General features: G+C 58.4%; 51 protein-coding genes, 1 tRNA gene, 1 pseudogene and 1 riboswitch (2 of these 54 only partly in view). Of the genes and pseudogenes, 19 read left to right on the top strand and 34 right to left on the bottom strand.

Annotation, left to right across the window (positions count from 1 at the left end):
- The 3 genes in view from flgA to CLV89_RS04975 are tightly spaced (at most 36 nt apart) and all read left to right on the top strand, a layout consistent with a single transcriptional unit that may run on beyond the window.
- Window positions 1-408: the 3' portion of a flagellar basal body P-ring formation chaperone FlgA gene (gene flgA / locus CLV89_RS04985; RefSeq protein ID WP_106162536.1), read on the top strand. The gene continues 9 nt to the left of window position 1, outside the view; 408 of the gene's 417 nt are visible here — the last part of the coding sequence; its start codon lies beyond the left edge, outside the window; the stop codon is at window positions 406-408.
- Window positions 408-1145 carry a flagellar basal body L-ring protein FlgH gene (flgH, locus tag CLV89_RS04980; RefSeq protein WP_106162535.1) on the top strand — a complete coding sequence of 246 codons (738 nt, stop codon included), beginning with the start codon at window positions 408-410 and terminating at the stop codon, window positions 1143-1145. The genes flgA and flgH overlap by 1 nt, the downstream gene beginning before the upstream one ends.
- A 36-nt stretch (window positions 1146-1181) precedes the next feature.
- A complete protein-coding gene (locus CLV89_RS04975) occupies window positions 1182-1676 on the top strand; it encodes a flagellar basal body-associated protein FliL (RefSeq protein ID WP_411052696.1) in 495 nt (164 codons plus the stop codon).
- Window positions 1677-1777: 101 nt separating this feature from the next.
- Here the strand turns inward: CLV89_RS04975 and CLV89_RS04970 are convergent, their stop codons facing one another.
- From CLV89_RS04970 to CLV89_RS04930, 9 genes are all read right to left on the bottom strand, one after another.
- Window positions 1778-2182, bottom strand: a complete 405-nt coding sequence (locus CLV89_RS04970; protein WP_106162533.1) for a hypothetical protein — start codon at window positions 2180-2182, stop codon at window positions 1778-1780.
- The gene (gene flhB / locus CLV89_RS04965; RefSeq protein WP_106162532.1) at window positions 2179-3270 is read right to left on the bottom strand and encodes a flagellar type III secretion system protein FlhB; all 1092 of its coding nucleotides are present in this window, start codon (window positions 3268-3270) and stop codon (window positions 2179-2181) included. Before flhB ends, CLV89_RS04970 begins: the two co-directional genes overlap by 4 nt.
- Window positions 3267-4046, bottom strand: a complete 780-nt coding sequence (locus CLV89_RS04960) for a flagellar biosynthetic protein FliR (protein ID WP_106162531.1) — start codon at window positions 4044-4046, stop codon at window positions 3267-3269. Before CLV89_RS04960 ends, flhB begins: the two co-directional genes overlap by 4 nt.
- Complete coding sequence (flhA, locus tag CLV89_RS04955) at window positions 4043-6082, bottom strand: flagellar biosynthesis protein FlhA (protein WP_394804997.1); 2040 nt, start codon at window positions 6080-6082, stop codon at window positions 4043-4045. The genes CLV89_RS04960 and flhA overlap by 4 nt, the downstream gene beginning before the upstream one ends.
- A 372-nt stretch (window positions 6083-6454) precedes the next feature.
- Window positions 6455-8869, bottom strand: a complete 2415-nt coding sequence (locus CLV89_RS04950; RefSeq protein WP_106162529.1) for a hypothetical protein — start codon at window positions 8867-8869, stop codon at window positions 6455-6457.
- Window positions 8866-9735 carry a flagellar motor stator protein MotA gene (gene motA, locus CLV89_RS04945; protein WP_106162528.1) on the bottom strand — a complete coding sequence of 290 codons (870 nt, stop codon included), beginning with the start codon at window positions 9733-9735 and terminating at the stop codon, window positions 8866-8868. Before motA ends, CLV89_RS04950 begins: the two co-directional genes overlap by 4 nt.
- A gap of 74 nt (window positions 9736-9809) precedes the next feature.
- Window positions 9810-10427, bottom strand: a complete 618-nt coding sequence (locus CLV89_RS04940; protein ID WP_106162527.1) for a MotE family protein — start codon at window positions 10425-10427, stop codon at window positions 9810-9812.
- Complete coding sequence (locus tag CLV89_RS04935) at window positions 10427-10897, bottom strand: hypothetical protein (protein WP_106162526.1); 471 nt, start codon at window positions 10895-10897, stop codon at window positions 10427-10429. Before CLV89_RS04935 ends, CLV89_RS04940 begins: the two co-directional genes overlap by 1 nt.
- Before the next feature lie 9 nt (window positions 10898-10906).
- Window positions 10907-11431: a flagellar basal body-associated FliL family protein gene (locus CLV89_RS04930; RefSeq protein ID WP_106162525.1), complete on the bottom strand. Its 525-nt coding sequence runs from the start codon at window positions 11429-11431 to the stop codon at window positions 10907-10909.
- Window positions 11432-11550: 119 nt separating this feature from the next.
- Here CLV89_RS04930 and fliF point away from each other — a divergent pair, with 119 nt between their 5' ends.
- From fliF to fliP, 4 genes are read left to right on the top strand one after another with little or no spacing between them, the layout of a single operon-like run.
- Complete coding sequence (gene fliF, locus CLV89_RS04925; RefSeq protein WP_106162722.1) at window positions 11551-13227, top strand: flagellar basal-body MS-ring/collar protein FliF; 1677 nt, start codon at window positions 11551-11553, stop codon at window positions 13225-13227.
- Window positions 13224-13820: an ABC transporter ATP-binding protein gene (locus tag CLV89_RS04920; protein WP_106162524.1), complete on the top strand. Its 597-nt coding sequence runs from the start codon at window positions 13224-13226 to the stop codon at window positions 13818-13820. Before fliF ends, CLV89_RS04920 begins: the two co-directional genes overlap by 4 nt.
- Entirely contained in the window at window positions 13813-14109 is a 297-nt protein-coding gene (locus CLV89_RS04915) for a FliM/FliN family flagellar motor switch protein (RefSeq protein WP_106162523.1), read from the top strand. The genes CLV89_RS04920 and CLV89_RS04915 overlap by 8 nt, the downstream gene beginning before the upstream one ends.
- Window positions 14106-14852 carry a flagellar type III secretion system pore protein FliP gene (gene fliP / locus CLV89_RS04910; protein WP_106162522.1) on the top strand — a complete coding sequence of 249 codons (747 nt, stop codon included), beginning with the start codon at window positions 14106-14108 and terminating at the stop codon, window positions 14850-14852. Before CLV89_RS04915 ends, fliP begins: the two co-directional genes overlap by 4 nt.
- Before the next feature lie 464 nt (window positions 14853-15316).
- On the opposite strand, the gene CLV89_RS04900 is transcribed toward fliP, so the two are convergent.
- The 7 genes from CLV89_RS04900 to CLV89_RS04870 all read right to left on the bottom strand — a co-directional run bounded on the left by CLV89_RS04900 (window position 15317) and on the right by CLV89_RS04870 (window position 24679).
- The gene (locus tag CLV89_RS04900; RefSeq protein ID WP_106162520.1) at window positions 15317-16420 is read right to left on the bottom strand and encodes a flagellar basal body P-ring protein FlgI; all 1104 of its coding nucleotides are present in this window, start codon (window positions 16418-16420) and stop codon (window positions 15317-15319) included.
- Window positions 16420-17427, bottom strand: a complete 1008-nt coding sequence (locus tag CLV89_RS04895; protein ID WP_106162519.1) for a flagellin — start codon at window positions 17425-17427, stop codon at window positions 16420-16422. Before CLV89_RS04895 ends, CLV89_RS04900 begins: the two co-directional genes overlap by 1 nt.
- Before the next feature lie 3 nt (window positions 17428-17430).
- Complete coding sequence (gene flgK / locus CLV89_RS04890) at window positions 17431-18879, bottom strand: flagellar hook-associated protein FlgK (RefSeq protein ID WP_106162518.1); 1449 nt, start codon at window positions 18877-18879, stop codon at window positions 17431-17433.
- Between the two features lie 51 nt (window positions 18880-18930).
- Window positions 18931-20199 carry a flagellar hook protein FlgE gene (locus CLV89_RS04885; RefSeq protein WP_106162517.1) on the bottom strand — a complete coding sequence of 423 codons (1269 nt, stop codon included), beginning with the start codon at window positions 20197-20199 and terminating at the stop codon, window positions 18931-18933.
- Window positions 20200-20329: 130 nt separating this feature from the next.
- Complete coding sequence (locus CLV89_RS04880) at window positions 20330-21169, bottom strand: flagellar motor protein MotB (RefSeq protein ID WP_106162516.1); 840 nt, start codon at window positions 21167-21169, stop codon at window positions 20330-20332.
- A gap of 230 nt (window positions 21170-21399) precedes the next feature.
- The gene (locus tag CLV89_RS04875; protein WP_106162515.1) at window positions 21400-23013 is read right to left on the bottom strand and encodes a long-chain-fatty-acid--CoA ligase; all 1614 of its coding nucleotides are present in this window, start codon (window positions 23011-23013) and stop codon (window positions 21400-21402) included.
- 37 nt (window positions 23014-23050) lie between these two features.
- Complete coding sequence (locus tag CLV89_RS04870; RefSeq protein ID WP_106162514.1) at window positions 23051-24679, bottom strand: GMC family oxidoreductase; 1629 nt, start codon at window positions 24677-24679, stop codon at window positions 23051-23053.
- A 279-nt stretch (window positions 24680-24958) separates the two neighbouring features.
- Here CLV89_RS04870 and CLV89_RS04865 point away from each other — a divergent pair, with 279 nt between their 5' ends.
- Window positions 24959-27136 (top strand): methyl-accepting chemotaxis protein, encoded by a 2178-nt coding sequence (locus CLV89_RS04865; protein ID WP_243394934.1) that lies wholly within the window; start codon window positions 24959-24961, stop codon window positions 27134-27136.
- Between the two features lie 11 nt (window positions 27137-27147).
- On the opposite strand, the gene CLV89_RS04860 is transcribed toward CLV89_RS04865, so the two are convergent.
- The 5 genes from CLV89_RS04860 to CLV89_RS04840 all read right to left on the bottom strand — a co-directional run bounded on the left by CLV89_RS04860 (window position 27148) and on the right by CLV89_RS04840 (window position 33336).
- Complete coding sequence (locus CLV89_RS04860; protein ID WP_106162513.1) at window positions 27148-27942, bottom strand: ABC transporter ATP-binding protein; 795 nt, start codon at window positions 27940-27942, stop codon at window positions 27148-27150.
- Window positions 27932-28939 carry a FecCD family ABC transporter permease gene (locus CLV89_RS04855; protein WP_243394933.1) on the bottom strand — a complete coding sequence of 336 codons (1008 nt, stop codon included), beginning with the start codon at window positions 28937-28939 and terminating at the stop codon, window positions 27932-27934. The genes CLV89_RS04860 and CLV89_RS04855 overlap by 11 nt, the downstream gene beginning before the upstream one ends.
- Window positions 28940-29872 (bottom strand): ABC transporter substrate-binding protein, encoded by a 933-nt coding sequence (locus tag CLV89_RS04850; RefSeq protein WP_106162511.1) that lies wholly within the window; start codon window positions 29870-29872, stop codon window positions 28940-28942.
- Window positions 29859-30578: a hypothetical protein gene (locus tag CLV89_RS04845; protein ID WP_106162510.1), complete on the bottom strand. Its 720-nt coding sequence runs from the start codon at window positions 30576-30578 to the stop codon at window positions 29859-29861. The genes CLV89_RS04850 and CLV89_RS04845 overlap by 14 nt, the downstream gene beginning before the upstream one ends.
- 87 nt (window positions 30579-30665) lie before the next feature.
- A riboswitch (cobalamin riboswitch) is annotated at window positions 30666-30880 on the bottom strand.
- A 221-nt stretch (window positions 30881-31101) separates the two neighbouring features.
- Window positions 31102-33336, bottom strand: a complete 2235-nt coding sequence (locus CLV89_RS04840) for a histidine kinase N-terminal 7TM domain-containing protein (protein WP_243394940.1) — start codon at window positions 33334-33336, stop codon at window positions 31102-31104.
- A 449-nt stretch (window positions 33337-33785) separates the two neighbouring features.
- Between CLV89_RS04840 and CLV89_RS04835 the strand changes: the two genes are divergently transcribed.
- Window positions 33786-33861, top strand: a tRNA-Thr gene (locus tag CLV89_RS04835).
- 210 nt (window positions 33862-34071) lie between these two features.
- Here CLV89_RS04835 and CLV89_RS04830 read toward each other — a convergent pair.
- The 5 genes and pseudogenes from CLV89_RS04830 to CLV89_RS04810 form a co-directional block, all read right to left on the bottom strand.
- A pseudogene (locus CLV89_RS04830) lies at window positions 34072-34581 on the bottom strand (transposase); the annotation flags it as partial.
- 133 nt (window positions 34582-34714) lie between these two features.
- Entirely contained in the window at window positions 34715-35665 is a 951-nt protein-coding gene (locus CLV89_RS04825; protein ID WP_106162508.1) for a GlxA family transcriptional regulator, read from the bottom strand.
- Between the two features lie 68 nt (window positions 35666-35733).
- Complete coding sequence (gene proX, locus CLV89_RS04820) at window positions 35734-36723, bottom strand: glycine betaine/L-proline ABC transporter substrate-binding protein ProX (RefSeq protein WP_106162507.1); 990 nt, start codon at window positions 36721-36723, stop codon at window positions 35734-35736.
- A gap of 23 nt (window positions 36724-36746) precedes the next feature.
- The gene (locus CLV89_RS04815) at window positions 36747-37721 is read right to left on the bottom strand and encodes an ABC transporter permease (RefSeq protein WP_106162506.1); all 975 of its coding nucleotides are present in this window, start codon (window positions 37719-37721) and stop codon (window positions 36747-36749) included.
- 15 nt (window positions 37722-37736) lie between these two features.
- Entirely contained in the window at window positions 37737-38834 is a 1098-nt protein-coding gene (locus tag CLV89_RS04810) for a quaternary amine ABC transporter ATP-binding protein (protein ID WP_106162505.1), read from the bottom strand.
- A 157-nt stretch (window positions 38835-38991) separates the two neighbouring features.
- On the opposite strand from CLV89_RS04810, the gene CLV89_RS04805 reads away from it, so the two are divergent.
- Genes CLV89_RS04805 through CLV89_RS04790 form a run of 4 tightly spaced genes read left to right on the top strand, consistent with a single transcriptional unit; the run spans window position 38992 to window position 43470 of the window.
- Window positions 38992-39702 (top strand): GntR family transcriptional regulator, encoded by a 711-nt coding sequence (locus tag CLV89_RS04805; protein ID WP_243394932.1) that lies wholly within the window; start codon window positions 38992-38994, stop codon window positions 39700-39702.
- A 9-nt stretch (window positions 39703-39711) separates the two neighbouring features.
- Window positions 39712-40629 (top strand): dihydrodipicolinate synthase family protein, encoded by a 918-nt coding sequence (locus CLV89_RS04800; protein ID WP_106162503.1) that lies wholly within the window; start codon window positions 39712-39714, stop codon window positions 40627-40629.
- A gap of 4 nt (window positions 40630-40633) precedes the next feature.
- Window positions 40634-42133 (top strand): aldehyde dehydrogenase, encoded by a 1500-nt coding sequence (locus CLV89_RS04795; protein WP_106162502.1) that lies wholly within the window; start codon window positions 40634-40636, stop codon window positions 42131-42133.
- Window positions 42130-43470: an NAD(P)/FAD-dependent oxidoreductase gene (locus CLV89_RS04790; protein ID WP_106162501.1), complete on the top strand. Its 1341-nt coding sequence runs from the start codon at window positions 42130-42132 to the stop codon at window positions 43468-43470. The genes CLV89_RS04795 and CLV89_RS04790 overlap by 4 nt, the downstream gene beginning before the upstream one ends.
- Before the next feature lie 120 nt (window positions 43471-43590).
- On the opposite strand, the gene CLV89_RS04785 is transcribed toward CLV89_RS04790, so the two are convergent.
- Entirely contained in the window at window positions 43591-45147 is a 1557-nt protein-coding gene (locus CLV89_RS04785) for a trimethylamine methyltransferase family protein (RefSeq protein ID WP_106162500.1), read from the bottom strand.
- 176 nt (window positions 45148-45323) lie between these two features.
- Window positions 45324-45542, bottom strand: coding sequence for a hypothetical protein (locus tag CLV89_RS22565; RefSeq protein ID WP_207796884.1), 219 nt, complete (start codon window positions 45540-45542; stop codon window positions 45324-45326).
- 447 nt (window positions 45543-45989) lie between these two features.
- On the opposite strand from CLV89_RS22565, the gene CLV89_RS04775 reads away from it, so the two are divergent.
- Window positions 45990-46754, top strand: coding sequence for a substrate-binding periplasmic protein (locus CLV89_RS04775; protein ID WP_106162499.1), 765 nt, complete (start codon window positions 45990-45992; stop codon window positions 46752-46754).
- Window positions 46755-47031: 277 nt separating this feature from the next.
- Here CLV89_RS04775 and CLV89_RS04770 read toward each other — a convergent pair whose 3' ends face one another.
- From CLV89_RS04770 to CLV89_RS04755, 3 genes are read right to left on the bottom strand one after another with little or no spacing between them, the layout of a single operon-like run.
- Window positions 47032-48537: a heme biosynthesis protein HemY gene (locus tag CLV89_RS04770; protein ID WP_106162498.1), complete on the bottom strand. Its 1506-nt coding sequence runs from the start codon at window positions 48535-48537 to the stop codon at window positions 47032-47034.
- Between the two features lie 10 nt (window positions 48538-48547).
- Window positions 48548-49921, bottom strand: a complete 1374-nt coding sequence (locus CLV89_RS04765; protein WP_207796883.1) for a COG4223 family protein — start codon at window positions 49919-49921, stop codon at window positions 48548-48550.
- Window positions 49922-49972: 51 nt separating this feature from the next.
- Window positions 49973-50683 (bottom strand): uroporphyrinogen-III synthase, encoded by a 711-nt coding sequence (locus tag CLV89_RS04755; protein ID WP_106162720.1) that lies wholly within the window; start codon window positions 50681-50683, stop codon window positions 49973-49975.
- Window positions 50684-50784: 101 nt separating this feature from the next.
- Here CLV89_RS04755 and tsaD point away from each other — a divergent pair, with 101 nt between their 5' ends.
- The 4 genes from tsaD to CLV89_RS04735 are packed head-to-tail and all read left to right on the top strand — an operon-like array spanning window position 50785 to window position 53537.
- On the top strand, window positions 50785-51882 hold the full coding sequence (gene tsaD / locus CLV89_RS04750; RefSeq protein WP_106162496.1) for a tRNA (adenosine(37)-N6)-threonylcarbamoyltransferase complex transferase subunit TsaD: 1098 nt from the start codon (window positions 50785-50787) through the stop codon (window positions 51880-51882).
- Window positions 51879-52841, top strand: a complete 963-nt coding sequence (locus CLV89_RS04745; protein ID WP_106162495.1) for an NAD(P)H-dependent glycerol-3-phosphate dehydrogenase — start codon at window positions 51879-51881, stop codon at window positions 52839-52841. The genes tsaD and CLV89_RS04745 overlap by 4 nt, the downstream gene beginning before the upstream one ends.
- A gap of 1 nt (window position 52842) precedes the next feature.
- Window positions 52843-53115, top strand: coding sequence for a YciI family protein (locus CLV89_RS04740; protein ID WP_106162494.1), 273 nt, complete (start codon window positions 52843-52845; stop codon window positions 53113-53115).
- On the top strand, window positions 53115-53537 hold the full coding sequence (locus tag CLV89_RS04735; protein ID WP_106162493.1) for an EVE domain-containing protein: 423 nt from the start codon (window positions 53115-53117) through the stop codon (window positions 53535-53537). Before CLV89_RS04740 ends, CLV89_RS04735 begins: the two co-directional genes overlap by 1 nt.
- Before the next feature lie 453 nt (window positions 53538-53990).
- Here CLV89_RS04735 and CLV89_RS04730 read toward each other — a convergent pair whose 3' ends face one another.
- Together CLV89_RS04730 and ahcY are read right to left on the bottom strand one after the other, a co-directional pair.
- Complete coding sequence (locus CLV89_RS04730) at window positions 53991-54332, bottom strand: DUF2853 family protein (protein ID WP_106162492.1); 342 nt, start codon at window positions 54330-54332, stop codon at window positions 53991-53993.
- 230 nt (window positions 54333-54562) lie between these two features.
- The gene (gene ahcY, locus CLV89_RS04725; RefSeq protein ID WP_106162491.1) at window positions 54563-55948 is read right to left on the bottom strand and encodes an adenosylhomocysteinase; all 1386 of its coding nucleotides are present in this window, start codon (window positions 55946-55948) and stop codon (window positions 54563-54565) included.
- 367 nt (window positions 55949-56315) lie between these two features.
- Here ahcY and CLV89_RS04720 point away from each other — a divergent pair, with 367 nt between their 5' ends.
- Complete coding sequence (locus tag CLV89_RS04720; RefSeq protein WP_106162490.1) at window positions 56316-56912, top strand: HD domain-containing protein; 597 nt, start codon at window positions 56316-56318, stop codon at window positions 56910-56912.
- Window positions 56913-56926: 14 nt separating this feature from the next.
- Here CLV89_RS04720 and CLV89_RS04715 read toward each other — a convergent pair whose 3' ends face one another.
- Window positions 56927-57002, bottom strand: the 3' portion of a protein-coding gene (locus tag CLV89_RS04715; protein ID WP_341477104.1) for a glycosyltransferase family 61 protein. Its footprint extends 1076 nt past the window's final position; 76 of the gene's 1152 nt are visible here — the last part of the coding sequence; the start codon falls outside the window, past its right edge — the gene reads right to left on this strand; its stop codon occupies window positions 56927-56929.

Raw genomic sequence — 57002 nt, 5'->3', positions numbered from 1 at the left:
CTGCTCATCCTTATCGGGATTGTCTTTGCCCACTCTGCACTGGCCGAAATCCTCGTGCCGGTTCGGACCATCCGGGCCAAGGAAATCATCGCGGCCGAAGATCTGGTGTTCAAGAACATCCAGTCTCCTGGCGCGCTGAGCAGCCCCGAGGAGGTCATCGGGCAGGAAGCGCGGATTGCGCTTTATGCGAGCCGCCCCATTCACGCTGGCGACATCGGGCCGCCGGCGCTCGTGGACCGCAACGATCTGGTGAAGCTCATCTTTCGTCACGGCGGTCTCGAAATCTCCACGGAGGGCCGCTCGCTTGGCCGCGGCGCGGAAGGCGAACTGATCCGTGTCATGAACTTATCCTCGCGCACCACGGTCACCGGCCGGATCAGGGCGGACGGAAATATTGAGGTAAATTGATGAAACCTATTCTCGCAGTCAAATGTGCAGTTCTCGGCCTGGGGCTCCTTGGCGGATGCGCGCGTCTTGACCATCTGGGCAAGCCGCCGAGCTTCACGCCAGCAAATGAAACCCAGGAACATGTCGCCATGCTTTACCAGGGTCTACCGCTGACCTCACAGCAGCAACGTGCGGTCGACAACGCCTCACTCTGGAGTGGCTCGCGCCAGTCTCTGCTCGGGGATCGTCGTGCAACCAAGAAAGGCGATATCCTTACGGTGGTGATAGAGATCGACGAGCAAGCCTCCATCTCCAACGACACTGAACGTTCCCGGAATTCGTCGGAAAGCATGCAAGTGCCTCAACTTCTGGGTCTGCCGCAGCGTCTCGACGACTCGCTTCCAGATGGAGCATCCAGCGCCGACCTGGTAGATTTGGGCAGCTCGTCTTCCTCCGGCGGCAGCGGATCCGTAAGCCGCAGCGAGAAGCTGGAGCTGCGTGTGGCGGCGACCGTTGTAGACGTGCTTCCAAACGGTGTTCTGGCGATCAGTGGCTCTCAGGAGCTGCGCGTGAACTTCGAGCTGCGCGAACTTTTGGTCTCCGGCTACGTGCGCCCGGATGATATCACCCGTCAAAACGAAGTCACCTATGACAAGATCGCCTCGGCGCGCGTGTCCTACGGTGGTCGCGGTCAAATTACCGACGTACAGCAACCCCGCTATGGCCAGCAGGTGCTGGACGCAGTCCTTCCTTTCTGAGGTACAAACATGTTGTCGAAACTGCTTCCCATACTCATGCTGGTGATCGGCATCGGCGGTGGCATAGGTGCGGGCATCATGCTCGCACCGCCCCCCGAAGATACGCAATCCGCCGACGGCGCCGAGGGTGAGGGCTCCAGCGAAAATCCAGAGATGGCGGCGGATGACAAGGCCGACGAAACCATGGCCGCTCAGGACGATGAGATACCGAACGATTTCATAAAGATCAAAAACCAGTTCGTGATCCCCGTCGTGGAGCGCGAACAGTTGACCTCGATGGTGGTTATCTCCCTCAGCCTTGAGACCAAGCCCGGAATGGCCGGCAAGGTACACTCATTCGAGCCCAAGCTGCGCGATGTCTTTCTGCGCGTGCTGTTCGATCACGCCAACATGGGTGGATTCCGCGGTGCTTTCACGCGTTCCGAGGTTCTCGATCCATTGCGCACCTCATTGCGTGAAGAGGCGCGGCGTTTTCTCGGCTCGGATCTGATCGATGTACTCATTCTGGAAATCACCCGCCAGGACGTCTGATCACAACCGCCTGCACCACTTAACAAGAGAGGCCGCCTTCAACTTCGAAGGCGGCCTCTCTTGGCATCTAGCTTTCTGCCAGGGCTGTTCCCAGGCCCGCCTCAGTCGAGGTTCATCAACCGATCAAACAGCATCTTGTTGCGACGTTCCTTGACATCCGATTTATGCTGATTTTCCATAGTCTCTACCGCATGTTTACGGCCGAAGGCGTGACGCAGCTTGTCCATTGCACGAAATTTCTGTGCCGTGACCTGAGCAAGGTCCTGGTTGATATCCCGGCGGGCATTGGTGTGCCATCTCTGCCATTGCAAATCGACACCGAGAGTCTTCATCTCATGGCTTTCGTCAATCAGGGACCTGGACTCTTCCACTTGCTGCTTCAACATTGCCAGCTTGCCGCGCAGCTGTGCCTCACGGTCAAGAATGGGTTTAACTTTGGCGTGTTCCCGCAGGTAAACGGCATTCGTCACCGCCTTCATCTGCGCAAGCATCTTGTCCTGTTTCATACGATACTCTCCTTCGCCTTCTTACGCATCTCTTCGGCAAAACGAACCGCAGCCGCCACTGGAGAGTAATGTTCCTCTGAAATTTCCTCACCGACCTCAACCGTTGCATAGAGCGCGCGTGCGGTTGGTGGATCACTGTGCAGCGGTACGCCATTCTCCTGCGCGATCTCGCGGATCATGGCAGCAACCTCGTCGACCCCTTTGGCAACGCACTCAGGCGCGCTACCCGCAACTCGGGTCCATTTCAGGGCCACCGCATAGTGCGTCGGGTTAACGATCACCACATCCGCATCGGGAACCGCGGCGGCAATCTGTTTGCTCACAATTTGACGCCCCTTCTGCTTGCGCTGGCCTTTCATGTGCGGGTCGCCCTCAGATTGCTTCATCTCATCCATGACATCCTTGCGCGACATCATGTTTTTCCGAATAAATTCAGATTGTTGAAATGATGCATCCACAAGACCGATCGCCAGGGCAATGATCAACGTCAGGATCAGGAACTCCATGGCAAGCTGTGCCAGGAATGGAACAACCGTAAACGGGCTGGTGCCCACAGATGCGATCATCTCGGGCAACCGCCAAGACAGGTAAACTCCCAGAGCAACAGAATACAGAACCAGCTTGAAGAAGCTCTTAGCAAATTCAAACAGGCCGGAGCGACCAAACTTGTTCTGGGCGTTCTTGATGATGGAGAGGCGCGAGAGCTTCGGTTCAATCCGCTTCGGGGCAAAGACCATGGCCTTTTGTGCAAACACCGCCAGCAACACAAGTGCCGCCGGGACAACAAACCACGACAGTATTGATCCAAACGCTGCAGATATGAACTCCCCCGCAATGGGGGAGGCACTGCCATCGCCGAAGAATACCGGGACCAGTCGATCAGGCTGGTCGATCATACTCATCAAGACGGTGCCGAGTTCTTCAATGGAAGACCGTCCGGCAGCGTAAAGCGCGATTAACAGACCCAGATATGAGGCCGCCTGCAGCAGGTCGTTCGACTTCGGGACATCGCCGTCCTGACGTGCCTTGCGCAGCTTTTCGGGCGTTGGTTCAAATGACTTGTCTGAGTCTTCGCTATCGTCGCTCATGGCATTCCAACACCCGGGTCTGCAAAGAACATCAACAGATTGCGCCCCCAGACCTGAAGCATCATCGGCGCGCCAATCATCAGGATCGACAAGCCACCAAACGTGATCACTGGTGCACCGACAAAAACCACCATCAGCTGTGGCATCGCACGATTGATGACTCCAAGCGTGAGGTTGTAGATCACTGCGGTGATCAGGAACGGTGCTGCCAGTGTGAACGCGATCGAAAACGTTTCCGACACGCGGTGAACTCCCCATTCCGATAGCCCCGAGGCATCCGGGAAGATACCAATGGGAAACAGATCATAGGACCTGATCATCAACTCTGCCGCGTGAATGTGAAAATCCAGCATGACCGCTACCGCTATGCCGGAGATCCACAAGACAGCACCAAGCGCCGGCATCGGATCGGCCCCTGCACCGCCTAGCACTTGGCTGAGAGAGGTACATTGAGCCGCAATCGACCCTGCGGTCTGCAACATATGCATGAACATCCGCAGCGCGACCCCAAGCGACAGCCCCACAACCGCCTCTGTCGCAACGAGCCCGGCGTACTGCATGGTCGATTGCGGCATCGGTATCTGGGGCAAAGTCGGGGCGACAATGGCCGTAAACACCAAACCTGAAACGAGTCGGATCTGAGTCGGGACGAGTTGTTCCCCAAACCCGAGCATGACCGCAGTCATTGCTCCGATGCGCAGGAACACAATGGCTCCTTGCCAGAACCCTGCACCGAAAAGTGCCAGCAATTCAGGAGTAATGCCTTCAAAATTCATGCCGCGACCATACCTACAAGTGCAGGACGGGCCTCCAATCCGATTTCCTCAAAGGACAATACCGGATTTTGAATACCGCGGGACCGCAGGATCGTGCGAAGATACCGGCGACGTCGCGTGGAGGTGACGATGGCGGCGAAGATACCCTGCTCGGTGACCTGATTGATCTTGTCGCTCATGGCATCAACAAGCTTGTTGAACGTGTCTGGCGGCAAGGCAATATCAAGGCCGGACTGGGTTTCAACCTGATAGGTGGTGAACGCATCTTCCCATTCAGGGGCCAGCTGTACCAGCGGAATGGTACCATCATCACGCTTCATTTCTGCCACCAGCTGAAAGCCGAGGCGTTGACGCACATGCTCTGTAATCAGCTCCGGCGACGTGGTTCGCATGCGCGCTTCGGCGATGGACTCAAGGATCAGCGGCATATTTCGGATCGACACGCGTTCTTCGAGCAGAAGGCGCAACACTGCGTGCAGAGTATCGATCGGCACCTTGTCCGGGATCAACTCGTCCAAAAGTTTCTTGTTGGCATTGGCGCGAAACTCATCTGTCAGATCCGTCATCTCGCGCAGCAAGCGGCGCAGAGCCTTGAGCGTGAACAGGCGCGGGAAGCTTTGTTTGACGACTTCCAGAAGATGCGTGGCAAGGATCTCCGGCGGTGACACCACAGTCGCCCCCATCAGGGCGGCGTCTTCTTGATGCTTGGTCGAAATCCAGCGAGCGGGCGCACCGTAGACGGGCTCTGTCACATCTGTTCCGGACGGCAACGCGGCATGATTATCTGGCATCAATGCCAAAACCATATCCGGATGCAGCGTACCGCGTGCTTGCTCAACCCCCTGAATACGAACGACATAGGTTCCGTTCTCCAGTTCGGCCTCATCCGTCAGGCGGATTTCCGGCAAAATCAAACCAAAGGTCGTGGCTACATGCGTGCGCATATTCGCAATGCGTGCGTCCAGTCCGGTTCCGGGATCAAGAACCATCGATACCAAATCTTGGGAAAACTCCAGATGCAGGTCATCGAGGTCCAGAATATCACCAAGCGCCTTGGCTTTTTCGGGCGACTGGACCTCCTCGACTTTCGCATCCAGCTCCGACTGTTCGGTCTCGGCATTCTTCTTCTGGACGCGGTAGGCAAGGTACCCAAGGAGAGCGCCACCGGTGATGAATGGAATAAACGGCAAACCCGGAACCAGAGCGAAGAGGATCATCAGCACGGATACTGCGGCGATCGCCCCTGGATACTTGGCAAACTGAGAGAAAATCGCGGTGTCTGTGGCACCGGTTGCACCGCCCCGTGCCAGCAGAAGCGCGGCTGCGATAGAGATGATCACCGATGGGATCTGCGAGACGAGACCGTCCCCAACGGTCAGGATCGCGTAGGTTTCAAAAGCAGTCCCGATCGGCATGCCGTGGATCAGAACCCCCATCAACAGACCAACAATCAGGTTCAGCAGAGTAATGAGAAGACCCGCGACTGCATCGCCTTTCACAAATTTCGACGCGCCATCGAGGGAGCCGAAGAATGTGGTTTCACGCTGTTCGGTCTCCCGGCGTTCCTTGGCTGTGGCGTGATCGATCGCACCCGCAGACACGTCGCTGTCAATCGCGAGCTGTTTACCAGGCATCCCATCGAGCGCGAAGCGCGCGCCAACTTCCGCCATGCGCGCTGCACCCTTTGTGATGACCATGAAATTCACGATCAGCAGAACCCCGAAGACCACGAGCCCGAGAAAGACACTGCCGCCCATCACGAAGTTCGCAAACCCCTCGATCACATTGCCGGCCGCATCCGTACCGGTGTGGCCTTGTCCGATGATCAGCTTGGTCGATGACACATTCAAGGACAGGCGCAGCATCAAGGATGCGAGGAGGATCGTCGGAAACGACGAAAAATCCAAAGGTCTCTCGATGAAGAGGGTCACTGTGAATATGAGGATCGCAAGTGCGAACGAAGTGGCAAGCCCCACGTCCAACACCCACGCCGGCATTGGCAAGATCATCATCACGATGATCGCCATAAGCGCCATCGCTAGAAGGATCGTCGGGCTGAAAAGCTCTTTGATTGACAGATTCGGCACGAGTTTTTCTCTTATATGAAAGCGATCAGGATCGGCCCGGCAGTACCGGTCGGAAGATAGGGAGATCCGCTGAGACTGGCGATGATCCATCGCGAAAACGCCAAAAACCGCGCCAGCAGGGGAGCCCCTTGCCGCACGGTCAAAAAATGCCGGGATCGTTGCCCGGTTGCTGTCGTCTTTTTCACTGGCATTTTGCCTGTTCCAAATGAGGATTCTTCCCTGTCCTCACGGTAGGCCGACATGCTTTACAAAATGTTATCAGGCGAAGCGAAATGGCCGTCCTCCGGGACGGCCATGCCAATGCAAAATGAAAGGTATACCCTATTCTTCTTCAGGCGCAGTTCGCTCAACCTGGCGAAGCAGTTCCTCGATCGACGTCCGCGCCCCGGCGCTGCTCTCGATCAGCGCACGTGCTTCTGCCAGTGGGGGCATGCCCTGCGGTTCCTGGACTGCTGTGTCAATCTGCTTGGTCAGATCTGCAACTGCACGGAAAGGGGCGGCTTCCTCATCCAATGCTTCCGCTGCGTCCAGATCCTCAGACAACCAAAACCCACGTGCGGCTTCGTTCAAATCCTGTGCGGACACCATATACTGGCTCGCCCGTTCATACTCCTTATTACGCCACAGGGCCTCGGCCCGCATACGATCTGCTTGCTGTCCTTCGAGCCCCATCAACTCAACCAGAGCCCGCTGAGGCTGATCCATTTGGAGATGTGCTTCAGCACTCATCATGCGACGTTCGTTATTCTGCGGCTCCAGGCTCATTTTAACCAACAACATTTCTGCTTGCTCGGCAAACCCCAGATCAAGCAACCGGCGGGCCACCATATCGCCCACTTGGCCTGCACGCGTCGCACCCGCCTCTTCTGCAAAAATCAACGCGTACTTTAGAAAGGTTACGTCGTCAGCATTCTCTGTCAGCAACGTCATCAAAGGTACATTGGCCGCATTTCTGGCATTGGTGCCATCGCGTTGTTCCAAAACGGACACTTGCTGGAAAGCCCTGTCAAAGTCGCCCGTTAACGCCAAAGCAGTCACCTCAGCTAGACGCAATTCGGCACCGAGCGCGGAATGACGGTTCTCCAGTTCGTAAGAGGCCGTCAGGTCCGGAACATCCGGTGTCAAAGCGCGACGTTCCGCATAGCTCAGCTTGATAAGGTCGATGAGCGCTTTAGGCGTATTCTGACTCTGCTCTGCGACTTCCTCGTTGAGATTGCGGACCACTTCATCTGTATCACCTTCTAACTCAGCGATCGCGGCCTCGGCGAGATTGCGGTCCGGGACCGCTTCAATACCCGTGCGGTCCACAGATCGCAGAGCCGCTTTTGCGACGCTTGGATCGCCAGCATCTGCAAAAAACGTGCTTAGGCGTGGGCCCAGCTGCACCCGAAGATGCGCTGGAAGGCGTGCGAATGCCTGCTGAATTGCGTCAGTATTCGCGCTTTTCTTGACCAGCCCATCTGATAGCGCAGCCCAGAAAGCAGCGTCACCGTTGCAGGTCTGCTGTCCCGAGAAAATCGTGTTCACGGGCATGTCGGAAGCATCGAGAATCTTGGCCATCGTCATCATCACTTCACGAGAGCGCGGGTTCAAGTCTCGTTCGGACAGAAGCCCCAATGCTGCTATCGCCTCAGCTCCGAAGCCAAAATACAGATACGTTCGTGTCAACTTCAGCGCTGCATCACGATTCACCTCGTCAAATTCACCAAGAACCTTGTTCCGTAACTCTCCGATCTGTTCAGCGAACGGTGTTTCGTCGCCCCATTTGTTAATCGCTATTTCTCTATCCGCGATACAATGCGTATCAACATTCTCATCCCCTGCGCCGGTCGCGAACAATCCTGTTTCGCGATCAATCGCTGATGTGACCGAAATGTTGTCCAACGGGTTGAGAGGACGGTTGCCATTATCCAGAGGATTAAGTTGCTGGGTCTCCTGCGTCTCAGCGTTGGGCTGTAGGAGCCCTTGGTTACTGGCACGCCCGATTTGCTGCAGGATGCGCGCCTCGGTGTCATTCACCATGGCAGCCCGCTGACTTTCGTCGAAATCCATTAGAAGGCTGGCATTCGCATCCAAAGGTTTGGGTTCGGATTTACCATCTTTGTTTTTTTCGGCGGGAGGTTTTGCCTCAGCAAGCGCGCTCTCGGCTGTGGGCCCCGCCTCTTCCGCGTCACGAAGCGGCAGTTCCAATGGCCCGGTGTGCAGCGGTTGCTGCTTTGAAGAACCGAATGCCTGCTCGACCGCGTCCTCGAGATTCAGTGCGACCCGCGCGCTGGCCAAGTTCTGGCGCTCCAGATTAAAACTGTAGCCCTCCCCCGACGTCGGGAATGTCAGTGGCAGACTTGCTCTATCAGACGGTTCCGCTAATGAAAGTGGACGCCCCTCACGCACGTCTACAACGAGATAACCATCCGACTGCTGATAATAGTCGACGCTACATTCACAACCCAGATCAATTCGCAGCGGCTGGCCTGGGCCGGACTGTCTGATGTCTTGAATGCGGGTGCGGGGGATGAGATCGAATACGCCACGCGTATTGAACACTGCCGTCGGAGATCCGACGTTGATGGTGGCAATGCGATCACTTTGCGTCAGAGACCATTCTACCCCATCAGGGATTCGCATTACGAGCCGGGAAAAGTCTTCGTGTTCACCCGAGCGCGTTACGATGGTTTGTGCTTCTGCATATCCGGCGACCACTACTGCGGTCGCCAATGCGATTGCTCGCGAAATCATGCTGCGTCCTGTTTCACCGAATTCAAGGCTTCCTCCAGCTCGGAGAACCCGGGCCGGATGTGGGAAGGCGTATTCTGACGCCCCACTTCAATGCAGATGGCGGCGGCGTGGTTGTGAAGGTTCGCCACCAGAACCTCTCGGATCAGCTGATAGAAATGCGCGTCTTCCTCGACGACAGATTTCACCTTGCCAGCGAAGGGTGCGACCAGACCGTAGGACAGGAAAACCCCAAGGAAAGTCCCGACGAGCGCGCCACCAATCATCTTGCCAAGGACTTCAGGCGGCTGATCGATAGACGCCATCGTCTTGATCACCCCGAGAACAGCGGCCACAATGCCCAGCGCGGGCAGACCGTCGGCCATGGTTTGCAACGCATGACTTGAATGCAACGCATGATGCAGGTTGGCGTCGATCCGCTTTTCCAGAACCTCTTCGACCTGATGCGGGTCATCGTAGTTCATGGAGGCAGAGCGCATGGTGTCACTAATCAGATTTACGGCTTCTTTATCCGCCAGGATCTTGGGATATTTTCCAAATACGGAGGAATTCTCCGGATCCTCGATATGCTGTTCCACCTCGACTGGATTCGCTCGGGCGATGCGGATGAGAGCGAATAGCAAGCACAGCAGATCTTTGTAGTCATCCGGCTTCCATTTAGGCCCCTTAAAGACCTTACCCATGTCCTTAAGCGTATGTTTTACACCACTCATGTCATTGCTGATCAGGAAAGCCCCGATAGCCGCGCCACCAATCATCATCATCTCAAAAGGAAGAGACTTGATGATGATGCCCAGCTTCCCGCCTGCAAGCAGGTAGCCACCGAACACCATGACAAAGATCACAACGATCCCCACAATCCCGATCATAGGTAAGCTCCAAATTCTATCACTGCTTGGAAGGTAGATGAGTCTTGTTAAGAAAGACTGAGTGAGGGCCCAAGTTATTCCTTGGGCACCTCACCATTTCGCCCGGCCAGTACCACGCTGATTGTGTAGGCCGCCTCTGGGCTGAGACCGGCCATGACGCCAGCAGCCGCCTCGGGCCGCATACGTGCCAGGAATCCAGCAGCAAAGGTCGGGTCCATTTCCTCGAACAATGCAGCCGCTTCCTTTGGCTTCATCTGCTCGTAAACACTGGTCAGCTTGGTGACATCCTGTTCGGCGGCACCATCGGCAAGCGCGAGAGTGGCCAGAAGCTTTTCCTCTGCCTGCTGCAAGTCCGTAAGCTTCTTGTTGATCGCCTGATCGGCGATCTCGAGTGCTCGCATACGATCTTCTAGCTCCGCCTCCCGCTCATTCAGCAAGGTTTCACGTTTCTTGAAGGCCGCAAGCATGGCTTGCATCTCTGCCGAATCGGGGACCGTGGAGCGGCCTCCACCAGCCGTTGGCACGTTTGACCCGTCGTCTGAAGATTGCATCTCGGAAACTTCAAGCGCGATGGCCGGGGCCGCTTCAAGAGCGATTCGAACCGCCGCTGACCCCATCAGGAAAATCGCCAACAGCATCAACGTACCGCGCTTAGCCTTTTCCATTCTCTTGGATTTTTCAGCCTTCGCCATCACGCTACCCGATTTTGATTCCGGTTATGACGCACGAACATCAGACCAGAAGGCTTTGCTTCTTCCTGAGGCTCCGACTGGACGGCATCTGCAGCCGCGTCGTCCTGTGCATCAGCCTCATAAGCTTCTGCAAGCGCGTCATTTTCTTCGGTCGTCGCTGCCGCTTGAGACGCCGGTTCCTGCTGTGGCGCGATATCATGCATCGACGCCATCATCAGTTCCAGCTTGTGCGATACGGATTCGGCCCGGCCAGTCAATTGTTCCAGCGCCTGGCTAGATCCATCCGACATCTTGCGCGCTGCGACCAACGACTTGTTCAGATCATCCACTTGCGACGAGAGCACCGCCACCGCGCCTCCGACCCCTTTTTCGAGATCGTTGAAGCGTTTCAGTCGGCGCGATAGCACCAGGCAATAAAACCCGGCACCCAGTGCTCCGGCCGCAAGCAGGATATCAGCTATAAGTTCCATCCTGTCCTCCTAGTTGAGTACGAAATCCATGATCAGCAGATCACGCACGCGGCCTTGACCGGTCGCGATGTTGATCCGCCGTAGCATCTGTGCCCGCAGTTTCGGCAGGGCCATCGGATCTGTCATATCCTCAAGCTCCAGCGCCCGCAGGTAGCTGTTCAGAACGTCGACAACTCTGGGGAGGACTTTTTCAACCTCGACCTGATCGGCCTGATTGACCTCGAGTTGAGCGCGGAACCGAAGTTGCTGAACGCCACTGGCTTTGTTCAGCGTGATTACGATCGGTTCCATTTCGATAAAGGCAAGGTTGGCGATCTCTCCCGCCGTCTCACCCTTGTCTACGCCTTCTGGCGCCTCTTTGGTGGCATGGGCAACTTCCGACCCAGCCTTATCTCCAAAAGGAAGAAGGCCCGACTGAACGGCATAAAAACCGCCCCCTGCACCGGCGAGTCCAAGTACGAGCCCTATGATAAGGGGCATCTTACTCTTCTTGGCCGGTCCATCTGTTCCTACATCAGCTACAGCGTCTGTCATGGCTATCCCTAAAACGTCGTGCACCCCGTTCATAACCCGACAGGAACTAACCGAATGTTAAGGCCAATCGGAGAAAAGGGTTGCAGGCCGGAGAGAACGCCGGTGCGACGGAGGTTAATGTGCAGCAGATCAAGAATGTCTGGGCAGGTTTGGATACGCGGAAGCGGTTGATGGCAATCGGGGCGACTCTCGCCGTGATCTTCACCTTCTTCCTCATGTCCATGGTGGCGAATAAGCCATCCATGCAACTACTATATGCCGGGCTCGAGAGCAGCTCGGCCGGAGATGTCGTCAGCGCGCTCGAACAAAGCGCTGTCGACTATGAAATACGCGGCGGGTCGATCTACGTTCCGTCGAATAAACGCGATGAACTGCGAATGACCCTGGCCAGCCAGGGTTTGCCAGCAAATGGCGGCAAAGGGTACGAGCTACTCGATTCGCTCAGCGGGTTCGGGACCACCTCGCAAATGTTTGACGCTGCCTATTGGCGCGCGAAAGAAGGCGAATTGGCCCGCACCATTGTGGCGAACCCTCATGTTAGTCAGGCGCGAGTTCATATTGCCAACACCGGGAGCAACCCGTTCCAACGAACAATCGAACCCACGGCTTCTGTATCGGTGACGCCGATGGGGACACCGGTCACACCAGCGCAGGCCAACGCGATTCGCTTTCTCGTGGCCTCTGCTGTTGCCGGGCTTGCGGTGGATAACGTGGCAGTTATCGACGCCAATGGCGCCCTGATCGGATCGCCTGAAGCAGCTGCGGCGGCTGGCGCGGGCACTGACGATCGATCTCAGACCCTGCGCGAACGTGTTCTGCGCCTGGTGGAGGCGCGCGTCGGACATGGCAATGCCGTTGTCGAAATCAGCGTGGAGACGGTGACTGATACCGAATCGATCCGTGAAAAGCGGATCGACCCGGAAAGCCGTGTCGCGATCAGTACCGATGTCGAGGAACGTACCGACTCCTCGCAGAATCAGGCCGGCGAAGTCACCGTGGCATCGAATATTCCCGATGGTGATGCGGGTACTGGTGAAGGATCGCGTGCCAACACCAACGCCACCCGTGAGCGGGTCAATTACGAAGTGTCCGAAACCGAAAAGGAAATCGTACGCGGTCCTGGCGCGATAAAACGCCTGACCGTCGCGGTTCTGGTCAACGGTGTCACAACCGAAATCGCCGAGGGTCAGACTGAATTCCAGCCCCGCCCTGAAGAAGAGCTCGAAGCACTGCGCGAGTTGATTTCTTCTGCGGTTGGGTTCGATCCGAATCGCGGCGACGTGATCACGTTGAAGTCCATGGATCTGCCGAATGTAGAACCCGAAGGAACAGCAGTCACGGCATCCTTCTTCGACAATCTGTATTTTGACGTGATGTCGATCATCCAGATGGCCGCACTTGCGCTGGTTGCCCTGATCCTTGGTCTGTTCGTGGTGCGTCCGATCCTCGCAGGAAATGGCGCGTCGGTTCGGTCTCTTGCCGCACCGGACGGGTCAACTGTGGACGGTGGCCTGCCAGAGCTGCCGCATATGGCAGGAGGTGATGCCAACTTCATGACCAACCCCGATCTAGGCGCCAACATTGCGCTTGATGGGGAAATCGACAGCGGCGGTCAGGGTGGTTTCGAGCCCATGGGCGAGCTACCGGGCATGGGCGACGGGCTCAACAGCTTTGGCGGCGGCATGAGCGCCGATCCCGTGGATCGTCTGCGATCGATGATCGGCGACCGCCAGGAAGAAACCGTGCAAATCCTGCGCGGGTGGCTGGAAGAAAACAATGAGGAGCGTGCCGGATGACAATTGCACATCTTCTGGAGGACTTTGGCGTCAAAACTCCCGTCGAGCCTGTCAGCAACTTTTCCGAAGAAGTCGTCGAAGAAGCAAAGCTGGTCTCCTTTGAAAAAGGCTACACGGCGGGCTGGGATGACGCGATCGATGCCAAGGACAAGGAAGTCACCAATGTTTCTGCGACCCTTGCCAGTTCGCTCGAAGATCTGAGCTTCACCTATCATGAGGCTCAGTCGCAGCTGATGGAATCGCTAGATCCGATGTTCAAGGTCCTGACCTCGGCCATCCTTCCCGACACGATGGCGGCGACCTTCGGCCACCACATCATCGACCATCTCAATGAAATGGCCAAAAGCCGGATCAATGAACCGATGGAGGTCGTTGCCGCGGCCGGAGAAGGGACTGCCATCCGGGCGCTGCTTGGTGACGAAACATCCCTCGATGTCCGCGTGCGCGAAGATGCAAATCTCAATGCAGGGCAGGCCCAACTTCGGGTTGGGCAGAGCGAACGTGAACTGAACTCCGAGGCACTCATCGAATCCATCCGCGAGTCGATCGATGCCTTCTCCTATCAATTCAAAGAGGAAAGCCACTATGGATGAGTCTGGCGAACTGAACCCGAAATCCGCCGATGCCTCCAATCCGTTTGTCTCGGTCCCGGTGGAGGTGATCGTGTCAGTTGGCAAGGCGCGCCCTCTGATTCGCGACCTTGTGAACCTCGGTGAAAACGCGATTTTGACTTTGGACAAGAAGGTCGAAGATCCCGTGGACCTTTATGTCGGAGACCGTCTGGTGGCGCGCGGTCAACTGGAAGAAATGGAAGGCGATCAGGCCGGCCAGCTGGCCGTACGTTTGACAGAAATTGCAGATCTGCAAAGCGGGCTGGGATGACACGGAAATTTATCGCTCTGGGAGCGCTGGCGGTCTTTGTACTGCTGGCGCAACCTCAGGCAGCGCTGGCTCAAGAATTGAGCCTTAACCTCGCGGATGGACAGTCGATTTCGGCCCGAACCATCCAGCTCATCCTTTTGATCACTGTGCTCAGCGTTGCGCCGGGCCTCCTGGTCATGCTCACCTGTTTTCCATTCCTGATTACGGTTCTGTCGATCTTACGTCAGGGTATCGGTCTACAGCAGGCCCCGCCGAACATGCTGATGATCAGCTTGGCGATGTTCCTGACCTATTTCGTGATGGAACCGGTGTTTACCGAAGCCTGGGAGACCGGAATCGCCCCGCTGATTGATGAGGAGCTCGAAGTCGTGCCGGCGCTGGAACGCGCCGTTCAACCCTTTCGGGTCTTCATGGCCAACAGGCTCGATGCTGACACCTACTACGCCATCGCCGATCTCAGACCGGCTACGGAGGGCACGGACCCCTCGCCCGACTCGTCACTTTCGGTACTTATCCCAAGCTTCATGCTCTCGGAAATCACCCGAGCCTTCCAAATCGGCTTCTTGGTGTTTCTGCCGTTCCTGGTTATCGATCTTGTAACGGCCGCTGTCCTAATGTCGATGGGCATGATGATGGTGCCGCCAGCACTCGTCTCTCTTCCGTTCAAACTAGCGTTTTTCGTTGTCGCTGACGGTTGGAGCCTGATCGCGAGCGCTCTGGTCCGGAGCTATTATCCAGGCTGACGCAATCCCAACACCTCGAAACAAAGAAGCCCGGGTTGTCCAGCAGCCCGGGCTTTTTTTCATTTATGGGTCCCGCGAATTTCGAGCATGGCGCTGACGACCCTGGCACGCGACACGCCGACACCCGTCGGGCGGCGGCTCAAGCAAAGGACATCCACCTCGCTGGCACTCACACATGGAATCAGCGTTGGCTGTGCTGTGCTGTGCTGTGCTGTGCTGTGCTGTGCTGTGCTGTGCTGTGCTGTGCTGTGCTGTGCTGTGCTGTGCTGTGCTGTGCTGTGCTGTGAGATCATGGCCGACGGGCACCACGCCATCAATCCATCACAACTGCGCAAGCTAGACCATACCGCCCACAACCTGCGCATGATGATACTCGCCCCACTGCTCTCAGTCCTAGTCCTGCACAAAAAAGCACCCCGGGCGGGTCTCCCAGGGTGCTTCGTCAGGGGGCTGAGATCTGCGAGTTAGCGCACGACGAACTCCGCATGCAGCGCCCCTGCAGCCTTGAGGCTTTTCAGGATATCGATCATGTCGCGCGGGGATACACCCAGTGCATTCAGACCAGCCACTACCTCAGACAAAGAGGTCGTCTCGCGGACTTCGGCGAGTTGTATTCCCTCTTCTTCCTCCAATGCGGCACCGGTGCGCGGCACTACCACGGTTTCACCATCGGCAAAGGGGTTGGGCTGAGAAACCAGCGGCGCTTCTTCCACACGCAGTGTCAGGTTGCCCTGGGCCACGGCTACATGAGAGATACGCACATCACTGCCCATGACAATGGTGCCAGAACTTTGATCCACCACGACACGCGCCTTGCGCTGCGGCTCTACCAACACGTTCTCCATGCGGCCAACCGCATGGGCGGTCGAACGTGCGTTGGTGCGCTGGATATTGACCTCAACAGTGCCGGAGTCACGCATCACTGCAACATTGCGACCAAACTCGCTATTGATTGCACTTTCGATGCGGCCTGCAGTCGTGAAATCCGGCTCTCGCAAGGCCAACCGCATGGAATCGAGCGAAGACAGGTCAAAATCGATCTCTCGCTCGACCCGCGCGCCCGACGGGATCACGCCGGACGTCGGCACACCCTTTGTCACGGTCGCGGCCTCACCTTCGGCCACCGCACCGCCGGCCAGGATCGTGCCCTGCGCCACTGCATAAATTTGCCCATCGGCTGCGTTGAGAGGCGTCATAATCAATGTCCCGCCCAAAAGGCTGCTGGAATCACCGATCGCAGACACCGTCGCATCAATCGTTCCGCCCACCCGCGCGAAGGGCGGCAGGGACGCGGTTACAAACACGGCCGCCACGTTTTTGGGTCGGAACTGCTCGCCACTCACGTTGACGCCGAGGCGTTCGAGGATGTTGGTCATGATCTCTTCGGTGAATGGTGAATTGCGCAAACCATCCCCGGTACCATTCAGACCAACCACGAGGCCATAGCCCACCAGATCGTTGCCTCGGACCCCGTCAAATTCGACTAGGTCCTTGAGGCGGATTGCATTGGCCTGCGCCAGCGTCGGCAGCAACAGACATGTCATCAGGATATGAAGGAGTTTGCGCATTACATGTAGTTCAACAGGTTAAGCTGCGAGGACCGCACGGTGATCGAGTAGAGCGCTTCCAGCTGGAACTGGACCTCCTCAACGCGACTCGCGGTTTCAGCAGGATCAGCCAGGATCAGATCGTTGAGGGTCGTGGCCATGGATGTGAAAGCGGCGGTATTGCGGGTCTGTGTTTCCTCGATCCGCGCCTGAATGAAGCCAAGATCGGACTGCACATCCGTCAGGCTGGTCTGCGCATTCATCAGTTCAGTGCCAGCCCGCGCCACCAGAGCCGAAGATTCCACCGTGGACAGATGGCCAAGATAATCCTGACTGCCCAGCGCCCCAAGTGCGAAGCTTTTCATGGCCTGTTTCAGACGCTCATCGTCGGCACGGAGGGCGAAGTTGACTTCTTCATTTACGCCGATCCGCACGGCGCTCATGTTGTCGGTCGAACCATTATACATGATCGCATCAAACCCCGCAGGATCCGCGAACCAGTCCTGCACCGCCTGGACGATATCATCCTCGTCCGTCAGCGCGCCGACTTCAGCAACCAGTGCTGTCATCATGGTGTCCGCACTTTCCAGCGGCGATGTGCTGGTGTCGGTACCGGCAAACAGGCTTCGTCCGGACAGCTGACCATTCAAATTAGAGATTGCCTCCTTCAAATAGGTCATAGATTGAGAGGCCAGCTCCTGCGCGGTGGTGTCATTGGCCGTACTGGACAACGAAAGGATATCCGCACCGAGGTTCAATGCATTGTCATTGATCCGTTCGAGGTAGTCCTGCGCAGTAGAAGAAAATAGCGCGGCCTCTTGCGCTGCGACCTTGTAACTGTCCATTTTCGAGATTGAGCGCTCGAGATCCGCAACAAACCCGAGATCACCGCCAAGGCGTGCCGGCAGGTTCGACGAAACGCCCGTACTCATTTCCTGGGTCAGCGTGTCCAGGGTCTTGTTCAATTCTACCGAACGACCGCGCAGAAACAGAAACTGCGCCATATCACCAAAAGATTGCACATTCATAGCTTAGAGCCTCATCAGTTCCTGCATCATTTCATCGATCGCCTGGATCATCCGGGCGTTCGCGGCATAGACCGTTTCGACCATCATCAGCGTTTGAAGTTCCGAGTCGGTATCAACGCCCTGCTCCAATTCGCGAGCCTGGATGTCGGAATAGATGGCCGACGAGAAAGCCAGTTGCTGCTCCGCCCAAGTGTTTTCCTGGGTGAAATTGGTCATCAGGTTCGCAGCGATCGAATAAGCGCTGTAGTCACCAGACCCCAACCCGGGCGACGAGATCGTATTTGTTGCATCCAGTGCGGCGCCGTAGTTGTTGAGGATCGTTGTATCCCCACGATTGCCGATCGCTGCCGCATTCAGACCGTCACGCAAGCGCCAGGTTTCTGCATCACCACTCATGGCGATGACGCTGTTGATCTCTATCCGATTGGCGATACCCAATTCGTTCGTACTGTCATAGTAGGCCGCGTTATCGGTAAATATGCCCGGGTCTGTGGCACCAAGCGTGGGATCCACGGTCGGATCCTGGAAACGCTCAATCAGATCGCCCGCCATTGTGTCCAGATCGTTCTGCGCCTCTACCGCGGCAACATCGCGAACATGGAATTGCGCCGCGAGACTGCCGCCACCGATTTTGCCGTCGATGGATGTATCGATGGACCTGCCATCAATCTCCAGACCTGACAGCTGCCCATTGCCGATGGACATGTAAGGCGTGACCAGAGACGTCTTATTGAAGGAGAACTCAGCGACAGAGCCACCGTCGATCAGCTTGATACCTGACGTGGTGTAAAGCGCAGTCTGATTGTTGTCCCGCTGATACACCTGAACCGGGATGACCTCGTTGATGGAGTCAATCAGGTTGTCACGCCGATCTTGAAGGCCAGACGGATCCTGGCCGCGGATCTCCGCAGCAAGAATTTTCTTGTTGATCTCATTGAGGTTCTCAAGGTCCGTTTCCAGACCATTGACCAGAGCGTTGATAGACCCTTCGGCCTTGTTTCTCAAGGTCGCAACACCATCCGCCGCATCCCGAATGGACATTGCCAGTTCTTCAGCCTGCATGGATAGATCATTGAGGCGCGCGTCCGAGTCCGGCAAGGAGGTCGCCTCGATCAGGGCGGTCTCCATATCCGTCAGCCGTTGCGCAACCGAGTATGCATCGTTCACTGTCCCGACCCGATCAGCAACCTGTGCATAGAAGCTGGAGGTGACCGAGTTGGAAGCGTGAGTTGCCTCTGCCGACCGCACGCTCTTTTGAATAGCAGGGTCGATCATGCGCTGCACCGACCCGATGCTCACGCCGCCGGCTGCGCCGTTCGAACTGAGATTCAAAGTGCGGCGATAGTACCCTTCAGTCAGGGCGTTCGCGAGATTGTCTGACACTACCGACGTCGACCTGCTGGCCGCCGTGATACCGGTCATCGCGCTATTGAGGGCGGTCGAAAGAGACATCCCAGATCACCTTCTGTGATTACATATTATCATTTGAAAGCGCTGATTTTATCAGCGCTTAATGTTTGTGGTTTCCTGCAGCATCTCATCGACGGTCTGAATGACCTTCGCGTTGGAGGAATAGGCGCGCTGTGTTTGAATCATCGAGGTCAATTCAGTCGCGACATCGGTTGCCGACTCTTCCTGACGGTAGCCAGCCACGGTTCCAGTCGGTCCGGTGCCCGCATCCCACAGGTAGAACGCACCACTGTCAGGCGATGGCCTGAAAGTCTGACTGTCGAGAGAGCTCATCCCATTTGCGTTCGGCATGTCAGCAAGAGGAATCTGATACACGACACGGCTGCTGCCGTTTTCGTAGAGAGCGTGCACAAACCCGCCCTCATCGACCTCGACACCGGCAAAGCTGGCAGCCTCATAGCCGTCCTTCTCAATGGTAGCAGCAGAGAATGCACTCGAGAGCTGGGTCATCACACCGATTTGAACCTCGATCGGGCCGCTGTCGGTGGTCACGATGATGGTACCGGAAGTGGAATCATAAGCACCGCCGGTGGTCGTGGCGACAGTGTCGAGCGTGCCTTTGCCGGTTGCGGAGTCGTCAAATGTCAGAGTGTAGTCCCCGACAACCGTACCCGTCGCACCATCTGTGAGGGTCATTGACCATTCATTGTCGTTCACACCCGTTGGCGTGTAAACGATATCCAGATCTTGTTGACCGCCCAGGTTGTCGAAGTACTGAATGGTATTCTCTTCGGAACCGCCCGCAGCGCCTGTCACTGCACTCTCAGCTGGCAAATTGACGCCAAGGCTCACCGCCGTCGTCGGCGCGGCGCTCAACTGGGAAGTATCGAATTTGATCGCCTCAAGCGGATCATCGGTGTCACGAGCAACGGTGGGAATTGAGCCATCTGCATTAGCTGGCCAACCCATGAGCACAAGCCCAGACGACGTCGCCAGATAACCTTCCTCATTGGTCCGAAAGGAACCGGAAGTGGTCAAGAGCATGTTCGGATCACCGCCCGCTTCCACCTCAGCGAGGCTTGCGACGGGGATAAAACCTTTTCCGTCAACAGCAATGTCGGTGGAGTTGTTGGTGGAGATCAGGGAACTGCGCTCGTCAATCATGCGCATGTTGCCGACAGAGACCCCACCCGCGGCGTAGGTGCCACCGGACTGCGAGATGACCATGGATTCAAATGAGGTCACTACGCGCTTGTAGCCGGCGGTCGAGGAATTCGCGATATTATCTGAAATGGCCGCCAGGCGGCTGGAGTTCGCGGCAAGCCCGGCTACGCCAGCATTCAGCGAAGAGGAAATGGTCATTAGATACGCCTTTCTGCTGCATCTTGAGTTTTTTCTCGCTGTCAGGATTAGCGCGCTTGTACTTAACGCGCGGCTAACAGATAAAATCCTATCTATCTGCTAGCCGCTTTTGCCTTTGTTTTATGGCCGATTACTTCCGCAGAAGCGTGATGCTGATGCGATTGTTCCGCGCAGCCATCGGATTCTGGGAGGCGAGGTCGCGATCTGCGTAACCGGTCACGCGGGAGATTCGCTTGGATTTCATACCGCCCGTCTCCAGCAGCTCCCGGGTCGCATTGGCACGGGCGTGAGAGAGGGCCCAGACCGGGTTGTTGGCGATGACCACAGGGGTCGAGGCCACATGCCCACCGATCGCCACGTCATTCTCGACCGCCGCCGTAACCCGAGCCACCATCCGCAGCAGATCGCGCATCATTACGTTCGGACGTTCCGTACCGGTTTCGAACAGCTTGGCATCGTCGGTCTCGAAGAGTTCGATGATCAAACCTTCATCTGTCACACGGGTCACGATATGGCGCGCCATATCAATGCTGACCATGCTTTCGCCCCCGCGTCCCATCAGCTCTTCTTCGATCTTGCGGAAGCTCGCCTCTTCGGCCTCGTCATTCTGCTGGCTGTCGGCGACACCGGAGTCACCCTGCGCCCGAGACGCATCTGTCGGGTTTTCCTTCGTCGCGCCAATGCCGTTCTGAGGTTTCACATCCTCAGTGAACATGGTGTCGCCCTGAAAGGCGCCATTACCACCGCCGGATACGCGGCTCAGCGGAATGGACGGTGAAAAATAGTCCGCCAAACCCTTGCGTTGCTTTTCCGTTGTCGCGTTCAAAAGCCACATGAGAAGAAAGAAAGCCATCATCGCCGTAACGAAGTCGGCATAGGCCACTTTCCATGCGCCGCCGTGGTGACCATCACCACCGACAACCTTTTTCCGCTTGATAATAATAGGAGCTACGTTGCTCTGAGCAGTCATGTTCCCACCACCTTTTCTGTTCACCCAAAACCGGGATACAGAGGGGTTCCTTAACCAGGTCTTAACAGATAAAATTGGCCCCAGTAACACACCTAAACGTATGGTTTCCAAGGCAAAATTGAGGCCATCCTGGCTTTTCGGGGGAAGACTTGTGGCAGGCTACGGGCGGTAATGTGGCCCCTTTGCGGCGGGGGCCGAGGCGGGTCAAATTCCCGCCTCCTTTGCCGCCATCACAGCAGCATGTCACGATACGATTCGCGGAGCTTGTTCTTCTGAACCTTGCCGGTTCCACCGAGCGGCAGAGCCTCCACGAACACCACGGCGTCCGGGACCTGCCACGAGGCGACCCTGCCATCATAGTGTTTAAGAAGCTCTACCTCCGTGAGCGTATCATCAGATTTTACCGCAATCAGTACAGGGCGTTCGTCCCACTTGGGGTGACGGGCCGCGATCGCCGCTGCCTGAGCAACGCCCGGATGCGACATGGCGATGTCCTCCAGCTCCACCGTGGAAATCCATTCACCGCCCGACTTGATGATATCCTTGGAGCGATCCCGAATGATCATATAACCGTCGGCATCGATGGTCGCGACGTCGCCGGTGTCGAACCAACCGTCCTCGGTGAGCGCCGGCTGCTCCTGTCCGAAGTAGGTATCAACGATCCAGTGCCCCCGGATCTGCAACTCCCCCTGCGTCTTGCCATCCTCGGGCAGGGCTGCACCCGTTTCATCGACGATGCGCAGCTCTACGCCAAAGGGCGGACGGCCCTGGCCTTCGCGGATCGCGCCTTTCTCGGCATCGCTCAGCGCGTGGTGCTTTTGCAGGAGTTGATTCAGGGTCCCAAGCGGGCTGGTCTCGGTCATGCCCCAGGCGTGTATCAGCTCCACCCCGTAGGTGTCGCGGAAGGTGGGGATCATCACTGTCGGCAAGGCGGAGCCGCCCACCACCGTGCGTTCCAGGCTCGGAACTGTGCTGCCAGTGGCTTTCAGCGCCTGCAGCAGCCCCATCCAGATCGTCGGCACCCCCAGAGCGATGGTCACCTCCTCGGCATCAATCAGCCTCACCAGGCTTTCGCCATCAAGGTTCGGCCCCGGCAGCACCAGCTTGGCCCCCACCGCGGCGGTGATATAGGGCACCCCCCAGGCATTGACGTGGAACATCGGCACCACCGCCATCACGCTGTCACGCGCCGCCAGCGCCAGCCCATCGGGCTGGTTGCCGCCCAGCGAGTGCAGCACGGTGGAGCGATGGGTATAGAGCACACCCTTCGGATTGCCAGTGGTGCCTGAGGTGTAGCACAGGCTGGAGGGGGCGTTCTCGTCCAGATCAGGCCAGCTATAGTCACCGCTCTCTGCGGCCAGCAGGCCGTCGTAGAACAGCAGCCCGTCGATCTGCGCGGCGGCTTCGGCGTCTTCCGGCCCCATCAGCACCACGTGGCGCAGCTTTGGCAGATGTGCTCTGAGCTGGGCCACGGCAGGGACAAAGGTCGCGTCGATGAACAGCACCTCGTCCTCGGCGTGGTTGATGATGTAGATCAGCTGCTCGGGCTTCAGGCGCGGGTTCAGCGTGTGGCAGACATAGCCCGCACCCGCGACACCAAAATAGACCTCCAAGTGACGGCGGTTGTTCCAGGCGATCGTGCCGCAGCGGGTGCCCGGTTTTAAGCCGAGCCTGTCCAGTGCCGCCGCCAGTTTTCGCGCATTGCTGGCGACATTGCCCCAGGTCGTATGCTCGACGCCACCGGTTGTCTCGACCGAGGCCACGGTGGTGCCGGCATGGTACTTGCCCGCATGTTCGATCAGTGAACTGATGGTCAGCGGTTGCGTCATCATCTTGCCCAGCATGGGGTCTCCTCCTTATTGTTCTGTGTTGCCTGTTGTGTCAGGGCCCGTCGCGCGCAGGCGCCGGGCGGCCCAGGATCATGTCGGCAGCCTTTTCGGCGATCATGATCGTGGGCGCGTTGGTGTTGCCGCCAATGAGACGCGGCATGACCGAGGCGTCAACCACCCGCAGGTTCCTGAGGCCGCGCACCCGTAGCTCCGGATCGACCACAGCTTGCGCGTCGGTGCCCATCCGGCAGCTGCCCACCGGGTGATAAATAGTGTCGGCGCGGGCGCGGATATGGCCTTCCAGTGCGGCATCATCGGGTTCGGCATCAATGAACAGCTCCTTTGCCAGATAGTCGGCCAGCGGGGCTTGCGCCATGATCCGACGGGTGAGGCGCACGCCCCGCATCAGACCGTCTAGATCGTCGCGCTCCGCCAAAAATTGCGGGTCGATCACCGGAGCCGCCAGCGGATCGGCAGAGGCCAGCGATACGCTGCCTCTGGATTTGGGCCGCAACAGGCAGACATGGCAGCTGATCCCATGGCCAAGATGCAGCTTGCGGGCATGATCATCGACGATCGAAATCACAAAATGCAGCTGGACGTCGGGACGATCCAGTTCAGGCATGGTCTTCAAGAACGCCGCTCCTTCGGCGAAAGGCGTGGCGATCATGCTGCGCCCGGTGCGGCGCCATTCCAGAACCTCCCGCAGCAGCTTGGCCCCAGCGGCCAGCGAAATACCAAAGTTGTCCTTGTCCCGCGTCTTGTAGGCGAGGGTAAAATCAAGGTGGTCCTGCAGGTTCTGCCCCACGCCGGGAAGGTCGTGCCGGACCTCGATCCCATGCGGTTGCAGATCCTGCGCCCGGCCCACACCAGAGAGTTGCAGCAGTTGCGGCGAGTTGAACGCACCGCCACAGAGCAGGACCTCACAGCGCGCGCTCACAGTCTTGGTCGTCCTGCCCTGCCTGAATTCGACGCCGGTGGCGGTCTTGTTCTCAAACAGGATTCTTGTGGCCTGCGCCCGGGTCAGCACGGTCAAATTCGGACGTCCCATCACCGGGTGTAGATAGCCCGCCGCCGCCGAGCAGCGCTCCCCGTTGCGGGCGGGATCGTGGAACTGGGTCACCTGGTAGTGGCCTATCCCCTCGTTGTCGCCACGGTTGAAATCTTGCGTCCGGCGGATCTGCAGCGCTTCACCGGCCTGAACAAAAGCCTCGGTGACCAGACGGGGCGCTTTCTGCTGACTGACCTGCAGCGGACCCTGCTCCCCATGCAAGGCATCGTCGCCCAGCTCGTTGTTCTCGGCCCGGCGGAAATAGGGCAGCACATCCTGCCAGCTCCAGCCGGGGCAGCCGAGGTCGGCCCATTCGTCATAGTCCTGCGCATGGCCGCGTACATAGAGCATGGCGTTGATCGCGCTCGACCCGCCCAGCGCCTTGCCCCGGGGCTGATAGCCGCGCCGCCCGTTCAAACCGGCCTGCGGCACCGTCTCAAACCCCCAGTTGTTGATCTTCGGGCGCCCCGGCAGCATGGCGACAACCGCTGCTGGCACCCTTACCAGAAGGCCGTCGCCCTTCCCGCCCGCCTCCAGCAGACAGACCGAGGTTGCGGGATCGTCAGAGAGGCGCGCCGCCAGCACCGATCCTGCAGATCCACCGCCGACAATCACGTAGTCAAACTCCATGACATTCCTCCTCCGCCACGCGGCACACAGCTGCATCTCCCCTGCGCTGATCAGCACGCAGAAGGTGTGCCCTGTCTACTTTTACGGTGCGTCAGGGAACTGAGCCCTCCACAACCACTGTTTGGAAAACTTGAAATCCAGACAGAGGCGCTTTCCACGTTTGGCTACAATTCCACTGAAAAACATGCCTCCCACTGTCTACGAGAGGTTCCCATCAGAACGATAGCTTAACTTATTCTCGATATAAAAATGGCATCGAAACTGTACATGAGACACGCGATGCCCATGAGTATCTCCATCCGTACCGCAATCCTGTCCATCGTCGGACTGGCGGCCCTCATCATGTTTTCTCTGATCGGCCTGTCCTTTTACACACACGATGCGCGGGACGGCCACCAGACTGAAATCGAGAAAATTCAGGAACTGGATGCGACGATCGTGCAGCTGGAACTGGCATTCTTGCAGGCACGCCGAGCGGAAAAGGACTTTCTCCTGCGCTTGGGCGACGCCGATGTCGCGCGGCACGCGGATGTCATTGCACATCTGAACGAGACACTGCTTTCTGCACAAACACAGTTGGGCGAGCTCAATGGCTTGGACCAGTCCGCGGCAGATCTAACGGCTCTTCAAACCGCCGTGACCGCCTATGCGACCAGCTTTGCCGATGTTGTGGAGAGCAACAGGGCGCTCGGCTTTGATGAGACAACCGGACTACAGGGACAATTGCGTAAGGCAGTTCACGAGGTCGAGGAAAGCCTGAAGAATACAAGCTATCCGGAAATGCAGGTAAAGATGCTGATGATGCGCCGGCATGAAAAAGATTTCATAATGCGGCAGAACACAAAATACCTGGACCGGCTGAACGCCCGGGTTGACGAATTCCGCAACTTCCCGATCTCCTACTATGACAGCGCGGACCAACAGGCGGAAATCGAGCAACTCTTGACCCACTACCAGGATAGCTTCAGCGCCTATGTCACAGAGACCCTCAGCGCAAAACAGCTGACCGAAACATTGTCTGATCGATATGCTGCAGCAGAACCGATCCTTGCCGGGATTTTGCAAAATATACACCAGCGTCGAGAAGAGGTCGTCATCACCTCAAAGGCGGCGCAACAGGTTCTGGTGCAACGCGCGGCTGTCGCAGGTTTGATTGGGCTTGCCATATTCGTGACGCTGGCCTTTACCCTCGCTCAGAAGATTGCGAAGCCCTTGCTGCGCGTGCAAACAGTTCTGGAAAAAATGCTGGCTGGACAATTCGACGAGGAGACCCCTCGATCCGCCATCAGAGAAGTGAAGGCTGTCTGCAATGCAATCGAGAACTTTCGGAAGGGACAGCAAGAAAAGGACCGTCTTTCCACCGAAATTTCCAAAGTCATAAGCGCCTGTGCGGAAGGGGATTTCTCACTGCGCATTCCGATAGAGGATGACAGCGGGGACTTCGCCGTGCTTGGCCATGGGGTCAACGCGATCGGCGACGTGGTAGAAAGAGGTCTTGGCGATGTGCGGTTCACGATCAATGCCCTATCTCAGGGTGACCTGACAGAACGCATGCCGGACAACCACAAAGGCGTGTTCTCGGAAATATCAAGCGCAGTGGACGAATTGAGCCAGACACTTACCGAGGTGATCAAGCAACTTGCCGAAAGCAGCGTCACACTGAACCACACGGCCAACGAAATCGCATCCGCTTCGCTGGATGCCTCCAAACGGGGTGAGGACTCTGCCGCATCGCTGGAAGAGACTTCAGGTGCGATGCAGGTATTGAGCGATGCCGTGAAAGGCACGGCGTCCAATTCAAAGCAAGCGCATGCCTTTGTACAGGACGCACAAAATCGGGTGAACTCCACGCTTGTCGTAGCTGAGGAAACCACCGCCTCGATCAACCGAATTCGCGAGGCTTCCGAGGCCATCAGCAAGATCACCGATATGATCGAGGGCGTGTCGTTCCAGACAAACCTCTTGGCGCTGAATGCGGGTGTCGAAGCCGCGCGCGCCGGCGAAGCAGGCGCGGGATTTGCAGTTGTTGCATCTGAAGTGCGAGCTTTGGCGCAGCGCTCTGCTGATGCCACCGAGGAAATCAACCAGTTGATCCGTCATAGCTCCAACGAGGTAACCCAAGGCGTGGAGCTTGTCAGCCGCACCGGCATAGAGCTGAACGCAATCAAGGAAACGGTCACGAACATGGTGACAATGGTGGACCAGATCGCGGCCGCCACGGTGGATCAGTCAAGTAGCCTGACCGAGGTCAATTCCGCGGTGACCCAGCTCGATCAGAGTTCGCAGCAAAACGCTGCCATGCTCGAAGAAACAGCAGCATCGGCACAATTGTTGCGCAACGAAGCCGCAAAACTCGTGGCATCCGTCAAACGCTTCAAGATCGAACAGGATACGCCGCGTTCTGCTGGTGCCGACCAAGGTTGGGATGAGATGCACCGCTCCGACAAGGTCGCCTGAAGGGCGCAGCGCTACTCGGCAACATGCATCAACGGCGCGGGGGCGGACCTATCGTCAAGGACCGGCCCCTCCAGTCTGAGACTATGCCCCTCAAGAACACCGTCCACCCGATAGTAGCGGCACAGGACATCTCTGGTCAAAACCGCGGCAGGCTCTCCCTCCGCGACCAGAGCGCCATCACACATCAAATGCACATAGTCACAGTAGCGCGCAGCGATACCGAGGTCATGAAATGATACGATGGCGGTACGTCCTCGCCGCTTCACCTCATCGAGCAAGCGCAGCTGGTAGTGCAGATCCAGATGGTTGGTTGGCTCGTCCAGCACATAGACTTCGGGATCACAGGCCAGAAGCTGCGCGAAGTAACATCGCTGCAATTCCCCGCCGGACAGGCTCTCGGCATCCTGCTCCGCCTTGTCGGCCAGTCCCACCAGCTGCAATGCGTCTTGTGTCGCGCGTCCCCGGTCTCGGGCGGTCATTGCGCGCATGGTCAGCCCGATTTCCACAATATCAGCTGGCGTCAACCCGGACAGCAAGCCACCGCCCTGCACCAATGCGCCAACGCGTCGGGACCATGCCGCTGGGCTGAAACCCTGCTGCGGCTGGCCATCCAGCAGGATTTCGCCTGCCTGCGGCTGCAACGCACGGTAGAGTGCCCGCAATACGGTGGTCTTGCCCGCCCCGTTTGGCCCCAGCAGCCCATGGAAACGACCACGACCGACCGACAGTGACAGGTTGCTCACGTAGGGCAGACCTCCAACCGCAATGGAGAGATCGCGAATTTCAAGGATGGGATCAGCGGACACGTGACATACCTCGCAATATGTAGATGAACGGCGGCGCCGCCAGCAACGCCAGCAGGACTCCAAGCGGAAGCTCTTCCGGGGCCAGCACAACCCGACAGGCCAAGTCGACAAGGATCAAGGTCACCGCCCCCAACACCATTGCCTGCGGAATCAAAACTCGGTGACGGGCGCCCACCAGCAAACGTCCCATATGGGGCAGGATCAAGCCGATAAACCCAACGATACCCGCAACCGCGACAGCCACACCTGTCAGAGCGACGGTAATGAGAAAAACAAGGACGCGCATACGTCCCACATGCACCCCAAGCGACAGCGCACGCTCATCACCGAGAAGTGTCGCATCCAGTTTTGACGTCGTGAAGAGGGCCAAAGCCAGGGACACAAGCAACACCGCAAACAACAGCGGAAGTTCCTGCCAATCGGTCCCTGCAGCGGTTCCCATCAACCAGCCCATGGCGTTGCGAGTCGCGTGGGGATCACCGACATAGAGGAAAAACGCGGTCAATGCCTGGAACATCAGGGACACGGCAACTCCGGCCAAGATCACCACCAACGGGTCGAGCGACCTCCCGCGCCGGGTGGATAGGCCGATGGTCAAGAGGAACGCGGATGCCGCGCCCAGAAATGCAATCAACGGCAACCCAAGCGTCGTCGTCACACTGGCGGGAAACCAGATGATCGCCCCCACAGCCGCCGCCGACGCACCGGAGGACAACCCCATCAGGTACGGGTCGGCCATAGGATTGCGCAGCGCAGTCTGCATCAACACCCCTGCAAGCGTCAGCCCCGCACCAATCATGCCAACCGCCAGCACACGTGGGACACGCCACTGCCAGATGATCAGAGACAGACCGCGCGGGGCGTCCTCGCTCCGCATGAGAATCGCCAACCGCTCGCTCCATGAGATCTCAGCCGTCCCCCATAGGATACCGGCCGCCATCGCGAGGAACAACGCAACGACGGACAGCGGCAGCAACAGTGGCGATCCCCGTGACACTTACTTCAATCCGGCGAGTTGGCGGTTCACGGTCTCGACCCCATCGACAAATCGCATGCCCAGCAGGGTTTCGGAAAAGGGCACGGTCACGAAGCGCCCTTCTTTCACCGCCCGAAGCTCACTCAGTACCGGATCGGTCTCCATATGCGCACGCTTGTCCGCAGCCGTGGACCAATCCGCTTCGATTAACAGGATCATATCCGGGTCGGCCGCCATCACACGCTCCCACGACAAGTCCACCCAAGTACCAGGCACATCGGCGCTGATACTCTCTAGCCCGGTCAGCCTGGCCAGCAACGCAGGGCCACCGCAACACCCGATCGAAAACGGCGTATCGGTGCCGCTATCATAGATGAATGCCGTTTGTTCCGCGCCTGCCGGGTCCTCCTGCACCACATCGAGGCGTGCCTTCAGCCCCGTTACAAGCTCTTCAGCACGGGCTTCGACCGCGAACAGCTTTCCAACAGTTTCGATGTCATGAAAGATCGGCTCGACCGTCAGCGGAACATCCTTCGGGTGTTTGACCTTGCAGGAGGCATCCACAAGATAGGTCCCGATACCCAGCCCGTGCCACTTCTCTGCCGCGCCCAGGTTGTCCTCGGAAAACGCTGACCCAAATCCTGCAAAAAGAAAGTCTGGTTCCTTCGCCAACACCACCTCGGCGGCTGGGTATTTCTCTGCCAGCACGGGAATACTGTTATACGCGGCCTGCCATTGCTCCGGAATTGCGTCGTCCAGATAGGCCGTACCGACCAGAGATTTCTCAAGCCCCAAGGCCAACATGACTTCTGTAGCCTGCTGGTTCAGAGTTATGGCCCGGGATGGCACGCTTTCAAACGTATGAGACACGCCGCAGCTTTCGACTTTGATAGGATCAGCGTTTGCGGCGGAAGCAAAAAGACCAAGCGGCAGCAGCAGGCTACGCAGTTTCATGGGAGACTCCAGTTTGATGGAAAATAAGTGATTCAAGCCTGCCACCGCGCGCAAGAACGGTGGCGACAAAATTCTGAATGTCCGCACGGTCCGCCATGCGATACCAGTCGCCACGCGGGTAGTGCACGATCACCGGGCCGGCGTTGCAGGGAAAAACACAGCCCGTCGTGGTGACGAGACAACTGTCCCCAAGCCCCGCCCGACGGATTTCGACTTTCAGGACGTCGGCGAGATTTGGGGCGTCTTTCACGTGACAGCGAGGCCCCGTGCAGACCAACAAGTGGTGCTGATGAGATGGCGGCAGGTCCCAGCCCTTGCCTCTTTCCCCCTTTGGCTGCTCAGAAATTCGGCGCATTGGCAGCTCAGCCCGGGCGACTGCAGTGATCACGCCCATGTCACTTTCTGGGCTGGCAGCAAAATACAACTCGGGCACTGGCAGGTCCTGCCGGGCAAGCCATGCGCCTGCAGCCCCGGGAAGCCATTTCTCCAATGACTGCGAAAACGGCAACCCCACGGGCCGCAGATCAATTCGTGTTGCGCCGCGTGCGCGCAATTCATCAAGAGCAGACCAGAGGCCCGCACCTTCCGCTTCCAGCCGGATCGCCAATGCAGGACCCGCAGTTGCGCCTTCGAGCTTTTGTGCCAACATGGCAAAGCGTCGCGCGCTCACATAGGTGGCGGAAATCAGGTAAAGATACGCGTGCATACCAACCTCCTGACAGGAGACGGGTCGCTGCGGTTCATAAGACCTTTGGCATCTGTCATCACGTCCTCCGCAGGCCCACCGCCCGCTTGGTTTACAGTCGTGATGGCAGGTCTCCTGACTTGCGGATCATTGCGCTCTCGTCCCTTCCCGATCCCGGTGGATCAGTGGTGCGTGACGGGGCACTTGCCGCTTACAGTTGCGGGGGCAGTTTCGGATTTGGCGCCTCTGGGCTCCTCCTCACCGAATTCCCTTTTCATCCCACTTGCCTTTGGCGTCGGGGAACCATCGCCCCTCTCTTGCGTCAGCAGCGCAATCCCTGTCAAGCGGCATGGCGAAACTGTCGTCGTTGCTTCAGACTGCATGATCACGCGAAAATATCGATGCCACGTGCGCCGAGGTAGACCACTCAATCACCTCCCGGGAGAAGGTCTCGTGCACAGAGAGTGGTATGGAGCCTGTTCTTGACTGTCTTGTTTGCGCAATAGGTCCTGCCCGATGCGGTCTGCCCGCCGGGTCATGCCGGTTACCGCGGCAACGCCGCCTTGTCTTCGGCGCACTGCGCGACCTTGCGGCGAACGGTTTGGATCATCTTAAGAAATGGCTCTTTGGACACCGGCTTTGCCAATACCTCATCCATGCCCGCCGACAGGTAGTGAGCCGATTGCTCCGGCATCGTATTCGCCGTCACGGCCACAATAAACCCGGGCTCGCGCGCGCCTGCCTGCTCCAGAGAACGGATCCGTCGAGTGGTCTCGACCCCATCCATTCCAGGCATTTGAATATCCATCAAGATGATATCGAAAGCCAGATCCCGCGCCAGTTCGATTGCTTCTGCTCCACTTGAGACGGATTGAACCCGGCAGGATGATGAGGACAGGAACTTTTCCAAAATGAACCTGTTTGTCTTGTTGTCGTCGACCACCAGAACATCCATCACGGGCATAACGGGCAATACATCTGAGAACGCGTCAGGGCGGTTTTCGAGATCCAAGATATCATCTGCCGGGATCAAGGGCAGTCTGATTTCGAATACCGCACCCTTTGGAGCGGAAGGTGCCAGCCGCAATTCCCCCCCCATCAGATGACAAAGCTCTCGGGAGATTGAAAGCCCCAGGCCAGTGCCACCGAATTTTCGCGTATCACTGCTATCGGCCTGACGAAACGGCTGGAAGATCGCATCACGAGCCTCGTCGGGCACCCCAGGCCCGGTATCGCTGACACGCACCAATAGGGTCATGCCATCGTCAATGGCTGTGGCGCTTATCAAAACCTGTCCGACTTCGGTAAACTTGACGGCGTTTGAAACGAGGTTGTGCAGTACTTGTCGAAACCGGTGAACATCCCCGTTGATAACCTTGGGCAAGCTGTCCTCGATGTCGACGCTCAGCGTCAATCCCTTCTCGCCCGCCGTTGCCGCGAACAGGGAGCCTGCGCCCTTGACGATGTCTCGCAGAACGAAGGGGCTGTTTTCCAGCACCATCTGCTCTGCTTCGATTTTGGACAGATCAAGCACATCCCCGATCGTTGTGAGCAGAACTTGCCCGGAGCCTTCGATGACCTTCAGGTATTCCTGCTGCTCGTTATCCAACACAGTGTCGCTCAATACCGATACCATCCCCAGCACGCCATTCAGTGGCGTGCGTATTTCATGGCTGACATTGGCGAGGAAATTGGTCTTTGCGCGGTTTGCGGCCTCCGCATGTGCCAGCGCTTCACGAAGCGCCTCAGCGGAACGTTCTCTCTCGGTGATGTCGACAAGAGAAACCAGCCAACCCAGTAACGGCGTCTTGGTCTGGATCGGACTCTCGATCAAAGCCGTGCGTAAATCGAAGACACGCCCGCCGAACCTGATCGGCTTGAGGCATTGGATTTCACCCGTCTTGCAGAGGTCGCTCAACATTGGTCCAACTTGGTCTAGCTGGTCGAGGGTCATCCCCTGATGCAAAATTGGCTCCCTGAACACATTCCTTGCCGCAGGGTTTGCGTCCGCAAGGCGTCCATCCGCGTCCATCAGGATCACTGGGTCGCGGGTGGCATAGAACATGAGGGTCCGCCCCTGAGATGCGGTGTCCATCATGGAATTGTTCACGAGAAGCCAGCTCAGCGCTATGAGCGAAACTGCAAATGTGAAGGGAGTCGGATCGAAGCCGAAAACAGTTAAATCCCACGCAATATAGGACAGGTTTGCCGCCATCGGTGCCGCGGTGATAATGATCAATGCCGCCAAAAATGGGCGGATCACATTCTTTGCTCTCAGAAAAGCAAACGTGAGCACCCCTAAAGCAATCACGAGAAATACATAGAGACCCGCGGCAACAACAAAAAACAAAGGGCCATGATCAAATTCGACATAGGTGTATGCCCCCTCGGTCACAAGCCGAGTATCCACACCATAGAGTAGATGTGTCTGTGCGTTCGTAAGAGCAATCGCGCTGACCAAAATGGGCGGCGACATATAGGCAAAAAGCCGGAGCGTTCGCCTTCTTTGGCGTGTGTTTGAGGTGTAATCGCAGACAAAGAATGTCCACGCGACCGGCAGCACGACGATCCCCGGCCAAGCCGCCAGCGACCATCCAATTTTGCAGGTTTCGCTCGGTGAGGCCAAGTCTAAAACAACGGTAAAAAGCCACCACAACATCGCGGTCAAGGTCAGAACAAAGGCCAGTTGCCCTGCGAATGAGTTGTTTCGTGTGATCCGAAACAGCACAACAGAACACACCACCCATAGGGCAGCTGCAGAGCCAGAGGCCAGATTCATTTCCAAGTTTAAAAGGCAGGTCATAATCTACCTTGCCAAATCAAGTCTACAGAATGTAACGCGCGATACTTGGGTCACATTGGAGCTTTTTGGGTTAAAATGCGAGTGCTGCGTAACCGTCACAAAAAACAAACGAACGTACGCAGAATGTGAGAGAATTGCTACCGTTCGGTTAACTGGACCCGATTCCTAGATTTCAAAATCTCTTCATATTCTCGCCAAGGCGCCTATCAGACTTTCTCCGACCCGACCGCGCCTGAGGCCTATTTGCAACGAACGCTCGACGCCGTTTCATTTTGACGGGCCATTCATGAAACGCATGCAGCGCGATGGACGAGGTTCACACCGAACAGATTGGATTGATCGACGGCCTACGACGAATTCTTGGCAGAGTTCTGTGAATCTGGCTTGAAGGGTTCGCCCGATGCGTTTAAACGGGCTGGCGCTTCGCCTCAATAGCTCAGCTGGTAGAGCAGGTCCTTCGTAAGGACAAGGTCGGGGGTTCGAGTCCCTCTTGAGGCACCACCTACAACTTTTATTGTGGTCGGGATTGCGCAAATACCTTCTGAAACCAGTATGGTAGCTGGGCTCCATGAGCGAACCTACACCGCCAGCCGACTCCGTTGTACAAATCTTCTGATGATTAGGCTCCCCCTTTCCCGGACGGAATTATCCTACGGCCGCAGTATCGGGTATGCCGAGCGGGGTGTAACCGTTCATGACGGCGATGCGGATTTGGACTTCCAGTGTTTGCTCGTCAATTCCGAGATGGATCTGGCGCAAGACTCGCCACTTGGAACCGCCATGCTTGCGCGTTTGTCGGGAAAACAGTCCCCCAGAGTGTATTCGGATCCTCCGCACTCCACTCGCCTTCGCCCTTAATCTTGATCCCAGTGCTATCGCTCAGCAGGTGCAGCGGCCCCTTGGAGCCGCGATACGGTACATTCACAGCGAGGGTCTTCTGACGGCGGGACAGCGTGCTGAAGTCTGGAACCGGCCAGCTCGGACCGATCAGACAAAGCAGGCTCTCGATGGAATCGGTCGTCTGCCGCAAGTCCATGCCAAACAGCACCTTCATCGTCAGGCAATTCTGAATGGCGGTATCGCTGTAGGTCTGCCGTCGGCCACACCTGCCAGTCGCCGTGGCATCCCAGATCATCGCAAGTCGAACCAAATCGTCAGAGAGCCAAGGCGCTTGAGCGCTTCATTGTAGGCTGACCGGTTTCTGGTCTTGCAGGTTGGGGGGGGTAGGTTCGCGCATGGAACCCAGCTAACATACTGGGTTCACGAGATGAATCTCTCACGAGATTTGTGCAACAGAGCCCCCGCAAACTCGTTTTACGAGACGTCCTGAAAAATGTGGCAGGTCAGGACCATCTCAGTTCATTCGGTCGCGTTGCAGCATGGGAGTCACGCCAAAAGTTGCCCGATAGACGCGGGAGAAATGGCCGGGACTTTCAAAACCGCAAGCCATAGCGACCTCCGTGATTGATGCTTCGCTTTGTAATAGCAGATGACGTGCCCGTTCCAGACGCATCTCCATGAAGTATTTCTTGGGCGAGGAGTTGAGGTATTTACCGAACAATCGCTCAAGCTGACGCGTGGAAATGCCCAAATCGCGAGCAATCACAGCAGGCGAAATCGGTGTCTCTAGATTGTCGTGCATGACTTGAATTGCTTTGGCGAGATGAGTGTTCCGCATACCGTTCCTGGACTGCAGTGACACGCGTTGCGCCGCCGTGGCATTGCGCACCGCATTATAGACCATCTGATCGGCCACTGCGACGGAGAGGTCATAACCATGGTCGCGTTCAATGAGATGAAGCATCAGGTCGGCAGTGGCGGTGCCGCCAGAGGCGGTCACATGTTTCTCGTCCGCAACAAAGACATTTCGGACCAAATTCACCTCTGGGAAGGTTTCCATGAAACTGTCGTGGAACTCCCAGTGGATCGCGGCCTGCATGCCTTCCAGAAACCCGGCACTTGCAAGGATATAGGCCCCGGAACACAACGCCCCTATGGGGGTGCCGACGGCGCGTTCACGCCGCAAGGCTGAAACAAGCCGAGTGGTGTCCTTTTCTTTCATATGGATGCCAGACAGAACAAACAGCCGATCGCACTCCGGAAGGGAAGAGAAATCGTGATGCACCATCGTCACGGAATCGTTTGATGCCCGCGCAGTCTCGCCATTCTCGGAAGCGAAGGACCAGCGGTAGAGCGGTCTCCGGGCGATCAGGTTTGCAATACGCAAGGGGTCCACAGCGCAAGACAGCGCCATATGTGTGAAGTCCTCGACGAGGGCAAAGACGAAATGTTGGGTTTCTGCCATGGCAGGCTCCAAAGCGGCAGGTGCCGCGCCACCCGAGAGGATCGCGCGGCGACACTGGGGCTGAAGTACTATTGCGCGGCGGCGCGGGCTGCGTCCAGCCAACCGTCATAGTCGGCCTGATGTGCTGCGATCCACTCGTCCACATGGCGGTCGATGTCGTCAGAGCTGTCCTCGCCATCTGCCATCAGCTTGTTCTGGGCGGAGATGTCATTCACATCGAGGCGCGCAACTTCAAACAACTTCGCCGCCGCGGGGTTCTCGGCCACGAAATCATCGGTGGTCAGCACATACATGCTGTCGACCGCAAATCCGAGGTTCTTGCCGTTAAAGGTGGTGTTCACCTCGACCCCGTCAGGCAGGGAGGTATGGGGGACTTCTAGCCACTCAACATCTTCGCCGGGAACCAATGCGCCGGACACCCAGTAGGGGGTCCAAGTGTAGTACAGGATCGCGTCGCCATTACCGTGACGTGCCATCGAGTCTGCGATGATCGCATTGTACGCGCCCTGGTTGTGAGACACAGTATCCAGCAGACCATATTCGCTCAGTTGATGCTCGATAATGCGCTCACAGCCCCAGCCTGGGACGCACCCTGCTAGGTCCGCCTTCCCATCGCCGTCGGCGTCAAACCTTGCGGCCACCTCTGCATCCGCAAGATCGCCGAGATTGGTGACACCCGCATCATAGCTGGCCTTGTCCACCAGATAGCCCTGCAACATGCCCTCAACGAAGGGGCCGACCTTTTCCAGCACGTCATCGCCGCCGGACTCGTTGAAGAACGCCTGATGGAGATTGCCCCAGTGGATCGGATAGAAATCGCCATCACCGGTGCCGACCGCGAGGTGGGCGGTCTGGATCTCGGTTTCCAGTGGCTCTGCCACCTCGTAGCCGAGGTCCTCAAGAGCGCGGAACAAGATGCGGGACTGGAAATACTCCTCTGCGATCAGGCCAATGACGGGGCGTACGGTGGTGCCTTCTCCCGGCATGTCCTGCGCAAAGGCCGCGGTACCGAGGATCGTGCTGGCGGCCAGGGCCGCGGTGAGGGTGGGTCTGAACATGGTTGTTATCTCCCTGTATGTGTTCAGGTTTCGGATTTCAGATCGCCGGTGGCGGTCTGATTGGGTTTGGACAGCAGACGCAGAACCGCGCCTATGGGGCCGCCCTGCCACCAGTGGCGGTGGCCGCGCTCGCGTCCCGACTGGCCCATGCCCTGGGTAATGCGGTCGAGCACGATGGCGAGGATCACAATGCCGAGCCCACCGACGATGGCCTTGCCCGCATCCAGTCGGCCCATGGCGCGCAGCACCTCGTTGCCGAGGCCCTTCACCGCGATCATCGAGGCAATCACCACCATCGACAGCGACAGCATGATGGTTTGGTTGACGCCCGCGAGGATCGTGGGGGTGGCAAGCGGCAGCTCGACCTTGAACAGCACTTGCGCAGGGCTAGCGCCAAAGGCGCGGGCCGCCTCCACCACCGATGGGTTCACGCCGCGAATGCCAAGCGAGGTGAGGCGGATTAGCGGTGGCAGTGAGAAAATGATGGTGACGATGACACCAGACACATTGCCGATCCCGATCAGCATCACCACCGGCACCAGATACACAAAGGCGGGGATCGTTTGCATGGTGTCGAGTATGGGGCGCATCACCGCCTCGAAGCGGTCGTTCTTACCTGAAAAAATGCCCAGCGGCAGACCGATCAGGAAACAAAGAATCACTGCCGAGACGACGATGGCAAGTGTCGTCATCGCCAGTTCCCAGGCGTTGGGGGCTAGGAACCCAAGAAATGTGAGGCTGGTCGCCACCAGAATGCCGACACGAGGCCCGGCCGCCTGCCAGGCGATCAGCGCCAGGATTAACAGCATCACCAGCGGAGGCATCGTGTTGAGCGCATTGTCGATGCCTACGATCATCTCGTTGAAAAAACGCTTGATCGGCTGGATCAGGTCGCGATTGGAAATCGCCCACTGCTTGATACCGTCAGTCTTGTCGGCGATGCCGAGGTCGACCGAGGAAAAGGGATCGAGGATGTTGAAAGCCGTCTCGTTTGCCATGGGTCTGCCCTTCCGTTACTGCGCCGCGCGGGCGATATCCTCGCCCGGGGTTTCGCCCTTGATGCCGCGCAGGAGCGCGTTCTTGGTGACAATCCCGAGGGGTTTGCCGTCGACCTTCACCACCACCGGATGCTGGGTCGCGATTGACAGGTCGACGAGATAATCGAGCGGCTGATCCGGGTGCGCCTCCGGCCAGTCAGAGAGATCAATCGGCCCGCGGCGTTGCTCAAAGGCGGCGATCGGTTCCATGATCTTGCCCGCGGAAATCAGTTCGAGCTTGGAGATGCCGGCAACAAAATCGGCCACATAGTCGTCGGCAGGATTGGTCACGATGTCCTCGGGCGTGCCGACCTGAACCAGCTGGCCGTCCTTCATGATGGCGATGCGGTCGCCGATGCGGATCGCCTCGTCGAGGTCATGGGTGATGAAGAGCGTGGTCTTTTTCATGTTTGCCGACAGAGACATGAACTTGTCCTGCAATTGGCGGCGGATCAGCGGATCAAGGGCGGAGAAGGGTTCGTCCATCAACAGGATCGAAGGATCGGCGGCGATGGCGCGCGCCAGGCCCACACGCTGCTGCATGCCGCCCGACAGCTCGTCGGGGTATTTCTGATCCCAGCCATTGAGATCCACGGCATCGATGGCGCGCAGGGCGGTTTCACGACGGGCGCGGGCGTCATGACTGCGCACCTCCTGGCTGAAAGAGACGTTTTCCAGCACCGTGCGATGCGGCATCAGCGCCATGTTCTGGAACACCATGCCGATTTTTTCGGCGCGCAGGCCCCGCAGATCGCGAGCCGAGAGGGCGTTGACGTCCTGTCCTTCGATGAACAATTGCCCCGATGTGGGCTCGATCAGCCGGTTGATATGGCGAATCAAGGTCGATTTTCCGGAGCCCGAAAGCCCCATAATGCAGAAGATCTCGCCCCGGGCGACGGTGAAGCTGGCATCCTGAACGCCCACCACGCAGCCAAAGGCGTCGCGCACTTCGAGTTTCCCAAGCCCCTGTTCGCGCACAGCTTTCATGGCCTCATCGGCCCGCTTTCCAAAGATCTTCCATAGATTGCGGCAGTCGATCACCGCGCTTTCCCCGCTTGGGTCCCTGTCTGTCATCACGTTTCTCCGTGTTCGCTATGGTGATAAACACAGCAGATTTTTTACTTGTACACAAATTGTATTTTGAATTAGGACAAAGCATAGGTTCTGATTGAACTCAGAGTCGCTTCGATGAATTCTGATGCGATACGAGACCTTCGGATGGAGAAGCCCGGTGAAAGACGCAGCCAAACAGCGCAAATCGACCCTCTACGACAGCTTGAAGCAGCAGGTCCTGACCTTGGAGTTGCGGCCCGGGGCGGATCTGGATGAGAGCGACCTGTCGGAACGTTTCGGCCTGTCGCGCACACCGCTGCGCGAGGTGCTGCGGCAATTGGCGGGCGAAGGCTACGTCGACCTGCGCGAGAACCGGGGCGCTCGGGTGACGGAGATGTCCTATACCACCTTGCGCGATTTCTTTCTGGCGGCACCGATGATCTATGGCGCTATCCTGCGACTGGCGGCGCAGCATGCAAAACCGGCCCAGATCGCTGAGTTGAAGGCCACGCAAGAGGACTTCCGCGCCGCGCTGCGCAGCGGTTCAAGCGCCGAGCGGGCGCTGGCCAACAACCGCTTCCACGAGATCACCGGCGACATGGCGACGAATGTCTACCTGTTGCCGTCGTTCAAGCGGTTGCTGATCGACCATGCCCGCATCGGCATGACCTTCTATCGGCCGCAGACCAATGAAATGGCGGAAAACCTCACCGAGGCCGCCGACCAGCACGACGCCATCATCGCCGCCATCGAGGCCGGGGATGAAAGCGCCGCCGCCAAACTGGCCGAGGACCACTGGAACCTGTCGCGCGGCCAGATTGAATTGTTCGTCATGCCAACGGCGCTGGATGTGCCGATGGGGACGTTTAGCCGAAACACATCAGCCTAGAGGACTTCGATGACCCCCATCTTTCAGTTTCAAGGGATCTATACCCCTGTTGTCACGCCCTATACGGGTGCGGGCGACGTCATTTGGGACGCTTTGGCGGACCAGATCGAATTCCTCGTCGAACAGGGCGTGCATGGACTGATTTCTGGGGGGTCGACCGGCGAAAACTATGCCCAGACGGTCGAAGAACGACTGGAGCTGGCGCGATTCACCAAGGAACGCCTAAACGGGCGGCTGCCGCTGGTGGTGGGCACCGGCGCGATGATGACACCGGATTCCATTGCGCTGGCCACGGGGGCCAAGGAGATCGGCGCTGACTCGATCCTGCTGGCAAGCCCGCCCTACTCGGTGCCGACGGACCGCGAAAATTCGCTGAATGCGTTGGCGATCGACAAGGCGGCGAACCTGCCGATCATGCTCTACAACTACCCCCACCGCACCGGCACCATGATGGGCGAAGAGTTCCTCGACCGCGTGGGCCGCAGCCGTAACTTCTGCGGCATCAAGGAAAGCTCTGGCGACATCAACCGGGTGCACCTCTTGGCGCGCGACTATCCGCATATTCAGCTGGGCTGCGGCATGGACGATCAGGCGCTGGAGTTCTTTGCCTGGGGCGCGCCGTTCTGGGTCTGCGGCGGGTCCAACTTCCTGCCGGCGGAACATGTGGCGCTCTATAATGCCTGCGTGATCGAAGGCAATTACACCAAAGGCCGGCGGATCATGTCGGCGATGATGCCCCTGATGCGGGTGCTGGAACAGGGTGGCAAGTTCATCCAGACGATCAAGCACGGCGTCACCCTCAACGGGATCGAGGCAGGCGCGATGCGGGCGCCGCTCACCGGGCTCAACAAGGACGACAAGCGTGCGCTGGAACAGGTTGTGCGCGTGCTGAAAACCACAATTGCCGACATCGTGGCCGAGGGTTAAGAACATGGATCTGCTGACACAAGACGAATACCGCGCCATCGCCGCGACCCTGAACCTGCCGACCGGCGCTTTCATCGACGGCACTTCACGTCCGGCGGCCTCGGGCAAAACCTTCACCACCACGAACCCGGCCACCGGCAAGACCCTTACCGAGGTTGCCGCCTGCGCGGCGGAGGACGTGAACTTTGCCGTCGAGAAGGCGCGCGAGGCCTTTGAGGATGGTCGCTGGTCGCGTCTGCATCCGTCCGAGCGCAAGGATGTGCTGATCCGGTTCTGCAAGCTTCTGACCCGGAATGCCCGCGAGCTGGCGGTGATGGAGAGCCTTGATAGCGGCAAGACCATCTTTGACTGCGAAACGGTGGATGTGCCGGAAACCATCCATTGTCTCAAATGGCACGCCGAGGCGATCGACAAGATCTACGATCAGGTCGCGCCTGCGTCCGACGATCATATCGCCATGGTGGTGCGCGAACCTATTGGCGTGGTCGGTCTGGTGCTGCCCTGGAACTTCCCCCTCCTGATGCTGGCGTGGAAGATTGGCCCGGCGCTGGCCGCGGGATGCTCGCTGGTGGTGAAACCGGCCAAGGAAACCACGCTGACGGCCCTGCGTGTCGCGGAACTGGCGCATGAGGCCGGCGTGCCGCGCGGTGTCTTCAACGTGGTGCCCGGTGGCGGCGCGGATGTGGGCGAGGTGATCGGTCGCCATATGGACATCGACATGGTGTCCTTCACCGGCTCCACCGTGACCGGCAAGCGGTTCCTCAGCTATTCCGCCGAGAGCAACGCCAAGGAGGTGGTGCTGGAGATGGGTGGTAAGAACCCCGCCATCGTCATGGACGACGCCGAGAACCTCGACCGGGTGGCGCAGCATCTGGTGCAGGGCGCGTTCTGGAACATGGGCGAGAATTGCTCGGCCTCATCACGGCTGATCGTGCATAAATCGGTCAAGGCAGAACTGTTGGACCGTATTGCCCATCACGCCAAGGCCTGGAACGTCGGCGATCCGCTTGACCCCAAAACCCGCATGGGCGCGCTGGTGTCCAAGGCGCATTTCGACAAGGTGTGCAGCTATCTGGAACAGGCCGATGACGTGGTGATCGGCGGCAAATCCCATGATGGCGCTTTTGTCGAGGCAACCGTGGTCAATGTCTCTGGCAATGACGCGGTGCTGGCCCAAGAAGAGATCTTTGGCCCGGTGCTGAGCGTGATCGAGGTTGCGGGCTTTGACGAGGCCATTCGCATCGCCAATGACACCGAATACGGGCTCTGCGCGTCAATCTTCACCGCCAATGCCAAACGCGCCATTCGCGGTGCGCGCAGCCTGCGGGCCGGGACTGTGACGGTGAACAGCTTTGGCGAGGGGGACATTTCCACGCCCTTTGGTGGCTACAAGCAGTCGGGGTTTGGCGGGCGCGACAACTCTGTGCACGCGCATGACCAATATACCCAGCTGAAAACCATCTGGATCGACCTTGCCGACGACGCGGATGAGGCGGTATCTTGACGGCCTATGCGGCCAAACGACTGCCGGTCCATGAGGGGCCGGCAGCTTGGAACAGTATCCTCGGCCCGCAGGCGGTCCCTCAGCTGCTGAACGAGGACACCACGGCAGATTTTGTCGTGGTGGGGGCAGGGTTTGCAGGGCTTTCCGCCGCGCGCAGGCTGACACAGCTGCACCCCGCCGCCCGTGTGGTGGTGCTGGAGGCGGGGCGGCTGGCCGAAGGGTCTGCCGGGCGCAACTCTGGCTTTATGATCGACCTGCCGCACGATCTGGCATCTGATGACTACGCAGGCGCTGGCGATGATCGCAAGATGATCGACCTTAACCGGCAGGCCATCGCCTTTGCCGGGGGCGCGGTGGATGAATATCAGATCAACCCAGACTATTTTGACCGCGCGGGCAAGGTAAATGGTGCGGCCAGCCCGGAGGCTGCGCGTCACAACGAGAGCTATGCGGCACATCTTGCTTCGCTCGGCGAGGCCAACGAGATACTGGATGCGCAAGCGATGCAGGAGTTGACCGGCTCTGCGCACTACATCAGCGGGCTTTATACGGCGGGCACGGTGATGTTGCAGCCCGCAGGCTATATTCGCGGCTTGGCGGCAGGCTTACAGCGGGCAGGCGTGCGGGTTTGCGAAAACTCACCCGTAACCGGGTTTGTCCGCAATGGGTCCGACTGGGTGGTCAAGACCAAGGTCGCGCAAGTGACCACGCCGCGTGTGATCCTGACGGTGAATGGCCATCTGGAGAGTTTTGGCTTTGAGAAGGGACGGCTGATGCAGCTTTTCCTCTATGCGGTGATGACGCCGGAGCTGGACGCCGATGCGCTTGCGCGGCTGGGGGGAGAGTCACGCTGGGGCATCACGCCTTCGGACCCGATGGGAACCACCATGCGCCGGATCGACAGCGGGCAGGGCGGCAACCGCATCGTGACCCGCACATGCGCCACCCTGTTGCCCAACACACGTCCCTCTGCGCGAGAGTTGACCCGTGCCGCGCGGGTGATGCAGCGCAAATTTGATCAGCGTTTTCCACAGCTTGCGGGTATGAAAATGCAGCATGCCTGGGCAGGGCACCTCTGCCTCAGTCTCAACGGAGTAAGCGTGACACGGCAGCTGGAGGAGGGCGTGTTTTCTGGCTGTGTGCAGAATGGGCTTGGCACGGCACGCGGCACCCTCACCGGTATTGCAGCGGCGGAACTGGCGGCGGGTGAGAGCAGCGAAATCTCACACCATTTCAGCGCCGAGGCACGCCCGAAGCTGCTGCCACCGCAGCCATTCCAGCAGATCGGCGCAAATGCGGTGCTGCGCTGGAAGGAATGGCGCGCCCGCGCGGAATGACCTCCTCGTCTTGTTACCTCGCTTCGAGCGGTCGCACTGCGGCCGCTCTTTTTTGCTGACAGACGCAAAAAAGCCCGCCCCTTGTGTCAAAGGGCGGGCAAGGTACTCCGGAGAGAGGAGTTAGTACGTCTGGTTCAATTCGTCGGCCGCCGGGATCTCCCGCTCGCGTCGCGCGATATAAGCGAGGAGCTCCTCGTTCTTGGCCTCATCGAGTTTGGGTTCCTGATATTCCGACAGCAGTTTTTTGGCGCGGGTGAGCGCCCGTTCAGTGATCTCAACACCGCCCTCTGCCTGCCATTGCTCGATTGAGTTGTTGTCGAACATCTCCGGCATGAAGAAGGCGCTTTGGAAATTCTCCTGCGTGTGCGGATGGCCGAGGTAGTGACCGCCGGGGCCGACATCCGGCACCGCTGCAACCGCCTGATCGAAATCATCCCAGCGCGGCCCCGACGCCATGCGGTGCCCCATGGCGCATTGCTCCGCATCGACGATGAATTTCGCCACCGAGCAATGCATCCCCGCCTCGTTCCAGCCCGCAGAGTGCCAGATGTAGTTGGCGCCCGAATGCAGCACCGCCGAGAGGGTCGTGGCGCTCTCATAACCGGCCTGCGCGTCAAAGGTCTTAGCGCCGCCGAGCGTGTTTGAGGTTCGCCACGGCACCCCGTAGTAGCGCGCCATCTGGCCGATCATGAAGTTCATCAGCGAGATTTCCGGTGTGCCCGCCATCGGCGCGCCGGACTTCATGCTGACGGTCGACAGGTAATGCCCATAGATCGCGGGCGCGCCTTTGCGGATCACCTGCGTATAGGCCAGCGCCGAAAGCGCTTCGGCGTTGAGCTGCGCCACAGCCGCGGGGACCGAGGCGGGCGTATTGGCGCCGCCCAGCACGAAGGGCGAACACAGCACCGGCTGCTTGCGCTTGCAGAAGGCCCGCATTGCGCCCAGCATGGTTTCATCCCACACCAATGGCGAATTGCCGTTGCAATTGCCGGTGGTGACCGGGTGCTCTTCCAGGAAGTCCTCGCCAAAGAGGATCGCGCACATCTCCATCACGTCTTCGGCGTTCTTCGGGCTGGTGGTCATGCCCATGAACATCTTGTCGGAGTGCTTCATCGACGAATAGGTGATCTGGAGGTGCCGCTGACTGATCGGATGATCATAGGGTTCCACGATGTGATGCGCCGAGGAATGCAACCCGGGCAGCATGTGGCTGAGCTTGTGGAACATCGCCAGATCGTCGAGCGTCGGGTTGCGGCGCACATCTTCGAGGTCGCGCAGGAAGGGCGCGCCAGTCATGGGAACAAAGACCGAATGCTTGCCGCCAAGACGCAGGTTATTGGCCGGGTTGCGGGCGTGGTAGGTGAACTCCGACGGGATTGAGGCGATCAACTCGCGCACGAGACCCCGATCAAGGTAAACCATCTCGCCTTCGACCTTGGCACCGACCCGTTTCCAATCGGCCAACGCAATGTCGTCTCGAAACTGCACGCCAACGTTTTCGAGGATGTCCATCGACGCCGCGTCGATCTTTTCGACCTGCGCGCCATCCATCACCTCGCACCATGGAATGGCGCGGGTCAGCCCCGGCAGCATGGTGAAATCGCTTGCGGTGCGCAGGCTGCGGCGGGCGGAACGGCCACCAGAGCGGCTACGGGAGCGGGGCAGGGTTTCGGTCATGTTGGCGTCTCCTTTGACGTCAGTCTTTCAACCCCATTCCCGATGCGCCTGTAGAATTCCGATATATGTTTGCAGTAAACGACCTCTGCTGCTCGGCACCCATTCTTGCCCCCCTATCGGTGTTCAAAAATGCCCCCTTGGTGCGCTCCTGTAGGTCGATCACCGCGATTGCACGGCTAGAGATCTTTTTCGCCTTTCTGGGTCTCGAATGTCTCGACCTCAAGCTGGCCTGCGCCCACATGGCTTTCGCCATTGGCGCGATCAAGCCTGAAGTCGCAGTGCCACTGGCAGGCTGGCTGCGAGAACGTCATGGCAAGGGGACGGTGCTGGCCTCCGTCTGTGGCGGTGCCTTCTTGTTGGCCGAGACGGGCCTGTTGAGCGGGCGCAGCCACCACGCACTGAATCTATGCCGAACATTTTCGCGAGCGGTTTCCCGATGTGGCGCTGGACACAGATCGGGTGCTCATCGACAGAGGCAACATCAACTCGGCAGGCGGGTTGATGTCCTGAAGCGACCCCGGTCTCAAGCTGGTCGGCCGGTTTCTGGTGCCGATCGTCATGGCGCAGACCGCCCGGTTGATGCTCGTCGACCCGCCGGGGCGTGAGCACCGGAAGCGATACAAAGGCTGAACTGGTTCACGTCCCAGAGGCAGCCCTAACACGCAACGATCCCCCCCGTGCATTGGTGCCTGACAAACGAATTGACCCGCCCTCCCCTGAGCGCAGTCCGTAGATATACCCTTCGAGCACCGAAATTTAGCCTTTACCCGCCGTTAGGGCGACTGAGGTAGAAAGGCGTTAACTAAATCGGGATGCCGATTGGCAAACAATAGGAGTTCAAGATGAAAACCGGCCTGAAGCTTGTAACATTTCTATGTGGCCTTTCAATGGCTGCAGCGGCGGTCGCGGAGTCTGTTTCAATTCGTGCTGATACTTGGTGCCCTTACAATTGTGAGCCTGGATCTGACAAACCGGGTTATATGATCGAACTTCTGGAAGCCGCGCTCGAGCCCCACGGCCACAGTATTGACTATCAGAACATGAACTGGGTTCGCAGCATTGCAATGGCGAAGACTGGTCAGATCACCGGTGTCGTCGGCGCATCGGAAGAAGAGGTGCCGGGCTTCCGCCTTAGTCCAGCGCTTGGCGTTTGGGATTTGGCCATTGCAGTGCGCAAAGGTGAAGCTGTGGATATGACGTCGGACACCCCTTTTCGCGGGCGTACCATTGGCGCCATCCGTGGGTATGAATATGGCGGCATTATCACGGCCTATATCGAGGAACACACGGCGGACAATACCATAGTTCAACTGGTTGGCGGTGAAACGCCGTTGGAAAGCAATCTGCGAAAGCTGGCTTCAGGTCGCGTAGATATGGTCCCTGATGACGCAGCGGTATTGCGATACACGATCGCGAGCCTTGGCCTTCAGGACGAATTCGAGCTGATCTCAGTAGATGAGCCCTCTTCACTCTATGCGGCGTTCTCTCCCGAGTTGGAGATTTCTGTTTCTTTGGCAGCCCATTTGGAGACCGCAGTTTCCGAAATGCGAGCAGATGGACGCCTTGCCTCAATCCTTGCCAAATACGGCTTGGAAGATTGGAAGTAAGACAAAACGAGGCAGTATTGGACTGAAAGGTTGGGTTGGTTTGTCTCTGGTTGGCAAACCTTTGGTCACCTAACAGCCTTTACTGTCTTGACCAGTGGCATTCGGCGCAGCTTTGCCCTGCCGGACTGAGCGAGAGCCTTGAAACTCCAACTTTGCAAAGCTCTTTGCGTCTGGCTGGCATTAGACAACACGTATTTGGTGCCAGCCAGCTCAGACGCTTTGCCGAATGTATTGATCGGCCGCGCGCAGTGGTCGTCGCGCGCGGCCTGAAAACGCTTTACTTGGGCAACTTATCAGGGTTGTCCGGATCATCCTTGGTCGGGTTTTCAGACCCCACGTCAGCTGTCCCGTTCGTAACGTCCAAAAGGTCCGGATCGACGATGGCCAGCGCACCGGTGGTGTGTTCCTGTCGCGCTGACAGGAGTGGCAGCATGGCAGCGCCGGTCGCGGAGCTGTATTCATGCGCATCGGGTCGTATCCAGGTCAGCGTATCAAAGCTGGCACAGTTTTCGCAGGTAGGCGCCCATTCAGCGTGGATATGATTACAGCTCTCACAGACCCATTGCGGGCCGCGTGGCGCTGACAGCGCTTTGGTAAGCCACCCTTGCACCATCACATCCGGGCCACCTTCCCCTTTCTCGATCGCCGCCATCAACGTCAGAGCACGGGCATCCGGGGCGCGATCCACCAGATCGCCCAATGCCCGACGCGCCTCGGGAAAGTCCTCGGCCACAATCAACAGTTCCGCCTTCACCAGCCGGGTTTCGTCGTGGTCGGGCTTCAGGCGCAGAAGCTGTTCGAAGCGTTTCACGCGCTCCTGTGCCGTCTCATCAGGCGCAATTTCGGCAAAGGCATGGGCAAGATCCGGATGGGGCTGTGCCTCCCAGGCCTTCTTGAGAATACGCACTGCATAGCGCGGCTTGCCCTTGGCGATGTAGCTACGTGCGGCCAACGCGGCGGCGGGCACGAGATCTGGCGACAGGCGGTTGGCCTCGATCGCCTGCTCCTGCTGCTCCGGCGTCGCCTCTTCAGCCAACAATGCCTTGGACGACGACAACGCCAACACTGCATCGCGGCGCTTGAACACTTCGCGCGGCAGAGTTCCGGTCTTGAGCTTGGTGGCGAGGGTTTGACGTGCACCCGCCCAATCCTCGGCCTGAGCTTGCAGTTTCAACAGCGTGTCTTGCACTTCTTCATGCTTCGGCCGCAAGGCGAGCGCCTTTTCTGCCAATTGCCGGGCCGTCTCTGTATCGCCCTCGGACAGTTTCTGTTTCATGATCCCACGCACCCCCACAAAGCGGGTGGATTGATCGGACAACAAGCGTTTGTAGGCCTCAGACGCCTTGCGCGTATCTCCGGCCAATTCCGCGGCCTGCGCTACCACAAGGTTGGTCAATGCGGGATCCTGCAGATAACGTTCGGCCCGCTCAGCCTTGGACAATGCAGCGCGCCCTTCGCCAACGGCCAGCGCCATCAAGCTGTCAGCCAGCGCTTGATACCCGCGCCGTTCGCGTCCCTTGTCGAAGAATCGTGACAGCGAGGTTTCATCACCGTTCAGAAACCGCAACGTGGCCAGCAAGAGAGACAGCAGCTTGAAGAACAGCCACGTCAGAACCATCAGCACCAACAGCGCAATGACGGATTGCAGCGCGCCGAGCGTATACTCAGTCCCGGCAAGGGTAATTTGTACGCCACCGGCAGTTTCCAAAAGAACGCCCGCGCCGAAGGCCAGCAGCGCAACGATCGCGACGAATACGAGAATCTTCAACAATGACCAGAGCATGGCGACGTCCTTAGTTGGCGTTCAGGCTTTGCGAGAGCGTGTCGGTGGCAGCTTCTGCTTCCAGACGCGTGCGGGCTGCGCTTTGCCAATCGGCAAGCTCCGCCTGTGCACTTTCAGGAAGGGCTGAAATCTCGTCCAGTGCTGCGGCGATATCACCGCTATCTGCTGCAGCTCCAGCACGGGACAGGATGGCATCTGGATCATCCCCTTCACGCGGCGCAACCGAGCGCGCACCAAGGTGGCGATTGACGTAGGCCATAATCCCGCCAGACCCTCTGGTTTCCTCACGCGCTGCGGCCAGGGTCGCTCGCGCCGCAGGTGCGAACCCGTCTTGCAGCCCGGACAATGTCGCAACACCGGTATCAGCCGCGCTCTTGATCTCGTCCGGCACTGTGATCTGCAGACGTGTCAACTCCTCGACGAGATCACTATAGCTCACTCCTGAATCCAACGCGGAGCGCAGGCGCGACACCACGGATTGTGCCGCGGCGATACGTGCGGCTTCTGCGCTAACGCGCTCCATCTCCTGGGCCTCGGCGACCATGCGTTCAACGTCCGCTTGCTGCTCTGTCAAACTGTCGCGCACCCGCTGAAGCTCCGCCTCAAACGCAGCAACAGCCTCGGACGAGGCGCCTTCTGTGATCGGGCGCGCCTCCAGAGCGTCCACACGCTGCACGAGGGACCGAAGTGTTTGTTCCAGTTCCGCGCCGACGGGGTCATTCTCCTGATCAGTGGCGGCGCTCTCCATCTCGGTTTCAACCGCCGCAATCCGGTCTAGGAGCGGTTGCAGATCAGGTACGTTGATCTCGGCGACAGTACTGCGCAGGCGTGCCAGTTCAGAGTCCAGCTCAGCCTGAGCCGATTTGAGCGGTTCAACATCAACCGATGCATCCCGCATGGACGGCGGCAAGAAGTCGTCCAGCACGTCCCCCTTGCCGGCAATAAAACCAACGACTGCCGCGACAACGCCGCCCAAGAGGGCCGCACCAAATCCACCACGTTTTTCCACGATACGCTCTTGTGCCTGCGTCGCAGACGCAACCTCATTCTCTGCAGAGGCGGTCTCGGTCTCGGTCTCGGTCTCGGTCTCGGTCTCGGTCTCGGTCTCGGTCTCGGTCTCGGTCTCGGTCTCGGTCTCGGTCTCGGTCTCGGTCTCGGTCTCGGTCTCGGTCTCGGTCTCGGTCTCGGTCTCGGTCTCGGTCTCGGTCTCGGTCTCGGAAAGAGGAACTTCGGTTTCAGCAAAGTCGTCAAGCTCTTCCGTGGCAAGACGCTCCTCGATCTCTTCTGCGCCAACGTCGGGAGTTACGGTGTCCTGATGAACGTCAGCCCGTGACGTTTCTGGATCCGGTTTCACCGTGTCGCCGGATTTCTTGTCTTCAGCCACAGTGGCCTCCCCCCGATTCCCCAAACATGCTCAATACGATACGCACCGACCCTATTCCTTGGGTGCGTCTGTCTCAACCCAAAGCACCGACTGTGCGACATCGCGCAGCAAATCCGCCATTGCTTCAGCCGTAGGTGCTTTACTTACTTTTAGCGCACCACTTTGCAAGCGCGGCATGGCCTGCGCCACAGCGTCACTCATCGCAATCAGTGTTAAATGCGCGGTTTTCGGACATAAGCTTGCAAAATGTGCGGCGGTACGTGGTGAGAAAAGCGGTACGATCAGGGGGATTTGCGCCCCCAGTGCCTGTTCTGCCTCGGCGCTGAGAGGTTGCAGATCCTGACGATAGATCACCTGCCCTCTGCAAGAGAGCCCACCCTCTGCCAAACGGTCTGCCACGGCCCCACGGGTGTATTCTCCGTGCAGATGCAACAGGGTTCCTGACGGCCGGGCTGCAAGCAAACTCGCAACCAGTGCATCCGCGGTTTCTCCGCAAAAACGCGCATCCCAACCAGCTGATAATGCAGCTTCTGTCGTGCGCTGACCCACACAATAGGCGACTTGACGCTCGGCCACGCGCTCTGACGCCACGCGCACGCCCGCACCGGAGGTGAAAACAACCGCTGTCGTATCGTCAAGTTTCAACGTCGACGGCAATGCGGTGATTTCCATCAGTGGGGAATGTATAACGCGCAGATCCAACAACAGATCCGCAGGCAGAAGATCAAGAAACCGCTGAGCCGCGTCGCGCGGTCGCGTCATCAACAGGGCCGGCCCGTTTGTCTTCACCTGCGCGCTCCCGGGATTGTTTGCATCACCTCTTGGTGGTAGCCCCGCAGCACAGAGGATGCAACGGTAGGCCCATGACCCAAACGCTCACGCTACTTGGATTGGAAAGCAGCTGCGATGACACTGCGGCGGCTATTGTGCGCCAAAAGACAGATGCGCGCGCAGAGATCCTGTCATCGGTGGTCTTTGGCCAAACCGCACTGCACAGCGCCTTTGGCGGCGTGGTGCCGGAGATCGCCGCCCGCGCCCATGCGGAAAAGCTCGACAGCTGCGTGCGTGATGCGCTGGCAAACGCTCAATTGACGCTGGACGACCTCGACGCAATCGCCGTGACCGCCGGACCGGGCTTGATCGGTGGCGTAATGTCGGGCGTGATGTGCGCCAAGGGGATTGCCGCTGCAAAGGGCCTGCCACTGGTCGGGGTCAATCACCTTGCGGGCCATGCGCTGACGCCGCGCCTGACGGATAATATCGCCTATCCTTATCTGATGCTACTGGTCTCCGGTGGCCATTGCCAATACCTGATCGTCCGCGGGCCAGAGGCGTTTTCGCGCCTCGGCGGAACCATTGACGATGCCCCGGGTGAAGCCTTTGACAAGACCGCACGTCTGCTCGGCTTGCCGCAACCCGGGGGCCCTTCGGTACAGGCCGAGGCGGAACACGGAGATCCCAAACGGTTCCGCTTTCCCCGCCCGCTGCTGGACCGCCCGGATTGCAACCTGTCCTTTTCCGGGCTGAAGACTGCATTGATGCGGATGCGGGATCAGATCGTGGCCGAGAAAGGCGGGCTGACCCGGCAGGACCGCGCCGACCTCTGCGCCGGATTTCAGGATGCCATTGTCGACACTTTGGTGAAGAAAACCCGTCGCGCGCTTGATCTCTACCTTGCCGAAAATCCTTCTGCTCCAACTTTGGCCGTGGCCGGAGGCGTTGCTGCCAACACTGCGATCCGAGGGGGACTAATGACGCTTTGTGCCGAGTTAGAGACTGATTTCATGGCGCCCCCCTTGGCGCTCTGCACCGACAATGCCGCGATGATCGCCTATGCGGGGCTCGAGCGCTTTCGCAACGGGGCACGTGATGGCATGGATCTGATCGCCCGGCCCCGCTGGCCGCTGGATCAGACCAGCCCGGCCCTCATCGGCAGTGGCAAGAAAGGGGCAAAGGCATGAGCGTCGCGGTTCTTGGCGCCGGGGCATTTGGCACCGCCTTGGCCATCTCTCTGTCCCGCAAGGCCCCGACAACGCTCTGGTGCCGAGACGCCGATCACGCGGCAGAGATGCAAGCCGCACGCGAAAACAGCCGCCGTTTGCCCGGCGCTCCCCTGCCCGATGGGCTGACCGTGACCTCGGATGTTAGCAGCTTTGAGGCGCATGACACGTTGCTCCTTGCCGTACCGATGCAAAAGATGCGCGCGTTTCTGATGCAACATCGCGCAGTGCTGGCCAACAAGACTCTGGTGGCCTGCTGCAAGGGGATCGAACTTGACAGCGGGCTTGGTCCGGTCTCCGTCCTGCGCGAAGCGGTCCCAGAGGCCACGGCAGCATTGCTGACCGGCCCCAGCTTTGCCGCCGACATCGCCCAGGGCCTACCTACCGCGCTGACCTTGGCCTGCGCGCCGGACGGCATGGGCGAAGCCCTGCAAACCACGCTGTCGACCAGTAACCTGCGCCTCTACCGCACCACGGATCTGGTGGGGGCAGAGATCGGTGGTGCACTGAAGAACGTCATCGCCATCGCCTGCGGTGCTGTCATCGGCGCTCAGCTGGGCGACAGCGCCCGTGCCGCGCTGATGACCCGCGGCTATGCTGAAATGCAGCGATTGGCGCTGGCACGCGGGGCAAAACCCGCAACGCTTGCGGGCCTGTCAGGGTTCGGCGACCTCACGCTCACCTGCAGCTCCGAGCAGTCGCGCAATTTCCGCCTTGGGCTCAGCCTTGGGCGGGGCGAAGAATTTGATCCCGCAATCACCGTTGAAGGTGCAGCCACCGCCCGGGCCACCGCGCAAGCTGCCCAGAAGATGGGGCTGGAGATGCCGATCACGCAAACGGTAACCAATTTGCTGGATCAAAGGTTGACGATCGCCGAGGCTGTGGATCAATTACTTAAAAGACCACTCAAAGAGGAATAAAATGCTCATTGCATTGATTGCCCGCGACAAACCGGATCACCTGCAAACTCGTCTCGACAACCGCACGGCGCATCTCGCCTATATCGAGGAGACCGGCGTGGTGGCGCAAGCGGGCCCGCTGCTCGATCAAGCTGGCGAGATGGTCGGCTCCCTCATTATCCTTGACGTAGATGACATGACCGTAGGTGAGGCCTGGGCCGCGAACGATCCCTACAACAAGGCCGGATTGTTCGAGGCCGTCGAGCTGATCACATGGAAGAAGGTCATCGGCTGATGGCGTATTGGCTGTTCAAATCCGAACCGAACACCTGGGGCTGGGACGATCAGCTTGCCAAGGGGGACGCGGGCGAGGAATGGGACGGCGTACGCAACTATCAAGCCCGGAACTTCATGCGCGAGATGAAACTGGGGGATCGCGGCTTCTTCTATCACTCGCTGAAGGAAAAGTCTGTCGTCGGTATCGTCGAGGTCTGCACCGAGATCCACCCCGACAGCTCCACCGAGGACCCGCGCTGGGAATGCGTAGACATCAAGGCGGTGCGGGCCTTCACCCAGCCGGTTACGCTGGAGCAGATCAAGGCTAATTCGGCGCTGGTAGACATGGTATTGGTGAAAAACTCCCGCCTTTCCGTGCAGCCAGTTACAGATGCAGAATGGCAGGAGATCTGTAAGATGGGGAAAACAAAGGCAGATTAACAGGACTGGTTATTCTGTCACTCCCGCATCTAGCCTAGCCTCACGGGTAGGGTGCAAGATCATGAACCTTCTCTACGCATTCATAGTCGCCTGAGCGGGTTTGGGCTTCGGTCTTTCTTTATCATGGCTTGGATTGCGTCCATCTACATTTGCGGCATACGCTCAAGGATGCCGACACACATTGAAGATGGCTATGCATTTATCGCAGATACGATTATCGGATCTGCACTGACGCACCCAAGCCGCAATGACAAAAGGCCGCTGACTGATGCCGCGGCCTTCTGCACACTCGACGCCCACTCCCACCGCGCACGTCCAAAGATATTCTCGCGCAAGTTGCGCTTACCTTCTTCTTACCTCGGTAGAGCTGTGCACGGCAATTGGCGCGACATTGCAAAGTCATTAAAACCCGACTGAACTGGTAGGCGCTCGTGGCGAATTGCCTGAACAAAGTTAGCCGTAGACAGCCTCTTTGCCGAAATGTTTCGTCAGCATGTAGTAGACGACAGCGCGATATTTATTGCGCTCGGATTTTCCGTAGGTTTCGACCACCTTGTTGATTGCATCCAAGAGCTCTGGGCCATCCCGCAACCCCAGTTTCTTGATCAGGAAGTTCGCCTTGACCGTTTCCAGCTCCTCGGGTTGGCTGGACGCCACAGTGGATGCATCCGCATTGTAAATCGCGGGCCCACACCCAATTGTCACCTTGGTAAGAAGGTCCATATCCGGGTTCATACCGCATTTGGTTTTCAGATCGTCCGCATATTGCGCAATTAGGTCTTCACGCTTTCCCATCGTCACATTCTCCTGTCTTTGGCCTTCTGCGTCTTTGGCAGAGTTATAGTGACCTGACGGTAGGAGGGTTTCTGAAGCCAACAAAGGGTTTTTTCTTCGAGTTCGGTGTCAGAAATGCGCAGCGGGATGGTGGGTGGGGCGATGTTCCGCCAGAACGAGCGCCGGACAGCATCACACAAAAAACCCGGCGCGAAACGCCGGGTTTTCCAATTTTCCAAATGTCTCACTACTCAGTAGCGGTAGTGCTCCGGCTTGAACGGACCTTCGGGTTTTACGCCGATATAGGCTGCCTGCTCCGGTGTCAGTTTGGTCAGTTTTGCACCGACACGCTCCAGATGCAGAGCCGCGACCTTCTCATCGAGATGCTTGGGCAGGATATAGACCTTATTGTCGTAATCATCACCACGAACCCAAAGCTCGATCTGCGCCAGAACCTGGTTGGTGAAGGACGCCGACATCACAAACGACGGGTGACCGGTGGCATTACCGAGGTTAAGCAGGCGACCCTCGGACAGCAGAATGATCCGATTGCCAGAAGGCATCTCGACCATATCCACCTGTTCCTTGATGTTGGTCCACTTGTGATTCTTCAGGTTGGCGACCTGAATTTCATTGTCGAAGTGACCAATATTGCCAACGATGGCCATGTCCTTCATCTCGCGCATATGCTCAATGCGCAGGATGTCCTTGTTGCCGGTGGTGGTGATGAAGATATCCGCATCCAGAGCTTCTTCCAGCAAGACCACCTCATAGCCGTCCATCGCAGCCTGCAGCGCGCAGATCGGATCTGCTTCGGTCACTTTGACACGCGCGCCAGCGCCGCTCAAGGACGCAGCAGAGCCTTTGCCCACGTCGCCATAACCACAGACAACCGCGACCTTGCCCGCCATCATTGTATCGGTGGCGCGGCGGATGCCGTCCACGAGGCTCTCTTTACAGCCGTATTTGTTGTCGAACTTCGACTTGGTGACAGAATCGTTCACGTTGATGGCCGGGAAGGGCAGCTGGCCCTGTTTCACCAGCTCATAGAGACGGTGAACACCGGTAGTGGTCTCTTCCGATACGCCCTTGATCTGATCGCGCATCTTGGTGAACCAGCCGGGGGATTGCTCCATCCGCTTCTTGATCTGCGCTTTGATCGCTTCTTCTTCTTCGGAGGTGGGCACCGAAATCACGTCTTCGCCCGCTTCAGCGCGCGCGCCCAACAAAATGTAGAGCGTCGCATCGCCACCATCGTCGAGGATCAGGTTTGGCCCCTCGGGGAACTGGAACGACTTGTCGAGGTAGTCCCAGTGTTCTTCCAGGCTCTGACCCTTGATCGCAAAGACCGGCACGCCCGCCTCGGCGATCACAGCGGCTGCGTGATCCTGCGTCGAGAAGATGTTGCAGGAAGCCCAGCGCACGTCAGCGCCCAGCGCCACCAGGGTTTCGATCAGGACAGCGGTCTGGATCGTCATATGCAGCGAGCCGACGATGCGAGACCCTTTCAGGGGCTTCTCTTCACCGTATTCTTTGCGCAGCGCCATCAGGCCCGGCATTTCGGTCTCCGCGATGTCCAGCTCTTTGCGGCCAAAGCCCGCCAGCGAAATGTCCTTGACGATGTAATCTCCGGCCATTTTCTGCTCCGTATAAATGTTCCACAGGTACTTGGGTCGTGAGGTAACACCCCAATGGTTTACAAGCAACGAAGATGGGTGAGTATTGGCGCTCCCTACTCTGGAGCCAAGACAGAACAGCGATAAGAAGCCTGAGAATCTCTGAGGTCCCAGAAACGTCAGTGGCGCCAGAAATTGGTCGCATCTCCCTCACCACAGTCACTCCGAACTCTGACGAAACCACGCCGGATGCAACGAGGCCAATCACCGCAAAGCCAAGGTTCACAGGAGATGGTTCGCTCCTCCCTTCCACAGCATTGCACTGTGGGTTTGCAACCGCAATCCGACCGGGATAGCTAGGACCAATTGCGACTACGACGGATTTATCATGGCCCCGAAACCTCCACGCGCCTGGCAACGCATGTTGTCCGGACGCCGCCTTGATCTGCTGGACCCGACTCCTGTTGATATCGAAATTGAGGATATCGCCCACGGCCTTGCTTTTGTGGCGCGCTGGAATGGGCAGACACGGGGTGACTTTGCCTATTCCGTCGCCGAACATTCGTTGCTGGTGGAGAATATCCACGGTCGCATGTTCCCCAAGGCCCCCCTCAAATGGAAGCTTGCGGCCCTTCTGCATGACGCACCGGAATACGTGATTGGCGACATGATCTCTCCGGTGAAAGCTGCTGTTGGGTCAGGCTACGGCGATCTGGACGCTCGACTGACGGCCGCAATCCACATTCGCTTTGGCCTGCCCGCCGCCCTGCCAAAGACGGTGAAAGCGCAAATCAAACGGGCCGACAAGGTGTCAGCCTGGATGGAAGCGGTTCAAATCGCGGGATTTTCCGAAAGCGAGGCCACAAAGGTCTTCGGGAGACCAAACGCAGATCTGATTGAGGATCTTGATATTCACCTCAGACCACCTGTGGACGTCCGGCGGGATTTCGTTGCCCGCCACGAAGAGCTGCTATGCCAGCTCTGAAACTCGTCCAATAATCAGCTTCGGCTTTTTTCGGCTTCACGGGCCTGTCGACGGGCCTTCCGCGCGGCTCTGCGGGCGCGCCGCTCCGCG

Source organism: Tritonibacter scottomollicae, from assembly GCF_003003215.1.
GTDB lineage: Bacteria > Pseudomonadota > Alphaproteobacteria > Rhodobacterales > Rhodobacteraceae > Epibacterium > Epibacterium scottomollicae.
This window is presented reverse-complemented; position numbering and strand designations above follow the sequence as displayed.

What these genes read in the sequence shown, in the direction of transcription:
- flgH (WP_106162535.1), top strand. Translation starts at nt 408, where the DNA reads ATGAAACCTATTCTCGCAGTCAAATGTGCAGTTCTCGGCCTGGGGCTC.
- CLV89_RS04975 (WP_411052696.1), top strand. Translation starts at nt 1,182, where the DNA reads ATGCTGGTGATCGGCATCGGCGGTGGCATAGGTGCGGGCATCATGCTC.
- CLV89_RS04970 (WP_106162533.1), bottom strand. Translation starts at nt 2,182, where the DNA reads ATGAAACAGGACAAGATGCTTGCGCAGATGAAGGCGGTGACGAATGCC.
- flhB (WP_106162532.1), bottom strand. Translation starts at nt 3,270, where the DNA reads ATGAGCGACGATAGCGAAGACTCAGACAAGTCATTTGAACCAACGCCC.
- CLV89_RS04960 (WP_106162531.1), bottom strand. Translation starts at nt 4,046, where the DNA reads ATGAATTTTGAAGGCATTACTCCTGAATTGCTGGCACTTTTCGGTGCA.
- flhA (WP_394804997.1), bottom strand. Translation starts at nt 6,082, where the DNA reads ATGGCGCTTATGGCGATCATCGTGATGATGATCTTGCCAATGCCGGCG.
- CLV89_RS04950 (WP_106162529.1), bottom strand. Translation starts at nt 8,869, where the DNA reads ATGATTTCGCGAGCAATCGCATTGGCGACCGCAGTAGTGGTCGCCGGA.
- motA (WP_106162528.1), bottom strand. Translation starts at nt 9,735, where the DNA reads ATGATCGGGATTGTGGGGATCGTTGTGATCTTTGTCATGGTGTTCGGT.
- CLV89_RS04940 (WP_106162527.1), bottom strand. Translation starts at nt 10,427, where the DNA reads ATGGCGAAGGCTGAAAAATCCAAGAGAATGGAAAAGGCTAAGCGCGGT.
- CLV89_RS04935 (WP_106162526.1), bottom strand. Translation starts at nt 10,897, where the DNA reads ATGGAACTTATAGCTGATATCCTGCTTGCGGCCGGAGCACTGGGTGCC.
- CLV89_RS04930 (WP_106162525.1), bottom strand. Translation starts at nt 11,431, where the DNA reads ATGACAGACGCTGTAGCTGATGTAGGAACAGATGGACCGGCCAAGAAG.
- CLV89_RS04920 (WP_106162524.1), top strand. Translation starts at nt 13,224, where the DNA reads ATGACAATTGCACATCTTCTGGAGGACTTTGGCGTCAAAACTCCCGTC.
- CLV89_RS04915 (WP_106162523.1), top strand. Translation starts at nt 13,813, where the DNA reads ATGGATGAGTCTGGCGAACTGAACCCGAAATCCGCCGATGCCTCCAAT.
- fliP (WP_106162522.1), top strand. Translation starts at nt 14,106, where the DNA reads ATGACACGGAAATTTATCGCTCTGGGAGCGCTGGCGGTCTTTGTACTG.
- CLV89_RS04900 (WP_106162520.1), bottom strand. Translation starts at nt 16,420, where the DNA reads ATGCGCAAACTCCTTCATATCCTGATGACATGTCTGTTGCTGCCGACG.
- CLV89_RS04895 (WP_106162519.1), bottom strand. Translation starts at nt 17,427, where the DNA reads ATGAATGTGCAATCTTTTGGTGATATGGCGCAGTTTCTGTTTCTGCGC.
- flgK (WP_106162518.1), bottom strand. Translation starts at nt 18,879, where the DNA reads ATGTCTCTTTCGACCGCCCTCAATAGCGCGATGACCGGTATCACGGCG.
- CLV89_RS04885 (WP_106162517.1), bottom strand. Translation starts at nt 20,199, where the DNA reads ATGACCATTTCCTCTTCGCTGAATGCTGGCGTAGCCGGGCTTGCCGCG.
- CLV89_RS04880 (WP_106162516.1), bottom strand. Translation starts at nt 21,169, where the DNA reads ATGACTGCTCAGAGCAACGTAGCTCCTATTATTATCAAGCGGAAAAAG.
- CLV89_RS04875 (WP_106162515.1), bottom strand. Translation starts at nt 23,013, where the DNA reads ATGCTGGGCAAGATGATGACGCAACCGCTGACCATCAGTTCACTGATC.
- CLV89_RS04870 (WP_106162514.1), bottom strand. Translation starts at nt 24,679, where the DNA reads ATGGAGTTTGACTACGTGATTGTCGGCGGTGGATCTGCAGGATCGGTG.
- CLV89_RS04865 (WP_243394934.1), top strand. Translation starts at nt 24,959, where the DNA reads ATGCCCATGAGTATCTCCATCCGTACCGCAATCCTGTCCATCGTCGGA.
- CLV89_RS04850 (WP_106162511.1), bottom strand. Translation starts at nt 29,872, where the DNA reads ATGAAACTGCGTAGCCTGCTGCTGCCGCTTGGTCTTTTTGCTTCCGCC.
- CLV89_RS04845 (WP_106162510.1), bottom strand. Translation starts at nt 30,578, where the DNA reads ATGCACGCGTATCTTTACCTGATTTCCGCCACCTATGTGAGCGCGCGA.
- CLV89_RS04840 (WP_243394940.1), bottom strand. Translation starts at nt 33,336, where the DNA reads ATGAATCTGGCCTCTGGCTCTGCAGCTGCCCTATGGGTGGTGTGTTCT.
- CLV89_RS04825 (WP_106162508.1), bottom strand. Translation starts at nt 35,665, where the DNA reads ATGGCAGAAACCCAACATTTCGTCTTTGCCCTCGTCGAGGACTTCACA.
- proX (WP_106162507.1), bottom strand. Translation starts at nt 36,723, where the DNA reads ATGTTCAGACCCACCCTCACCGCGGCCCTGGCCGCCAGCACGATCCTC.
- CLV89_RS04815 (WP_106162506.1), bottom strand. Translation starts at nt 37,721, where the DNA reads ATGGCAAACGAGACGGCTTTCAACATCCTCGATCCCTTTTCCTCGGTC.
- CLV89_RS04810 (WP_106162505.1), bottom strand. Translation starts at nt 38,834, where the DNA reads ATGACAGACAGGGACCCAAGCGGGGAAAGCGCGGTGATCGACTGCCGC.
- CLV89_RS04800 (WP_106162503.1), top strand. Translation starts at nt 39,712, where the DNA reads ATGACCCCCATCTTTCAGTTTCAAGGGATCTATACCCCTGTTGTCACG.
- CLV89_RS04795 (WP_106162502.1), top strand. Translation starts at nt 40,634, where the DNA reads ATGGATCTGCTGACACAAGACGAATACCGCGCCATCGCCGCGACCCTG.
- CLV89_RS04785 (WP_106162500.1), bottom strand. Translation starts at nt 45,147, where the DNA reads ATGACCGAAACCCTGCCCCGCTCCCGTAGCCGCTCTGGTGGCCGTTCC.
- CLV89_RS04775 (WP_106162499.1), top strand. Translation starts at nt 45,990, where the DNA reads ATGAAAACCGGCCTGAAGCTTGTAACATTTCTATGTGGCCTTTCAATG.
- CLV89_RS04770 (WP_106162498.1), bottom strand. Translation starts at nt 48,537, where the DNA reads ATGCTCTGGTCATTGTTGAAGATTCTCGTATTCGTCGCGATCGTTGCG.
- CLV89_RS04755 (WP_106162720.1), bottom strand. Translation starts at nt 50,683, where the DNA reads ATGACGCGACCGCGCGACGCGGCTCAGCGGTTTCTTGATCTTCTGCCT.
- tsaD (WP_106162496.1), top strand. Translation starts at nt 50,785, where the DNA reads ATGACCCAAACGCTCACGCTACTTGGATTGGAAAGCAGCTGCGATGAC.
- CLV89_RS04745 (WP_106162495.1), top strand. Translation starts at nt 51,879, where the DNA reads ATGAGCGTCGCGGTTCTTGGCGCCGGGGCATTTGGCACCGCCTTGGCC.
- CLV89_RS04740 (WP_106162494.1), top strand. Translation starts at nt 52,843, where the DNA reads ATGCTCATTGCATTGATTGCCCGCGACAAACCGGATCACCTGCAAACT.
- CLV89_RS04735 (WP_106162493.1), top strand. Translation starts at nt 53,115, where the DNA reads ATGGCGTATTGGCTGTTCAAATCCGAACCGAACACCTGGGGCTGGGAC.
- CLV89_RS04730 (WP_106162492.1), bottom strand. Translation starts at nt 54,332, where the DNA reads ATGGGAAAGCGTGAAGACCTAATTGCGCAATATGCGGACGATCTGAAA.
- ahcY (WP_106162491.1), bottom strand. Translation starts at nt 55,948, where the DNA reads ATGGCCGGAGATTACATCGTCAAGGACATTTCGCTGGCGGGCTTTGGC.
- CLV89_RS04720 (WP_106162490.1), top strand. Translation starts at nt 56,316, where the DNA reads ATGGCCCCGAAACCTCCACGCGCCTGGCAACGCATGTTGTCCGGACGC.